Genomic DNA, 54584 nt, shown 5'->3' on the forward strand with positions numbered 1-54584 from the left:
GTGGCCGGTACGACCGACCTTGCCGCGGTGTGGACCGCGGCGACGGACGAACTCGCCGACGAGATCATCTCCGCGCAGCAACGTGCGTACCTGCGGCTGACCCGGCTGCGGGCGATCGTCGAGGACACCGCGCTGCTCTCCGTCCCGGACGCCTTCACCCGGGACGTGATCGAGTCCCGGCTCCGCCCGGCCATCACCGAGGCGCTCACCCGCCGGCTGGGCCGGCCGATCCAGGTCGCGGTCACCGTCCGGGTCGCCGAGGACACCGCCGGCCGACCCGCCGGCACCGTCTACCGCAGCGGCCCGGAGCCGGCGCAGCTCGGCCTCGACGTGCCCGCGGACGACTTCGCCCCGGAACCGCCCGCCTTCGCGGACCTGGCGCCGGGCTACCCGGAGCTGCCCGCCGAGGCGGAGCCGCCGGTCGCGCCGCCGGCATCCGACGGCCACCGCCCGGGCCGCATCCCGGCCAGCCGGGACGGCGGCCAGGACACCCTCTTCGGCGCCGCGTTCGCCGAGCCGCTGCGGGGGGCCGGTCCCGGCCCGGACCGGCGCGGCTTCGAGGAGCGCGCCCTTCCCGACGGGCCGGGCGTCGACGGCCGCGGCTTCGAGCCCGCGTACCGGGCCGAGGCCAGGCCGCCGCGCGACCAGCACGGTCCGCGCGGCCTGCCGCGCGACGGGGGTACGGACAGCGGCCCCGGCCGGTCCGCCGCCGACCCCCGGCACGGCGGGCGGGACGACCGCCGCCCCGGGGGCGCGGAGAGCGGCGGCAACCGGCTCAACCCGAAGTACATGTTCGAGACGTTCGTCATCGGCTCGTCGAACCGGTTCGCCCACGCGGCGAGCGTCGCGGTGGCCGAGTCGCCGGCGAAGGCGTACAACCCGCTGTTCATCTACGGCAGCTCCGGGTTGGGCAAGACCCACCTGCTGCACGCCATCGGGCACTACGCCACCACGTTGGGCAACGCCCGCTCGGTTCGGTACGTCTCGACCGAGGAGTTCACCAACGACTTCATCAACTCGCTGCGGGACGACAAGACCAGCGCGTTCCAGCGCCGCTACCGCGACGTCGACATCCTGCTGATCGACGACATCCAGTTCCTGGAGAACCGCGAGCGGACGCAGGAGGAGTTCTTCCACACCTTCAACACCCTGCACAACGCCAACAAGCAGATCGTGATCACCTCCGACCGCTCGCCGAAGCAGCTGGCGACGCTGGAGGACCGGTTGCGGACCCGGTTCGAGTGGGGCCTGCTCGCCGACATCCAGCCGCCGGACCTGGAGACCCGGATCGCGATCCTGCAGAAGAAGGCGGCCCAGGAGCGGCTGTACGCCCCGCCGGACGTGCTGGAGTTCATCGCCTCCCGGGTGTCGAACTCGATCCGGGAGCTGGAGGGCGCGCTGATCCGGGTCACCGCGTTCGCCAGCCTCACCCGGTCGACCGTCGAACTCTCCCTGGCCGAGGAGGTGCTGCGGGACTTCATCCCGGACGGCACCGGGCCGGAGATCACCGCCGACCAGATCATGGTCTCCACCGCGGACTACTTCGGGGTGAGCCTGGAGGATCTACGCGGCCAGTCCCGCTCCCGGGTGCTGGTCAACGCCCGGCAGGTGGCCATGTACCTGTGCCGGGAGCTGACCGAGCTGTCGCTGCCCCGGATCGGGCAGGCCTTCGGTGGCCGGGACCACACCACCGTGATGCACGCGGACCGGAAGATCCGTCAGCAGATGGCGGAGCGCCGCTCGCTCTACAACCAGATCGCCGAGCTGACCAACCGGATAAAGCAGAACACCTGAGCGACGGCTTCAGGTCGCGGCGCGGCGTCAGACGCGCCGAGCTGAAGTCGTCGTCGCGTACGCCACGCCGGCGCCCGCCGGTGAGGGAGCGCGGAGACGCGCCCGGCCGATCGGCCGGGCGCTTTTTCGTGCTTGTGGAGAGCCGACGGTTGACCCTGCACCGGGTCGAGGGCCCAGGATCGGTGTCGTGTTCATCCACAGCACGCCCCGGTTGTCCACACCCCCTGTTCCACAGGCGGTGGACAACCACGTAGCGTTCCGAGCCGGTTACCCACAGACTGTGGACAAACCATGGGGACGGAGCTGTGGACGCCTGGGGACGACGGTCCGGTTGTCCACCGACGACGGTCGACCTGTGGGCGGCCTGTTGAAGGTTCTGGGGACGACGGCTCCGGGGGCCCTCGCCGGTGTCCACAGCACTGGGGAGAAACCCGGTGGATTACCCGTGGACAACCGGTGGACAACCGTGGACAACCTGGGGGTCCGGCCGGCCTGTGGACCACGACACCGGTTTACCCCCCGGTTCTCCACAGCCAAACCACCGGTGGATAACCTGTCTGACCTGGGCGGACGCGGGTTCTCCACAGTTTGCACAGGTGCGATGAAGACGATGAGTTATCTCTTCTAAAAGAATCAAAAACCAATCATCACCGTTGGACTTCCTGTGGATCGGTTCGGACCCTGCCGTCGGCGGTCGCTCCGGCATCTGGATCAACGGGGTCGGGCGCACAGCCGATGCCCATGCGCCCTAAGGTGCGATGGGTACCCGCACGGTCGGGCGGGACGGTAGGCAGCGGTCGGCATGAGAGAGTTGTCGCTGACGTCGACGCGGAGGCATTGATGAAGTTCCGAGTAGAGCGCGACGCGCTCGCCGAAGCGGTGGCGTGGACCGCGAAGAGCCTGCCCAACCGGCCGTCCGTACCGGTGCTCGCCGGGGTGATGCTCCGGGTCACCGACGGCAACCTGCAGGTCTCCGGCTTCGACTACGAGGTCTCCAGCCAGGTGACCGTCGAGGTGCAGGGGGACGCCGACGGCGCCGCCCTGGTCTCCGGCCGGCTGCTCGCCGAGATCACCAAGGCGCTGCCGGCCAAGCCGGTGGACATCGCCGCGGTCGGTGCCCACCTGGAGCTGGTCTGCGGCAGCGCCCGGTTCACCCTGCCGACCATGCCGGTGGAGGACTACCCTGCCCTGCCCGAGATGCCCGAGAGCGCCGGCACCGTCGACGCGGCCGCCTTCGCCGCCGCCGTCGCCCAGGTGGCCGTGGCCGCCGGCCGGGACGAGACGCTGCCGATGATGACCGGCGTCCGGCTGGAGCTCTCCGGCGGCACGCTGGCGATGCTCGCCACCGACCGCTACCGCCTGGCGCTGCGCGAGATGGAGTGGAATCCGGACGACCCGGAGATCAGCATCAACGCGCTGGTGCCGGCACGCACCCTGCACGACACGGCCAAGGCCCTCGGCCCGCTCGGCGGCCAGGTCAACATGGCGCTCTCCCAGGGCGCGGCCGGCGAGGGCATGATCGGCTTCTCCGGCGGCACCCGGCGCACCACCAGCCGGCTGCTCGACGGGGCGAACTATCCGCCGGTGCGCTCGCTCTTCCCGGCCACCCACAACGCCGAGGCGCGGGTGCCGGTCAGCACGCTGATCGAGGTGGTCAAGCGGGTCGCCCTGGTGGCCGAGCGGACCACCCCGGTGCTGCTGAGCTTCTCCTCCGACGGCCTGGTGGTCGAGGCCGGCGGCACCGAGGAGGCGCGGGCCAGCGAGGCGATGGAGGCCACCTTCACCGGCGAGCCGCTGACCATCGGCTTCAACCCGCAGTACCTGATCGACGGTCTGGCCAACCTGGGCGCCCAGTTCGCGCAGCTCGCGTTCGTCGACGCCTTCAAGCCGGCGGTGATTTCCCCCGCCGGGGAGGATGGCGAGGTCATCCCGGGGTACCGGTACCTCATCATGCCGATCCGCGTGTCCCGCTGATCGCAGCCCCAGCAGACCCAGACGCACGGAGGTAGGAGCAGATGCAGCTCGGCCTGGTAGGACTCGGCCGGATGGGCGGCAACATGCGCGAACGGTTGCGCGCCGCCGGGCACGAGGTGGTCGGCTTCGACCACAACGCGGAGCTGAGCGACGTCCCGAGCCTGGCGGCGCTGGCCGAGAAGCTGGAGTCGCCGCGCGCGGTCTGGGTGATGGTCCCGGCCGGCGTCACCGACGCGACGATCGACGAGCTCGCCGGCGTGCTGGGCGAGGGCGACATCATCATCGACGGCGGCAACTCGCGCTTCAGCGACGACGGCCCCCGCGCCGAGCGCCTCGCCGAGCAGGGCATCGGCTACCTGGACGTCGGCGTCTCCGGCGGCGTCTGGGGCCGGCAGAACGGGTACGCCCTGATGGTCGGCGGCGCCCAGGAGCACGTCGAGCGGCTGATGCCGATCTTCGAGGGGCTCAAGCCGGAGGGCGAGTACGGCTTCGTGCACGCCGGCCCGGTCGGCGCCGGCCACTACGCCAAGATGGTGCACAACGGCATCGAGTACGGCCTGATGCACGCCTACGCCGAGGGCTACGAGCTGCTGGCCGCCTCGGAGCTGGTGACCAACGTGCCGGGCGTCTTCAAGTCCTGGCGCGAGGGGACCGTGGTCCGCTCCTGGCTGCTCGACCTGCTCGACCGGGCCCTCGACGAGGACCCGGAGCTGGCCGAGCTGAGCGGCTACACCGAGGACACCGGCGAGGGTCGCTGGACGGTCGACGAGGCGGTCCGGCTCGCCGTGCCGCTGAACGTCATCACCGCCTCGCTCTTCGCCCGGTTCGCCTCCCGCCAGGACGACTCGCCCGCGATGAAGGCGGTCGCCGCGCTGCGCCAGCAGTTCGGCGGGCACGCCGTCCGCAAGCACTGACCGGTATCCACAGCCTGTGTACGTCCGCCGGCTCGAACTGGTCGACTTCCGCTCGTACGAGCGGGTCGGCGTCGACCTGGAGCCGGGGCCGAACGTCCTGATCGGCGCCAACGGCGTCGGCAAGACCAACCTGGTCGAGGCGCTGGGCTACGTGGCGACCCTGGACTCGCACCGGGTCGCCACGGACGCCCCCCTGGTCCGGATGGGCGCCGCCTCGGCGGTGATCCGCTGCTCGGTGGTGCACGAGGGGCGGGAACTCCTGGTCGAGCTGGAGATCGTCCCGGGCAAGGCCAACCGGGCCCGGCTGGGCCGCTCACCCGCCCGGCGGGCCCGGGACGTGCTCGGCGCGCTGCGGCTGGTGCTCTTCGCCCCGGAGGATCTGGAACTCGTCCGGGGCGACCCGGCCGAGCGCCGCCGCTACCTGGATGACCTGCTGGTGCTCCGGCAGCCCCGGTACGCCGGGGTGCGCGCCGACTACGAGCGGGTGGTCAAGCAGCGCAACGCCCTGCTGCGCACCGCGTACCTGGCTCGCAAGACCGGTGGGTCGCGGGGCGGGGACCTGTCCACCCTGGCGGTCTGGGACACCCACCTGGCCCGGCACGGCGCCGAGCTGCTGGCCGGCCGGCTGGAACTGGTGGCCGCCCTGGCCCCGCACGTGACGAAGGCGTACGACGCGGTGGCGGCGGGTCGCGGCGCGGCGGGGATCGCGTACCGGCCGTCGCTGGACCTGGCCGAGCCGACCACCGACCGGGCGGTGCTGGCCGAGGCGCTGACCGCCGCGCTGGCCGAGGCCCGGTCGAACGAGATCGACCGCGGTACGACGCTGGTCGGCCCGCACCGTGACGAGCTCAGCCTCACCCTCGGCCCGCTGCCCGCCAAGGGGTACGCCAGCCACGGCGAGTCCTGGTCGTACGCGCTGGCCCTGCGGCTGGCCGGGTACGACCTGCTGCGCGCCGACGGCATCGAGCCGGTGCTGGTGCTGGACGACGTCTTCGCCGAGCTGGACGCGGGCCGCCGGGAGCGGCTGGCGGAGCTGGTCGGCGGGGCCGGTCAGCTCCTGGTGACCTGTGCGGTCGACGACGACGTGCCCGCGGCGCTGCGCGGCACCCGGTACGCGGTGGGCGAGGGGACGGTGCGACGTGTCGACTGAGCCGGAACACGCCGCCGAGGGCGGTGGGCCGACCCGCCGGACCGGCGGCCCGAGCCGCGCCGCCTCGGGCGGCCAGCGCGGTGCGCGTACCCCTCGGGGTGCTGGAACCGAAGCGGGCGGTGCGGCCGCCCACGCGGCCGGCGCCGGCGCGGACGCCGCGCCTGGTGGTCGGGGCGCCGGAACCGGCGGGCCGGCGCGACCGGCCGGTGCGACCGGCGGGCAGGGTGCCGGGAACGTCGACGGGGCGCGACCGGCCGGTGCCGGAGCGGGCGCCGCAGCCGGGGCGGGCGCCGCAGCCGGGGCGGGCGCAGCCGGCCCGGAGCTGGCGCGCGCGGTGCTGGACGCGGCGAAGGCCCGCCGGGCGGACGCGGCGAAGACCCGGCGGAAGAGCGCGGTCTCCGGCGACGGCGGCGAGCGGCGGCTGCGCGGCTACTCCGGGCCGGGCCCGGACCCGCGCGACCCGCAGCCGCTCGGCGTGGTGTTGGAACGGCTGATGAAGGCGCGCGGCTGGCAGCAGCCGGCCGCGGAGGCGACCGTCTTCGGCGCCTGGGAGAAGGTCGTCGGGTCGGAGATCGCCCAGCACAGCCGCCCGGTCAAGCTGGAGGACGGCGAGCTGACCGTGGAGGCGCGCTCGACGGCCTGGGCCACCCAGCTGCGGCTGCTCGCCGGCTCGCTGCTCAAGCGGATCGCCGGCGAGGTGGGCCACAACGTGGTGCGCAAGCTGCACATCCACGGCCCGGCGGCGCCGTCCTGGTCGAAGGGCCCGCGGCGGGTCCGGGGCCGCGGCCCGCGCGACACCTACGGCTGAGCCCGGGTCACCGCTCGGCGCGGCGAGCCTCGCGCTCGGCGCGCTTGCGTTCCCGCTGCTCGCGGCTCCACCGCTTACGGTTCTCCAGGTCCCGCTTCCACGCCTCGCGGGCCTGCGTGGAACCGCCCTGCACGGCACCCGGCACCCCCTCGGCCGGGCCGGCCAGGTACTTGAAGGCCCAGGCCCAGAGCCTGCCGCCCTCGCCGGGAGCCCGCTGCTGCCGCTTCTCCTCGCCCATCGCGCCCGACCTCTCCTCGGCGTTTGGTGCCCCAACGATTGGTACACCAATGATTGGTACGATAGCAACGACCACGAGGAGGCCGATCGGTGCGTGACCAGTTGGACGGGGATCCGCTGGCGCTGGAGCAGCAGGTGTGTTTCGCCCTCTCCGTCGCCGCGCGCGGGGTCGTCGCCGTCTACCGGCCACTGCTGGAGCCGATGGGGCTGACCCACCCGCAGTACCTGGTCATGCTCGCGCTGTGGCAGCACGCGCCGCTGTCGGTCCGGGAGCTGAGTCGCCTGCTCCAGCTCGATCCCGGCACGCTGTCACCCCTGCTCAAGCGCCTGGAGGCGGCGGGCTACCTGCGGCGCGAGCGGGACGCCGCGGACGAGCGGAGCCTCGCCGTCACGCTCACCGCCAGCGGTGAGGCCCTGCGCGCCCGCGCCGAGCAGATCCCGCCGACGATCGTGGAGCGGCTCGGAATGCCGATCGAGGAGCTGCGGCGCCTGCACACGATGCTGACCGAGGTGATCGGCGCGGCCAACCGCGCCGCGACCGGCACCCCCGCCGCGCCGGGCCCGACGACTTCCTGACGACGCCGCCGACCCGCCCGGTCAGGTCGACGGGGCGGGTCGAACCGGCGCGGAATCAGGCGTCGGCGTAGACGGCGAAGCCGCGGTCGGCGCAGCGGCGGTAGAAGGCGGCCAGCACGCCCAGCTCGGCGCAGGCGAAGTCCCACTGCGGCGGGTCGCCGTTCTCGTCGCGCAACGCGTCGAGTCGGGTGTCCAGCCAGCGCAGCTGCTGCTCGGCGAGCCGCCCGTCGGCCAGCAGCGAGCGGAGCACCTCGCTGACCGACTCGAAGGTGACCGTCTCGCCGAACGCCCGGTGCTGGGCGACGAACTTCTCCACGCCGCCGGCGATCCAGGAGCACCCGTCCGGGTCGATCACCGGGTCCTCGTCCTCGGCGGCGGCGTCAGTGGCGTACAGCACATTTTCCAGGCCGAGGATCAGGTCGACCAGTTCGGTGTAGGCGGTCGCCCGGACCGTCCCGGTCTTGGCGATGTGTTCGGCGAGCGCCGCAGTCGGTGCGGAGATCCGCGGGATGTCCACGATCTCCCCGAAGTCGACGAACTCGGCCGGCGCGACCGGATCGTAGAAGCGGCCGGTCCGCGGCCAATGCACCGCGACGTTGTCCAGCCCCATCTGGCGTCACCCCTTGTGAGCACGTGTCGGATCGATCGAGTCGATCGTCCCGGTTACGGATGGTAAAGATCAAGACGAGCACCGGTGGCGCCGCAAAGGTACGGTACGGCCGCTCTGCGCGCGACCCCCGACCGGCCGTCGGCCCGGCCCGATTCCGTGGCGGCCCCGCCCTCGATCCCCCCTTGGCGTGTAGGGGGAGTCGCGCCCAGCGCGATTCGGGCCGCTACGGAGGTCTCAGACGCCGCGCAGGGGGTGCCGAGTGGCGTCTCTGTCGTCCGCGCACAGTAGGATTGACAGCGAGACGAAGACCCGACGCGGAGCGACGGACACGGGGGCCAGGGGGCCCTTGGTCAACGTACCGCGGCGGGTCGAGCCGATCGCGATCCGCGGGCAACCGCGGCGACCGGCGTACGCGATCCGTGACCTGGAGTTACCGGGGGCGATCCGTGCGCCGACGTCGCGTCCTGTCCGCCGAACCCGCGCCTCCGCGCCCTGGCGCGGCCGGCGCGAGAAAGTGGCCGAGGGTGGCAGCGCAGGACAAGCAGGAGTACGGCGCCGAGTCGATCACCGTCCTCGAGGGGCTCGAGGCGGTGCGCAAGCGGCCCGGTATGTACATCGGGTCGACCGGCGAGCGCGGTCTGCACCACCTCGTGTGGGAGGTCGTGGACAACGCCGTGGACGAGGCGATGGCCGGCTACTGCGACACCATCGACGTGGTGCTGCTCGCCGACGGCGGGGTCCGGGTCACCGACAATGGCCGTGGTTTCCCGGTCGACCTCCACCCCAAGCTGAAGAAGCCGGGTGTCGAGGTCGCGCTGACCGTACTGCACGCGGGCGGCAAGTTCGACGGCAAGGCGTACGCGGTCTCCGGCGGTCTGCACGGCGTCGGCGTCTCGGTGGTGAACGCCCTCTCCACGAAGATGGCAGTGGAGATCCACAAGTCCGGCTTCGTCTGGCGGCAGCAGTACTCCAACTCCAAGCCGTCGCCGCTGGAGAAGGGGGAGACCACCGACCGCACCGGCTCGGCGGTCTCCTTCTGGCCCGACCCGGACGTCTTCGAGACCGTCGACTTCGACTTCCAGACCATCTACCGGCGCCTGCAGGAGATGGCCTTCCTCAACCGCGGCATCACCATCCACCTGCTCGACGAGCGGGTCCCGGAGGGCGAGGAAGGCAAGATCCGCGAGGTCACGTTCCGCTACGACGGCGGCATCGCCGACTTCGTCCGGCACCTCAACGCCTCCAAGAACCCGATGCACAAGACGGTGGTCGAGTTTGACGCCGAGGAGGAGGGCATGTCGGTCGAGATCGCCATGCAGTGGAACGAGTCGTACGGCGAGTCGGTCTACACCTTCGCCAACAACATCAACACGCACGAGGGCGGCACCCACGAGGAGGGCTTCCGGTCGGCGTTGACCAGCGTCGTCAACCGGTACGGCACGGACAAGAAGCTGCTCAAGGGCGACGAGAAGCTCTCCGGCGAGGACATCCGCGAGGGCCTCGCCGCGATCATCTCGGTCAAGCTGACCAACCCGCAGTTCGAGGGCCAGACGAAGACCAAGCTGGGCAACACCCCGGTGAAGAGCTTCGTGCAGCGGGTCTGCAACGACCGACTGGTCGACTGGTTCGACCGGAACCCGGCTGAGGCCAAGACCATCATCCAGAAGGCCTCCCAGGCGGCCCGGGCCCGGATCGCCGCGCAGCAGGCGCGCAAGCTGGCCCGGCGCAAGTCGCTGCTGGAGTCCGGCTCGATGCCGGGCAAGCTGGCCGACTGCCAGTCCACCGACCCGCGCGAGTCGGAGGTCTTCATCGTCGAGGGCGACTCCGCCGGCGGCTCGGCCAAGCAGGGGCGCGACCCGCGGACCCAGGCGATCCTGCCGATCCGCGGCAAGATCCTCAACGTGGAGAAGGCCCGGATCGACCGGGTGCTGAAGAACAACGAGGTCCAGGCGCTGATCACCGCGCTGGGCACCGGCATCCACGACGACTTCGACATCGAGAAGCTGCGGTACCACAAGATCGTGCTGATGGCCGACGCCGACGTCGACGGCCAGCACATCCAGACGCTGCTGCTCACCCTGCTCTTCCGCTTCATGCGGCCGCTGGTCGAGCTGGGCCACGTCTACCTGGCCGCCCCGCCGCTCTACAAGATCAAGTGGAACAAGAAGGGCGACGACGCCCAGTACGCGTACTCGGACCGGGAGCGGGACGGGCTGATCGCGCTGCGCCAGCAGAAGAAGGCCAACGCCCGGCCGGACGACATCCAGCGGTTCAAGGGTCTCGGCGAGATGAACTACCCCGAGCTGTGGGAGACCACGATGAACCCGGCCACCCGCACCCTGCGCCAGGTCACGCTCGACGACGCCGCAACCGCCGACGAGCTGTTCAGCGTGCTGATGGGTGAGGACGTCGAGGCGCGCCGCTCGTTCATCCAGCGCAACGCCAAGGACGTGCGGTTCCTCGACATCTGACGGCGCCGGGTGGGTCGGCCGGGAAACCCCTGGTCGACCCGCCGGTCCACAGAGTTATCCACAGCTTGGCCGGTTTCCACAGCCGTTATCCACAGCACGAAAACGACTCTGAGTCTGATAAGGGTTAACAGTGACCGATACTCCCGAGTCCACCCCGAACGAGCCGGAGATCCCGGAGACAACCGCGGCCGTCGTGGCGCACGACCGGATCGAGCCGGTCGGCCTCGAGGTCGAGATGCAGCGCTCGTACCTCGACTACGCGATGAGCGTCATCGTCGGGCGGGCCCTGCCGGACGTCCGGGACGGGCTCAAGCCGGTCCACCGCAAGATCCTCTACGCCATGTTCGACTCCGGCTACCGGCCGGACCGCGGCTACGTGAAGTGCTCCCGCGTCGTCGGTGACGTGATGGGTCAGTTCCACCCGCACGGCGACTCGGCGATCTACGACGCGCTGGTCCGGATGGCGCAGCCCTGGTCGCTGCGGTACCCGCTGGTGGACGGCAACGGCAACTTCGGCTCCCCGGGCAACGACCCGGCAGCCGCCATGCGGTACACCGAGTGCAAGCTCGACCCGCTGGCCATGGAGATGCTGCGGGACATCGACGAGGACACCGTCGACCTCCAGGACAACTACGACGGCCGGGCCAAGGAGCCCACCATCCTGCCGTCGCGGATCCCCAACCTGCTGGTCAACGGCTCCGAGGGCATCGCGGTCGGCATGGCCACCAAGATCCCGCCGCACAACCTGCGCGAGATCGGCGCGGCGGTGCAGTGGTGCCTGGAGCACCCGGAGGCGGACGAGGCGACCACCCTCGAAGCGCTGCTGGAGATCGTCAAGGGCCCCGACTTCCCCACCTACGGCCTGATCGTCGGCCAGGCCGCGATCCAGGACGCGTACCGGACCGGGCGCGGCTCGATCCGGATGCGCGCCGTGGTGGAGGTCGAGGAGGACAAGCGCGGCCGCCCCTGCCTGGTGGTCAGCGAGCTGCCTTACCAGGTCAACCCGGACAACCTGGCCGAGCGGATCGCCGAGCTGATCAAGGAGGGCAAGCTCGCCGGCATCGCCGACATCCGCGACGAGTCCTCCGGGCGTACCGGCATGCGGATCGTTCTCGTGCTCAAGCGCGACGCGGTCGCCAAGGTGGTGCTGAACAACCTCTACAAGCACACCCAGCTCCAGGAGACCTTCGGCGCCAACATGCTGGCGCTGGTCGACGGGGTGCCGCGCACGCTCAACCTGGCCCAGTTCCTGCGCTACTACGTCGAGCACCAGATTGACGTGATTCGCCGGCGGACCGCGTTCCGGCTTCGCAAGGCCGAGGAGCGGGCGCACATCCTGCGCGGTCTGGCCAAGGCGCTGGACGCCCTCGACGAGGTGATCGCCCTGATCCGGCGCTCGCCCACGGTGGACGACGCCCGGCAGGGCCTGATCCGGCTGCTGGAGATCGACGAGATCCAGGCGACCGCGATCCTGGACATGCAGCTGCGCCGGCTGGCCGCCCTGGAGCGGCAGCGGATCATCGACGACCTCACCAAGCTCGAGATCGAGATCGCCGACCTCAAGGACATCCTCGCCAAGCCGGAGCGGCAGCGCAGGATCGTCTCGGAGGAGCTCGGCGAGATTGTCGCGAAGTGGGGCGACGAGCGGCGTACGAAGATCGTGCCGTTCGAGGGCGAGGTCTCCATGGAGGACCTGATCGCCCGTGAGGACGTGGTGGTCACGATCACCCGCACCGGGTACGCCAAGCGGACCAAGGTCGACCTCTACCGCTCCCAGCGGCGCGGCGGCAAGGGCGTCAGCGGCGCCACCCTGCGGCAGGACGACATCGTCAGCCACTTTTTCGTATGCTCCACCCACGACTGGATCCTGTTCTTCACGAACAAGGGCCGCGTCTACCGGGCCAAGGCGTACGAGCTGCCGGAAGCCAGTAGGGTGGCCAAGGGCCAGCACGTGGCCAACCTGCTCGCCTTCCAACCGGACGAGCAGATCGCGCAGATCATCGAAATTCCGAACTACCAGGTGGCTCCCTACCTGGTACTGGCCACGAAGAACGGCCTGGTGAAGAAGACGCGGCTCGAGGAGTTCGACTCCCCCCGTTCCGGCGGCATCATCGCGATCAACCTGCGCGATGAGGACGAGCTGGTCGGTGCTGCCCTCGTCGCGCCCTCCGACGACCTGCTGATGGTCTCGAAGAAGGCGCAGGCGATCCGGTTCAACGCCTCCGACGAGGCGCTGCGGCCGATGGGGCGGGCGACCACGGGCGTGATCGGCATGCGCTTCACCGACGACGACGTGCTCCTGGCCATGGAGGTGGTTCGGGAGGGGCTGGACGTTCTGGTGGCCACGAACGGGGGATACGCGAAACGTACCCCGATCGAGGAATACCCGGTCCAGGGCCGGGGAGGTAAGGGCGTGCTGACTGCCAAGATCACCGAGCGACGCGGTGGCCTGGTCGGCGCGGTCGTGATCGACCCGGAGGACGAGCTGTTCGCGATCACGAGCAACGGCGGCGTCATCCGGACTCCGGTGAAGCCTGTACGCCGTACGCGTGACCGGAACACAATGGGGGTCAAGCTGATGGACCTCCCGGACGGCGTGACTATCGTGGCGATTGCTCGCAATGCCGACGAGCCTGACGAACAGGACTAGTTGAATGACGGAGACACAGGCGAAGTCGGGGAACAAGGGGACCTCGGCCACCCCGGTCGACGAAGAGGCCGCCCAGAGCGGCACATCGGCGGCCGGCCGCGCCGCCGTGGGCCGGGCGACCGTCCCCGCCGACGCGCCTGCCCCGAAGTTCACCCGGGCCCCCGGCATGGCACCGCCGCCGGACAAGCCCGGGGAGGACTCGGGGGCGAGCGAGAAGGCTGAGACACCGGGCGACGCGCCGACCTCCGCGTCCGCCCCGGTCAGCGCCCCGGTCGCGCCGGCTACCACCACGCAGCCGATCAAGGCGGGCACCGCCACGTCCCCGTCCAGCACCGGCACCCAGCCGAAGGTTGGCGGCCCGACCAGGCCGGCTCCCGACGGCGGCCGTCCGGCCGGCACCGCCCGCCCCGCCAACGGCGGCGGCCTGCCGCCGGGCATCAGCGGAGCGGCGGCCGTCGGGGCTGCGCGCGTGGGTGACGCGGTACGCGCCGCGCGTTCCTCGGTCAGCTCGGCCGCGTCCCGCGGGCCGCGCCGGGCCCGGCTGAACCTCAAGCGGATCGACCCGTGGTCCGTGATGAAGTTCGCCTTCGCCGTCTCGGTGGTGCTCTTCATCGTGGTGGTCGTCGCCACCTCGGTGCTCTACCTGGCCCTGGACGCGATGGGTGTCTTCCAGAGCGTCAACGACAGCCTCACCGACCTGGTCAACGCCGGCGGGCAGAGCTCCGGCGGGTTCCAGATCACCGCCAAGGGCGTGATCCTCAGCTCGGCGCTGATCGGCCTGGTCAACGTCGTCCTGTTCACGGCGCTCGCCACCCTCGGCGCGTTCGTCTACAACGTCTGCGCCGACCTGGTCGGCGGGATCGAGCTGACGCTCGCCGAGCGCGACTGACACCCGACGACGCCGGGGCACCGCCAACCGCGGTCGCCCCGGCGTCGCCGTGTCCGGCCCCCTTCACCGACCTCGCCCGCCCGGCCGCCCGTCGTCAGGGCTCGCCGCAAACGGAGTTGATCTCGGCGCGCGGGGCCGCCCGGGAAAGCTGTCGCCCCTTCGTTGCCGGTACGGGTACGGTCGAGTGGGACGGGCGCCACGACCACCCCGATTTGGGGCCGGACGTGGCGATGGGTTAACCTTGCTCGTCGCCACGCGGGGCTATAGCTCAGTCGGTTAGAGCGCAGAGCTGATAACTCTGAGGTCGCTGGTTCGATTCCAGCTAGCCCCACCGCACACCGTTCCGACGGCTAGTCGAGCGCGAGGGGTCGCCCCATGTTCAAGAAGCTTCTTTTCCTGGTCGGCGTCGTCGGCGTGGCCGCCCTGGTCGCCAAGAAGGTCAAGGCTTCCAACGACGAGCGCGCCCTCTGGCACGAGGCCACCACCGCGCCCGACCTGCGCTGATCCCGCTGGCACCGACCAGCACCAGGCGGCTCCGACCGCCCTTGGGGCCCTAGCTCAACTGGCAGAGCACTGCCTTTGCAAGGCAGGGGTTAGGGGTTCGAGTCCCCTGGGCTCCACCAGCACTTTCCCCGGTTGACCTCGGTCCCGGGTACAGCCATTCGTACAGCCAAGCGGTCACGCCGAACCGGACGACGTGCACGGGTTCGGCGTCGGGGTCGGCGTCGACCAGGTCCAGGGCGTCATCCCACGACGGCAGCAGCCGGCCCGACTCGGGGTCGGTGTAGCCGGCGGCGTCGGCGTCCCACTGCGGCGCCCTGCGCTCCTCGCGGCCCTCGGGATCGTCGGCCCGGCGGTCGGGATCCTGGAGGGCCAGCTGCGCACCGCCGACACCGGTCACCCGTCGAGGGTCACCGGATGGCCCGGCGTCGTCGGGTCAGGAGCAGCAGCACGCCGCCACCCACCAGCATGGCGAGGCCGGCCCCGGCGGTCAGCCCGGCCTGGGACCCGGTGATCGGCAAGCTGCCGCCACCACCAGCGCCACCACCGTCACCGGGGCTGCCGCCACTACCTCCGCCGCTGCTGTTCGCGGCCACCACGACCGCGAACCCGTCCTGGTTGTCGCTGTCGTCAACGTCGACCGCCCGAACGGCGACGGCGTTCGTGGGAAGGTCGCTCCGCGCCGGGCCGGAAAGGTCCGACCGCGGGTCGCTCAGGCCCTCGACCAGGACGGTCCCGTTCCGCAACGTGACCGGCGCCTTCGTGGCGGCCGACACCGTCACCAGGTGGTACAGCTCGACGGCGGAGTGGAGCTGGTCGTTCGGGTCGGTGTCCTGGTCGACAGGAACGAGGGCCAGCCGGTCGTAGGTGCAGACCGCCGCACGCCCGGCGTCACTGAGGACGCATTCATCCGGCGGCCTGGTGAACGTCGCGCCCGTGGGCACGCGCAGTTCGACCTTGACACCATCGACCGGCTTCCGCCCCTGGTTGGCGATTGTGTAGCGCACCGCGCCCGTCTCGCCCGGATTCAACGTGCCGGTGGATGCGAGGCTGCCGTCGGCAGCGATCCGCACCGACTGCGTCACGTCCGGCGCGACCACCGAAAGGTCGGCTTCGGGGTGATCCACCACCTGGATCGGGAACCACTTCGTATTGTCGGCCGGATTCGCGTCGACCGGCTTGACCTCGACCGTCACCTTGATCCGGCCCGCGAGGGGCTCTCCGGTCTGGACGGTGGCGAGGATGGGAAGCTCCACCGTCTCGCCCGGCCCCGGAAGCTGATCCGGCAGCAGGTCGCAGTACCAGCCGGAGACATCGCCGTCGCAGTCACGCGGCCCGCCGGTCGGCCAGAGCATGATCCTGAAATCGAACCTATCCAGCTCCGACGCGTCGACCCGGACGACGACCCGGGTCGGGGTCGCGTCGCCCCGGTTGCTGATCTTCAGGTGAAGCGTCTTCTTCGTGACCTCCAGCGGAATCGTCGCGCCGGCCAGGTCGACAGTGAGGTCCGCCCCCGCCGGCGCCGCCGAGGCGGACGCGGCGGGCACGCCGACCCCTCCGAGAAGAAGCAGCACGGTGGCCACCGTTCGGGGCAGCCACGGAAGTCCGAACCTCATGACGGAGCCCTCCGGATGAACGGGCGGTGCGATCCGTGGACACTATCGGCACCCGACCGGGTTCGGTATCCCCCGCGTGACCCGTGTCGGAGGGCGCGACCAGTGCCGTATCAGGCTACGTGCGCCCGGTCGTTGCGTGCTGTCGCACTACGCAGCCTCGAGGACGAAGAACAGGAAGCACAGGATGTACCCCGAGGGGGAGGTCACGAGGTCGGGGAACGCCTCGCGGGCACCGGGCGCGGGAGGTGGTTCGCTCACGACGGCGATCCGGAAGCCGGCTGCGGTGAACTCGTTGGCTATTGCGTGCAGTGGCCGGTGCCAGTACGTCAGCACGGCGGGCTGGCCGTTGAAGGTGTACTCGTCGGTCCACTGTTCGGTGGCGAAGTAGTCGCCTTCGGGCCTGATCAGGTGGTAGACGAAGGGATGGTTGACGGCCACGATGAGTCGGCCGCCGGGTACGAGCACGCGTCGCAACTCGGCGAGTGGTGCCGTCCAGTCCTCTAGGTAGTGAAGGACGAGGCAGGCGATGGCATCGTCGAACGAGGCGTCGGGGAACGGTAGCGGATCGCCGCCCAGACCGCCCTGATACAGGGCCGTGCCATCGCCGAGCCGCTGCCGGGCCAGGTCCAGCATCTTGGCGCTGGGATCGATGCCGGTCACGATGGCGCCGCGGTCAGCGAATCGTCAGCAGAGCCGCCGAAGACCCTGTGCGCCCTCCCGCAGCGGGGCGGGACGGTGCTGGCCTGACCGGTGGGGATTGGTTTCGCCCCGATATGGTGCACGGCATGATCAACTCGTACGCGAGCCTTGACGATGCCGGAGTTGCGGTAGCTGCGGCACGTGCCGGCGCGGACGTGGTGCGCAAGATGTACGGCCAGCGGCTCACCCGCATCGACAAAGGCGCCGGGGATTTCGCCACCGCCGCCGATGTGGAGGCTGAGCAGACGATCTTCGACGTCCTCCGTGCTGCTCGGCCCGATGACGCGGTGCTCGGCGAGGAAGGCGGGCAGCGGGGCGCGCCCGACGTCGTGCGCCAGTGGTTGGTGGATCCCCTGTGCGGCACGCTGAACTACGCCGTCGGCAACATGCTGGTGGCCGTCAACGTGGCGCTGCGCAATGGGGCAGCGGCGGTGGCCGACCCGTTCAGCGGCGAGGTCTTCTTCACTGACGGTGAGACCGCCTGGGTGCGGCATGACGGTGTCGATGCGCAGCTGACGCCGACGCCTGCCACCCAGCTGGTGGACGTCAACCTGGATCCGCCGTTTCCGAGCGCGCCCGGATTCCGGGCCGTGGACCTGCTGGCCCACCCTGGGTTCGTCGAACGGTTCCGGCCGCGGGTCGTGTCCACAACGCTGGCCTTGGCCTGGGTCGCGGCCGGCAAGCGCGCCGCATACGTCACCGATGGCGGTGACCTGGCCGAGAGCGTGCATTTCGCCGCCGGCATCGCTTTGTGCCGGGCCGCCGGCTGTGTCGTCACCGGAATCGACGGCGCTCCGATCGGGCGCGCAGGCCGCGGGCTCGTGGTGGCTGGCGACGCCGAGACCCACGAGCTGCTGATGTCGATGATTGGCAGCCGCAGCTAGATGCTGTGACCGCATAGGTCAGGGCGGCCGTGACAGATCGGTCTCGGGACGCGCGTGACACATCCGGCTAGATGATCTACTGCCAGGGACGGGTACCTGTCAGTTGGCATACTCGGCTGCATGGGGAGCGATCGATTGCAGGCGTGGGTGCGGGCACGCTTCGGACCGTCCGAGGTGGAAGCTGTCCTGGACCTCCTGACCGATCTCGTGCCGTTGGCCCCCGGTGGCACTGCCGAAAGCGCCGAGCGCGTCCAAGCTGCGGTGGTCTTCCTGTCCAATGGAGATAGCCGACGGTTCCTTGATGCTGCGGCCCTGGCGCAGCAGGATTGGCGCGACGTTCTGGTTGGGGCGGGGCTCGCCGATGATGACTGGGCCGACCAGCTGAACTCCGTGCTCGGTAACACCTCGCCGGTCCGGGTGCGCCAGTAGCCCGTCGACGTCACGCAGGTCCTGATACCGATCTGTCACGCAGGTCCCGAGACCGGACACCGACTGCCGGTGACGTGGTTCAAAGCGCCGCCGCCTGGGCGCGCGCCGGCCGCTGTCGCTGTCGCTCTGGCGGCCGTCCTGCCTGACACCCGGCGGCTGGCGCGGAAAGCGGGAGCCCAGAGGACCGTCGCGGAACGACAGGCCATTGACAGGTGGGGTGGTGGGCCGGCAGCCAGCCGGGCCGCGCGGCCAGGACCCGCGCGGCGTAGGGAAGCGGACGCCGACCACGTCGGCGAGAGGGAGATGGCCCGGCAGCAGGCCGCCCTGACTCACTGGGCAACCGGCCGCGCTGTGGTCAGTTCCCTCTCACGCAGAACTCGTTGCCGTCGGGATCGGCCAGCACGACGGCGCCGTCCTCACCGACATCGAGCCGAGTGGCCCCGAGGGAGATCAGCCGGTCGATCTCCGCTTGCTGGTCGCCACCGGCCGGGGCGAGGGCGAAGCGCTGCCGGTTCCTCACCTCTTTCGGGGCCACGGGCGGGCCGCCCCACGCGACCTTTGTGCCGCCGTGCGGTGACTGGATCGCGGTCTCCTGGTCCTGGTCCCACACCAGCGGCCAGCCCAGCGCCTCGCTCCAGAAGAGGCCGACCTCCCGAGTGCCGTCGCAGGCGAGCTCCCCGAGGAAGCCGCACCCGGCGAGGAAGGCATTGCCCGGCTCGATCACGCAGAACGCGTTGCCCTCGGGGTCGGCCAGGACGACGTGCCCCTCCTCGGGGCGCTGCCCGACGTCGAGGTGGCCGGCGCCGAGCCCCAGCGCCGTCGCCACCGTGTGCTGCTGGTCGGCGGGGCTGGCGCTGGTCAGGTGAAGGTGCATGCGGCGGTTCGGCCCCACCTTCTCCGCGCCGCTTCGGACGAACCGGAGGCTGAGCTGGGCGTCCTCGCCAGGCAGGAGCGCACCACCGGCGTCCTCGACGACCTCCCGGCCGAGCAGGCCGGCCCAAAACTGCGCCAGGCGAGCCGGGTCGTGCGCATCGAAGGTCACCGTCAGCATTCGCGAGAGCATCACTGCACGGTAGACACGGGCCAGCAGGACAACAAGGCGGTTTCGGAGAGGTCGGTGCGAGAGTGTCGGCGCCGATCGTGCTGGTCTGGGAGACCTCAACACCCAGGTCAGCCGACGGATGCATGCCCTGATCGCCGCCCGCCACTGGCTGACCGTCGTACGGCTGCTGGCTTACGCACCGGACCTCGCCATGCCGCACCCGGACCGCCTTGCCGCTCAGCAAGATCCAATATGCCCGTTGCGTGCCCGATCGGCCGGTCGAGCAGGGGCAACAACGGTCAACCGCGGCGGGAGACGACCAAGGCCCTTGACTTGCGTTTCCGCAGGTCAAGGGCCTTGCCGATCCTTGGTAGAGGATTCGAACCTCTGTAGCTTTCGCGACGGTTTTACAGGTCGCCAGCGCCCGAAGTAGCCCGGCAACTGGCCTGCCGCCACACCCGACACCGACGCGGCGCGGGGGCCTGCTAGGCGCGGGCCTGGCGGCGGAGGCCCAGGGCGCCGGCGGTGAGCAGGGCGACGGCCCCGATGACGAGTGTCCAGAACCACGTGGCGCCGAGAACCTCGGGCTGACCCCAGGCGCCCAGGGCTCTGAGCGACAGCATGGCGATGATCAGCGGGATGAGCAGCACCCCGGCCGCGATGGTCGCCCGGGCATCGACGGCAACCCATAGCAGGAAGCCGGCCATCACGACGACGGTGGCCCCCGGTTGCAGGCCGATCGTCACGTCGTAGTCCGTGGGTAGCAGAAACACCGCGACCGGCACGGCGAGCAGCCAGGCCACAGGCCGCCGCGTGCCCGGCGCCGGCCAGAGAATCAACGGCACGATCAACAGCACGGCGAGCGGCAGCGGCCAGAGGGTCGAGTCAGTCATGGCGATGTCACGGGTGAGCTCGATCGGTGGATAGTGGCGCTCACCGGTGACGTTGTCTACGCCGACGAAGCTGAGGCGCAGGACGACCAGCGTCGCGGCGAGCGCGCTAAGCGTCGCCAGCAGGCCCAGTACGTATCGCCCGCCGGCTATCGCGACGACCGCCGAGGCGGCGATGACGGTTACCAGTGGATGGATGAGCTCAGATGGGTAATCCACGCCGTCCGTGACGACGCGGGGGAGGACTCTGCCGGTCTCGGCCAGGCTGCCGGCGGTAGCGTACGTCAGCAGTAGGAGCACGGCCAGCCTCAGGGCCCCTAGGGAGCCCCGGCTTGTCGAAAGCGCGTCGTGCGTCCTGGCACGGGTCTGCAATCCCCGTAGGACCAGGATCGCCCCCTCCCGCGCCGTCGGGCGCTGCTGATCAGGGCCGGCCGCCTCCATGAGCGTGCCGATCATCTCAGCGCCGCGCTCACGCCGGTAGCGCTTCGGGTACGCCCACAGCAGCAGCCGGTACCGCGCCTCAAGTGCCTCCTGAGTCATGCCGGCCTCACCGCCCGCACGCGCAGCGCCGGTCGGTCGGTCACGACGCGCGCAGCCTGGATCATCCGATCGGCCTCGGCGCGGAGCGTGGCAACGCCCTCGTCCGTGAGGTCGTAGTAGCGCCGGGCCCGCCCGTTGACCACCTCCTCGTCGACGACGCGTAGGAGCCCTTCGGCGCTGAGCCGGTCGAGCGCCGCATAGAGGGTGCCAGCCGCCATGCGTACCCGACCGCCCGACAACTCCTCGGCGCGCTTGATGATCGCGTATCCGTGGAGTGGGCCGTCCATCAGCGCGGCGAGCGCGTAATAGCTCTGTTCGCGGATAGCCATGACGACAGGATATTCAGTCAGACTGAGTACGGCAAGGTTGGTGCGATACGCGGCGGGAAGGACCACGCATGGCCGACACGCTCCAAGGCCAGTGTCCCGCACTCCTGTACGGCTATCTGCGATGTCAGATGGCCCTTGATCGCCCCGCCAGGGACGCTGCGGGCCGGTGGGTTGCTGTACCTCGCTGCTGTACGGCGTTTGCGCGCCCCGCACTGCCCGGAGCTACGGATCAGAAGGTGGCTGTACAGCCATCCGTACAGCCAAGCCCGCCGACGGACACGGTCCAGGGTCGACGGTAGGCGACACGGAGGTGCGAGCCGGCCAGGAGGCAACCGCGGGCCGATGAGGAATGGTGCCCAGCGGCAGCGGATGAGAGGCAGTCACCGCAGGGCCGGCCGGGTCGGAACTGCGCCCAGGTCACCAGTGGGAGTAGCGAGCCGGATTTCCGCTCAGCGACCCTGCTCGATGCTGGCGAGCAGCTCGACGACCCGGCTCCTGATGTCGTCGCGGACCTGGCGTACGACCTCGATGGGCTGCCCGGCCGGGTCGGTGAGCTTCCAGTCCTCGTAGCGCTTGCCGGGGAAGACCGGGCAGGCGTCACCGCAGCCCATGGTGATGATGACGTCGCTGGCTTCGGCGGTGTCCCAAGTCAGGCGGTTCGGGATCTGGCCGGTGATGTCGATGCCGACCTCGCGCATGGCGTCCACGGCAACGGGGTTGATCCGGTCGGCGGGTTCACTGCCGGCGGAGCGGACCTCGACGGTGTCTCCGGCGAGGTGGCGCAGCCATCCGGCGGCCATCTGGGATCGGCCGGCGTTGTGGACGCAGACGAACAGGACGCTGGGCTTGTCGGTCATCAGTGGGTCTTCCTGTCAGTTGATGGTGGGGCTGCGGCGTTCGATGAGGGTCACGTCGCGCCAGGTCCCGTTGTGGCGGCCAATCCGCTGGCGGGTGCCGACGGCGCGGAAGCCGCAGGCGGTGTGCAGGGCCAGGCTCGCGGTGTTCTCGGGGAAGATGCCGGACTGAATGGTCCAGATCCCGGCCTGTTCCGTGGAGGTGATCAGGGCGTCGAGCAGCAGGCGTCCGACTCCTCGCCCGCGGGCGTCGGGGTGGACGTAGACGGAGTGTTCGACCACTCCGGCGTACACGCAGCGGTCGGAGACCGCCGAGCAGGCGATCCAGCCCAGGACGCGGCCGGTCTGGTCGACGGCGACCCAGCGCTGGTCCGGCATCCGGGTGGCGGTGAACCTCTCCCACGTCGGTGGCTCGGTCTCGAAGGTGGCGTCACCGGTGGCGATGCCGAGTCGGTAGATGTCGAGCACGGCCTCGGCGTGCTCGTCGTCCATGGCGACGATCCTGACCTCGTTCACCGGTTCTCCTCGCCGAGCTGGGGCACGACGACGGCGTCGGCCGCGTCCCCGCTGTCGGGGTACCAGAGGGCGAGCGCGGCGACGGCGACCAGGCCGCCGGCGACCTGGGCGACGACGAAGCCGGGCACGGATGTCGGCATGATGCCGGCAAACGTGTCGGTGAAGGCACGCCCGATGGTGACCGCCGGGTTGGCGAACGAGGTCGACGAGGTGAACCAGTACGCGGCGCCGATGTAGGCGCCCACGGCTGCGGGCGCGGCGGCGGAGCGGCCGCTGCGGGCGAGGGCGAAGACCAGGACGACCAGGCCGGCGGTGGCCACGACCTCGGCCAGCCACAGGTTCCCGCCGGTCCGGGCGGTGCCGGACCAGGTCACGGCGGGCAGCCCGAACATGAGGTCGGCCAGGATCGCCCCGGCGATCGCCCCGGTGACCTGGGCCCCGGTGTAGGCCGCGAGGTCCTGGGCGGTCAGGCCGGTGCCGGCGCGTCGCCCGAGCCACCAGTCGACGGCTGAGACGACCGGGTTGAAGTGCGCGCCCGATACCGGCCCGAAGGTCAGGATCAGCGCGCCCAGGGCCAGGGCGGTGGCGATCGCGTTCTCCAGCAGTTGGAGGCCGACGTCGTCCGGCGAGAGACGGGCGGCGGCGATCCCGGAGCCGACGACGGCGGCGACGAGCAGCGCGGTGCCGGCGAACTCGGCAGCGGCCCGGCGGGAAAGGGCGAGGTTCACGCGCCGGCCTCGACGGCGGGACGGGCGGGGATGTCCAGGAGCAGGCCGAGCTGGCGGAACGCCTCCGCCTTGACCCGGTACCAGACCCAGGTGCCACGCCGCTCCGAGTCGACCAGGCCCGCCTCGCGCAGCACCTTCAGGTGGTGGGAGATGGTCGGCCCGGACAGGTCGAACGCGGGGGTCAGGTCGCAGACGCAGATCTCCGGCACCGAGGCGATCATCGACATCAGCCGCAGCCGGACCGGGTCACCCAGGGCCTTGAACATCGGCGCGACGACCTCCGCCTGCGCGGCGTCCAGCGGACTCGCGGCGATCGGAGGGCAGCAGGCCACCGCTTGCAGGTCCACCACCGGCAGCGCTTGTTTCGACATGCCTCTAGGTTGACAGACTTCAAAACAAGGTGCAACAGTGGGGTCCCTGCTTCGAAAAGCGTCTAGACAAGTGCGAGTCCAGCACATCCGCTGACCCGTCCCAGGAGGAGAACCATGTCCCGCGTCCAGCTCGCCCTGCGCGTTTCCGACCTCGAAGGTTCCGTCGCCTTCTACTCCAAGCTGTTCGGCGTCGAGCCGGCGAAGCGTCGCCCCGGCTACGCCAACTTCGCCGTCGAGAACCCGCCGCTGAAGCTCGTCCTGCTCGAAGGCGAGCCCGACCAGCCCACCGTCATGGACCACCTCGGGGTGGAGGTGTTCAGCACCGACGAGGTCAGCGCGGCGACCAGGCGCCTCACCGACGCCGGCCTCATCACGCTGGAGGAGAACAGCACGGAGTGCTGCTACGCACTCCAGGACAAGGTCTGGGTACGCGGACCGGGCAACGAGCCGTGGGAGGTCTACACCGTCAAGGCCGACTCCCCGCAGTTGGAGAAGGCGACCGCGAGCGCCTGCTGCACCCCGGCCGCCGACAAGGAGCCCGCCACCAGCGGAGCCGCCGCAAGCTGCTGCTGACCGTCGCGGCCCGCCTGCCCCACCCGAACCCGCCCGGTCGCGCGGCCGGAACGACAAGGCTTGGCGGTACGGGGATCCGTACAGCCAAGCCTGTCGGCCGGGACAGCGGGCGGTGGCAGGCGCTACCTATCCTCTGCGCCATGGGCGCTCTCAAGCTGTGGCATCTGCTGGCACTGATGATCTGTGTGCTCCTGCCGACCGCGGCGGCGATCGGGGGCGGGGTCTGGGCGGTCCGTCGCTCACGCAACCGTCGATGAGCGACCCCACGCCGCAGGTCCTCCAGCTCTACTGCTGGGTGGAGGTGTCGGTCACCGACCCCGCCGCGCGGGGCGTGCCGGGCCGAGGGCGGGTGATCGCGCGGCCGACCGGAGGACCGATACGTCGGCAGGCTAGCGTCGGGGCGTGAGCACCGGATCCCCACGCGTCCTGCCCGCCGACAGCGGCATCGCCGAGGCTGCCGCCGTCCTGCGCAACGGCGGACTGGTGGCCTTCCCGACCGAGACCGTCTACGGCCTCGGCGCGAACGCCCTGGACGCCCGGGCCGCCGCCCGGATCTTCGAGGCCAAGGCCCGACCCAGCTTCGACCCGCTGATCACCCACCTGGCCGACGCCGCTGACCTGGAGAAGCTCGTCGGACCGGTGCCCCCGGCGGTGGCCGCGCTGGCCGAGCGGTTCTGGCCGGGACCGCTCACGCTGATCGTGGACCGGCCCGCCGAGATTCCGCCGATCGTCACCTCGGGGCTGGACACGATGGCCGTCCGGGTGCCGGACGAGCCCTCCGCGCGGGCCCTGATCCGGGCCGCCGGGGTGCCGGTGGCGGCGCCGAGCGCGAACCGCTTCGGGCAGCTCAGCCCGACCCGGGCCGAGCACGTGGTCAAGGGGCTCGGCGCGGCGGTGGACGTGGTGCTCGACGGCGGGCCGACCCGGTGCGGGATCGAGTCGACCATCGTCGACGCGCGCGGCGCGCAGCCGGTGGTGCTGCGCCTCGGTGCGCTCGCCTTGGAGGAGCTGGTCGAGGCGGTCGGGCCGGTGAGCGTACGGCCGGGCAGTTCCGGGCAGCCGGTGGCGCCGGGGACGCTGGCCGCGCACTACGCGCCGCGTACCCCGTTGCGGGTGGTGGCGGGGGCGCAGCCGGCGCCGGCCGACGGCGGCCGGCGCGGTTTCCTGGCCTTCCGGGAGCGGCCGGCCGACGGGTACGCGGCGGTCGAGGTGCTCTCACCCGCCGGGGACGTGACCGAGGCCGCCGCCCGGCTCTTCGACGCCCTGCACCGGCTGGACGCGGCGGGGGTGACCGAGATCCTGGCCGAGGCGGCGCCCGACACCGGGGTGGGGCGGGCGATCAACGACCGGTTGCGGCGCGCCGCAGCCACCTGGCACTGACGCCACCTCAGAGGTCCAGCTCGCCGTCCACCTGCGCACCGCTGCGCTCGCCGGTCAGCCGGAAGCCGCGCCGCCGGTAGAAATGCTCGGGGCCGCGCTCGCCCGGCATCCCTGTGGTCGTGAGCAGCCGGACGGGCGGCCCGTCCTCACCGCAGTGCGGCGGCGATCCGGTCGACGCCGGCCGTCAGGTCGTCGTAGCCGGCAGCGGTGAGCTTGCCGCCCCGGAGCAGTTCGCTCAGCTTGTCGCGTAGCTTCTTGACCTGCTCCTCGGCCTGCTCCGGGTCGTCCTCGGCGATCTCCTTGGCGATCGCGTCCACCTTGCTGTGCAGGTCCTTGGCCGCGTCGGGGTTCAGTTGGCCGGCCTCCACCTGCTCCTGGATCGACAGGCGCATCGCGACGGCGGGGTCCGCAGGCGGGGCCGGCGTCCGCGAGGCGGCTTGCGGGCTGGGCGCCGGGCTGGGCGCCCGGCTGGTCGGGGTGGTGGGAGCGACCGTCCGCAGCGATGGGGTGGTCGGTGCGACCGTGACCGGCACGGCCACCACGTTCGGCTGTGCGGCCGTACTGGCGGGGGCGGGTGCGACCGAGGGCTGCGCGACCCTCGTGCCGCTGTCTGCCGACGTGTCGCCGGCGGGAGCCCGGAGCGCGGCGGCGGCGAGCGCGAGCAGCGCGATGCCGAGGATGCCCGCCGCCAGCAGTACCGCGCGCTGACGCCGCCGCACCGGCCGCCCTCCGGTGTCGGGATCTCCCACCGGAGCTACCGGGTCTGGAACGCTCGAACCGGCACCGGCCGCGCCGGGGTCAGATGGACCTGGCGCTCCGGCTGGCGCGACCGTGCCGGATCCGAGCGGCATGGCGGCCGTCGGCAGGGCATCGGGCGAGGCCATGAGCGCCGCAAGACGGTCGCGGACCTCCCGGGCGTTCGTCGGCCGGGCCGCCGGGTCCTTCGCCAGCAGCTCGGACATCAGGGCGTCCAGCGCGACGGGTACGTCCGGCCGGCGGTCGCGTAGCGGCGCGGGCGGGTCGTTGACGTGCTGGTGCAGGACGCTCAGCGGATCGCCGGAGAACGGCGGAGTGCCGGCCAACATGGCGTAGAGGGTGCAGCCCAGGCTGTACAGGTCGGTGCGCGGGTCGACCGGCTTGCCGAGCGCCTGCTCCGGCGCCATGTACGAACTGGTGCCGAGCTTGGTCGCCGGACCGGTGAGGGTGTTGTGCCCGGCGGTCGCCGACAGGCGGGCGATGCCGAAGTCGCAGATCTTCACGATGCCGGAGGGGGTGACGATCAGATTCCCCGGCTTCACGTCCCGGTGGACCACCCCGGCTGCGTGCGCCGCGGCGATCCCGTCGCAAGCCTGTGCCGCGATCGACACGGCCTGCTCGACGGGGAGCGGGCCGTCAACGATCAGCGCCGACACGGTCCGTCCCTCCACGAGCTCCATCACCAGGTAGGAGTCGTCCCCCTCGGTGCCGAAGTCGTACACCCCGACGATGTGGGGGTGGGTCAGCCGCGCGGCCGCACGCGCCTCACGATCGAACCGTTCGGCGGCCATCGGCTCCTCGAGGCCGGCCGCGGACAGCACCTTGATCGCCACCGGCCGGTCCAGTCGCAGGTCCCGGCCGCGCCATACCTCGCCCATGCCGCCGCTGCCGAGCAGTTCCTCGGACTGGTAGCGGCCATCCAGCACACGTCTCAGCACCGGGTCAATCTTTCCAGCCGAGGCCGCCGCTACACCCGACCGACATCGGCGCGGGGCGAGGTTGCGCACGCAGCGGAGCACGGCTCACCTCATCTGTCGGACGGCGACCTCCAAGTTGAGGTAGCGCGGCTCCCCCTTGGCCAACCTGCGCATCTGGTCGGCGTACCCGCCCGTCTCGGGCTGGGCGCTGTGCGCCATCGCCTGGTCGTAGCTGTCGAACTCGGCAACCATGACGAAGTGGCCGGGCCGCTCCCGGTCCTCGGCGACGGTGAGCCGTGCCGGGGCGCCGGCCAGTTGCTGCTGTCCCCACTCCTCGCTGAGCGCCCGCACCTCGGCCGGGCGGTCCGTCTCGTACTCGATGACCTGGACGAACGGCATGTCGATCACCTCCGGCGGCTGCGTTCCCGCCAGGTCGCCGTTCATGTGCCGGATTGCCGTTCGACCGCCGGGGTAGGAGAACAGGCAACAACCCCCGGAAAGCGAGGTGTCACCATGCCGACCGCACGCGACATCATGACCAACGACGTGACCTGCATTCGTGAGCAGGACGACCTGCGGGCCGCCGCCAAGCGGATGGCCGAGCTGGGCGTCGGTTCGCTGCCGATCTGCGGCGACGACAACAAGCTGAAGGGCATGCTCACCGACCGCGACATCGTGGTGAAGGTTCTCGCGCAGGGCAAGGACCCGGCCAACGTGACCGCCGGCGAGCTTGCCCAGGGCGAGGCGGTGACCATCGGCGCCGACGACGACGCCGCGGAGATCCTGCGCACGATGGGCCAGCACAAGGTGCGCCGGCTGCCGGTGATCGACGGGCACGAGCTCGTCGGGATCGTGGCGGTGGCCGACGTGGCCCGTTCGCTGCCCGAACGCCCGGTGGGCGACCTGATCGAGGCCATCTCCGAGCGCTCCTGATCCCGTCCCATCATCGATCGCCGCCCTCCGGCTCCGCGCCGGGCGGCGGCGATCGGTGTACGGGGGACCCTCGCTCAGACGGTCAGCGGCACGGTCTCGCCACGCAGGATGGTGCGCACCCCCGACACCAGCCCCCGCCGCTTCGCCTCCTCGACGAAGTGCCGCAGCGGCGACCGGAACACCGGGTAGTCGTCGTAGTGGATGGGCACGGTCAGCTTCGGCCGGATCAGCTCGACCAGGTCGGCGCCCTACGCGTCCCACCTCCACCCCCGGGCCGTACCCCGCCCCGGCGCGGCCATGCGGACCGCCGCCCTACCGACCGGACGGCTCCTCCGCGGCGGACCCGGCGCCGGGGCTCTCCTCGGCCGGCCCGTCCCCGGTCGATTCGTCGGCGGTCGACCCGGTCGGTCCGTCGCCGATCGGCGGGAACCGCTCGACCAGTCGGGTCAGCGCGCCGTTGGCGAAGGTGGCGCCGAGCGCCGAGCCGGCGGCGATGCCCCACCCGACCGGCCCGAGCGGGGTGCAGCCAAAGAACTGGCTCACCCCGGGCGTCTGCACCACCGCGCCCAGCACGCCGAGGGACACGGCGGTGGAGGCGAGCACCATCGGGCTGGTGCCGCCGGCCAGCACCGTCTGCCCGAGCTGGGTGCCGACCAGCGACACCAGTGCCACCGTGCCGGCCCGTTTGCGCCGTCCGGTGTACCGGGCGGCCGTCCAGCCGGCGGTCGCGCCGAGGGTGGTGGCCGCCGCGCGCAGGCCGATCTCCCGGGTCATCGTCTCGCCGAGGGAGGTGTCCGGACCCTCGCGCAGCAGCCCGTCGGCGTGGTCGGCGCCGGGCGGCCGGACCGCGATGGCCAGCGCCGGCGCCAGGTCGGTGAGCAGGTTGACCAGGAGCAGTTGCCGCCCGGTCAACGCGGACCGGCCGGTCGCCGCGGCGGTCAGCACGCTGAACGCGATCTCGCCGAGGTTGCCGCCGACCAGGATGCTCAGCGCGTGGCGTACCGAGGACCACATCGCCCGCCCCTCGACCAGGGTGGCGATGATGGTCTCCAGCCGATCGTCGGTGACCACCAGGTCGGCGGCGGCCCGCGCGGCGGGGGTGCCCCGCTGGCCGAGGGCGATGCCCACGTCGGCCAGCCGGATCGCCGGCGCGTCGTTGGCGCCGTCGCCGGTCATCGCCACGGTACGGCCGCACTTCTGCAACGCCTGGATGATCCGCACCTTGTGGGTGGGGGTGCAGCGGGCGACCACGTCGGTGCGGGCCAGCCGCTCGCCGAGCGCGTCGTCGTCGAGCTGGTCCAGCTCGGTGGCGGTCACCACCCGCTGCGCGTCGTGGCCGTCGCTGATGATCGAGGCGATCGCCTCGGCGGTGGCCGGATGGTCCCCGGTGATCATGATGGTGTGCACGCCGGCCTGTCGGATCCGGCGCACGGCCGGGGCGGCACTCTCCCGCACCCCGTCGGCGAGGGCGAGGAAGCCGACGAAGACCAGGTCGTCCACCTGGTCGTCGGTGACCGTCTCGGCGCCCACCCGGCACTCGGCGACGGCGAGGATGCGGTGCCCGGCCCGGGCCCGGTCGGCGAGCATCGCGTGCAGCCCGGCCCGTCCGTCGTCGTCCAGGTGCTCGTCCCGGCCACCCGGGGTACGCCAGGCGCTGCACCGGGGCAGCACGGTCTCCGGCGCTCCCTTGACGCTGAGCAGCAGCCGGTCACCGGTCCGCCCGACGGTGGCGTGATAGCCGCGGGACGGCTCGAAGGGCAGCCCGCCGACCGCCGCCCAGCCGTCCGCGCCGACCTGCTCCACCACCCCGGCGTCCCGGGCGCCGTGCCGGACCGCCCGATCGGTGTGCTGGGGCAGCTCGTCCGGGTCGTCGGCGGCCGGGGTGGCCCGCAGCGCGGCGGCGAGGGTCTGTCGCAGCCCGTCGTCGAGCCCGTCCACCGGGGCGTACCGGCCGTCGTCGCCGACGCCGGCCAGCCGCAGGCTCCCCTCGGTCAGGGTGCCGGTCTTGTCGAAGCAGAGCACGTCGACCCGGCCCAGCGCCTCGATCGTGCGCGGGTTGCGGACCAGCGCCCCGTGTTCGGCCAGCCGCCGGGCCGCGGCCAGCTGCGCGGCGCTGACCAGGAACGGCAGCCCCTCCGGCACCGAGGCCACGGCCAGGTTCGCGGCGGTCGCCGCCGTCTCCGCCAGGGGTACGCCCCGCAGCAGCCCCGCCCCGGCCACCGCGATCGCTGAACCGGCCGCCAGCGGGAGCGCCGCGCTGGTCAACTTGCCGAGCCGGGCCTCCACCCCGCTGGCCGGCGGGGCCTGCCCGGCCAGCGCGAGGCTGCGGCCGGACTCGGTCTCGGCGCCGATCGCCACCACCACGGCGGTGCCGTGCCCCGCGGCGACGGTCGTTCCCTCGTAGAGCATCGAGTGGCGGTCCGCCACGGCGGCGGCGACCACCGGTTCGGCGGTCTTGCCGACCGGCAGCGACTCCCCGGTCAGCGACGACTCGTCCGCCTCCAGCCCGTCGGCGGTGAGCACCCGGCAGTCGGCCGGCACCGCGTCGCCCGGCTCGAGCGTGACCACGTCGCCGGGCACCAGTTCCTCGGCGGGGAGCACCTGCTCGCCCCCGTCGCGCAGGACCCGGGCGGTGACCTCCGTACGGGACAGCAGCTCGGCCAGGGACCGTTCGGTGTTGCGCTGGTGCACCGCCCCGATCAGCGCGGAGCCGCCCACCACCCCGCCGACCAGGGCGGCGTCGACCAGCGAGCCGAACACGGTGGAGAGCACCGCCCCGGCGACCAGCACCGGGGTGAGCGGGTTGGACAGTTCGTCGACGAAGGCGCGTAGCAGTCCACCGTCCGCGCCGGGGCCCGCGCCCGTGCCGGCGGTGTGCCGGCGGCGCGCCTCGGCGTCGGCCAGCCCGCCGGCAGTGGTGTCGAGCTGCCGCAGCACGGTGTCCACCGGCATCAGGTGCCAGGCGGTGGTGGCGGGTGTGGGCGCGCCGTCCGGGTGGGGCAGCCGGTGCGCCCGCCAGACGCCGTGGGCGAAGGCCAGGGCGGCCGCCCCGTTCACCGCCGCCAGGGTGCGGCCGGGCAGCTCCTGCCGGTCGGCGGTCAAGGCGCCCAACGCGCCGAGGCCGGCGCCAGCCATGGCGAGCCGGATGTTCTGCCGGGTCATCCGGTGGGCCACCCCCGCCGCCTCGATGACCAGGGCCGGGATCCGCAGGTCGGTGCCGACCAGCAGGTGGGCGCCCCAGGGCGGCAGCGCCTCCGGGTCGGCGACGCCGAGACCGCAGTCGGACGCGGCGAGCGCTGTCCGGTCACCGGACACCACCAGCACCACCGCGCCCTCGCGTTGCAGGGTGCGGACCGACTCGGCGAGGCGGTCACCACCGGGCAGGACGGCGTCGGCGAAGGCGTACCGCTGCGGGTCGTCGCCGGCCACGACCAGCCGTAGGCCGGCCCGCCGGGCGGCGGTGGGCAGCGCGTCGACGCCCGGCGCCGGCTCCGGCTCGACCCGGATGACGGCGGTGAGGGTGTCGTGGTGAACGAGCCCCAGAAGCTGGCCGCCGCCCTCGCGCAGCCGGCTGCTGTCCGGGGTGTCCCCGGGATCGGTGACGTCGAGCCCGTCGAGCCCGTCGAGCGGGCCGAGCCGCCAGCCGTCCGCCTCCCGCGAGCCGTCCGGGTCGGCCGGGTCGAAGAGCGCGAACGCGCGGGCGGCCACCTCACCGGTCGCCGCGCCGCCCAGCGGGGCCAGGTCGGCGAGCACGCCCCGGGACGAGCCGAGCACGGCCGCGTCCAGCACCACCGTGTCGATCCGGTCCAGTTCACGCAGCACGCTGCGGTCCATCGCGATCACGCCGCGCCGGGCGAGCATCTGGCCGAGCTGCGCGGCGTACCCCTCGCGGCCGCTACCCGGCGCCTTCGGCAGCGCGGACAGGGCGAGCGCGGCGGCGCGCTTGCCGCCGACGACCGGCACCGCGGCGGCCCCGGCCGCCGCTCCGGCGGCCAGCACCCAGCTCTTGTACCGCTCGACCGGGCCGTCGGCCTTCGGCTGGCCCCGCTCGGTGGCGGGCGAGCGGGCGACGGCCCGCTCCGGGTCGCCGGTCAGCCGCGGTTCGGCCTTGTTCCAGGCGGAGAGCTGCGCCCGCGCCTCACCCCACTGCACGATCCGCTGCATGCCGTCCAGGGCGATGCCGGCCCAGCCGCCGGTGAGCCCCTGGACGACCGCCTCGGCCAGCGGGAACAGCACCTCGGCGCGCGGGTCGGCGCGCAGCCCGCGGTCGGCCAGCGCGTGCAGCTTCGGGTGCAGGTCGATCGCGCCCAGCAGGCCGGCCACCTCGCCGGGGACCGGCGTGAAGGGCAGGATCCGGGTGGCGGCCGAGATGGTCAGGCCGAACGCGTCGGAGGCGAGCGCGCCGAGCGTCCGGGGCGTCCGCGGCCCCTCCTCGGGCGGGTGCGGGGGCGCGATCTCCGGATCCGGCTCGTACGGGCAGACCCGTTCGGCGCGGGCCACCGTGGCGATCAGGTCGCCCAGCCGGGGCTTCGGCTCCTCGACGGCCACCACCACCCGGCCGGACGGCGCGTTGACCCGGGCCCAGGTCACCCCGGGCATCCGTTCCAGCGCCGTCTCGACCTGCCGGGCCAGCCGGTCGCCGCCGTCCTGGCAGACGCCGTGCACCTCGATGTGGTGCCGTCCGCCGCGCGACCAGACCCGGCGCCGGGTCAGCCCGACCGCGCGGACCAGCCGCGACGCGACCGAGCCGACGGTACGGGACGCGTCGGCGACCAACGGCGGCACCGGCGGGAGCACGCGGTCGGCGACCCGGCCCAGCGCCGTCATCGAGCGGTACGGCCGAGCCGCCGGCCCCGCTCCCCGCCGTGCCCGCCGCTGCTGCCGTACGCCATCTCGCCTCCCGCGCTCGTCAGGCGGCCTGGCTTCCCGGCGAGCCGCCCGTTATGCCGCCACGAGGAGGGAAGTTTGCGCCGGTGGGGGGCGCATGGAGGCGGGGTGGACGTGGAATCCGGGTGGACGTCGGAGAAGTCGGATCAGGGGGAGGCCGCAATGAGCACCATCACGCGACACCTCAGCGGTGGTCAGGAGATGGTCCGCGCGTACAGCCGCCGGGTGGAGGTCCCGATGATGGGCGAGCTGGCGGTGCCGCCGCCGGACAAGCTCGCCTACTACGCGGGGCTGGGGGTGCTGGCCGCTCTCCAGGTGATCGAGTGGCCCCTGGCGCTGGTGATAACCGCCGGTCACGTCCTCGCCGACCAGCACATGTCCGGCCTGGCCAAGGGGCTCGGCGAGGCGCTTCAGTCGGCCTGACGAGACCGGGCTCACGGTTGACCTCAACCCGGGTTGAGGTCGCAGGCTGAGCCCATGTCGATCACATCTCGCCGGACCCGGTCGGGCCGGTGACGGCCACCGCCACGCCGCCGGTCCCCCCGGCCGCCCACCTGTACGACCCGCGCCTGCGGGCGATGACGGTGGGCAGCGTCGCCCTGGTCTCCCTGCTGGCGTTCGAGGCGCTGGCGGTCGGCACCGCGATGCCCACGGTCGCCCGCGCGCTGGACGGTCTCGCCCTGTACGCGCTGGCCTTCGGCGGCACGTTCGCCGCCGGGGTGCTCGCGATGGTGCTCTCCGGCATCTGGTGCGACGCCCGAGGTCCCCGGGTGCCGATGTGGAGCGGGGTAGGGCTCTTCGTGGCCGGGCTGCTGCTGGCCGGCACCGCCACCGCCATGGGGCAGCTCGTCGTCGGCCGGGCCGTGCAGGGATTCGGCTCCGGGCTGCTCTCGGTCGCGCTGTACGTGGTGGTCGGGCAGGCGTACCCGGAGGAGTTGCGCCGGCGGGTGTTCGCGGCGTTCGCCGCCGCCTGGGTCGTACCGTCGCTGGTCGGGCCGGCGGTGGCCGGGCTGATCGTGGAGCACCTGGGGTGGCGCTGGGTCTTCCTCGTGGTGCCGGCGGTGGCGGTCCCGGCGGCGCTGCTGGTCCACTCCGGCCTACGCACCCTGCCCGCGCCGGTCGGCGGTCGGGCGCCCGCCGGGGCGCTGGCGAGGATCGGCTGGGCGGCCGGGGCGGGGGTGAGCGCCGCACTGCTGCACCACGGGGGGCAGCAGCGCGGCCCGCTCGCCGTACCGCTGGTGGTGCTGGCGCTGGTCGGCCTGGCCTGCTGCGCGCCCCGGCTGCTGCCGGCGGGGTTCCTGCGTGCGGCGCGTGGGCTGCCCACGGTGATCGGCCTGCGCGGCCTGGCCTCGGCGGCGTTCACCGGCGCCGAGGTGGTGATCCCGCTGATGCTCTCCCGCGAGCGCGGCTTCACGCCGACCGCCGCGGGTCTGGTGCTCACCGTCGGGGCGGTCTCCTGGTCGGCCGGCTCCTGGTTGCAGGGGCGGCTGCCGGCGCCCGGCTCCTCGGCGACGTTCCCCCGGGCCGGGCTGGCCTGCATCACGGTGGGGACCGCGACGGTCGCGCTGGCGGTCGCCCCGGCCGTGCCGGTGGCGGTCGCGGTGGCGGGCTGGGCGGTGGCCGGCACCGGGATGGGCCTGCTCTTCCCGTCCCTGTCGGTGCTCACCCTGGACCTGTCCGCCCCCGGTGAGCAGGGGCGCAACAGCTCGTCGCTGCAACTGGGCGACTCGCTCTTCGCCGCCACGGTGCTGGCGCTCACCGGCACCGTGCTGGCCGCCGGGGCGGCGCCCGGTCCGGTCGACTACGCGGGGATGTTGGCGGTCGCGGCGGGCTGCGGCCTGCTCGGGTTGCTGCTCGTCGGGCGGGTGGCGCCCGCCGTACCCCGCTGACCCGCCGCGCGTCTCCGGCCGTCGGGTGATGCGGCGAATCGGCCCTGGCCGGCGGGGTGGGCCGGGAGGATGGGAAGGCGATGAGCTTCCTGACCGTCCTGCCGTTGGCCGTGGTCATGGTGGCCGGCACGCAACTGGTCGCGGCGGTCTTCCTCGCCTCCGGCGACCGGCCGCGTGAGGCCTCGCTGGGCTTCCTGGCCGGCGCGGCGGTCGTGGTGGTCGTCGGTACGACGACCGCCTGGCTGGTCACCCGGCGCGTGACCGGCCTCGCCGAGGACGTCGGGGCGGGGCCCCGCGAGCAGATCAGGACCGCCGTCGGCCAGGTGGTGCTGGCGCTGCTCGTGGCGCTGGCCGTGGTGGTGTTCCTGCGCCGGCACTTGAGAGGTCAGCCGGCCTGGATGAGCCGGCTGCAGCACGCGGGTCCCGGGTCCGCGTTCCGGCTCGGCCTGCTGATCATGGTGGTGATGCCCGTCGACGACCTCACCATGGCCACCGTGGGGGCGAACGTCGTCCGGTACGACCTGCCGTGGTGGCACCTGGTGCCGTTCGTGTTGCTCACCCTGCTGCTGCTCGCCCTGCCGTTGCTGGCGCTGCTGCTGCTCGGTCGGCGGGCCGAGCGCGCGCTGCCGAGGATGCGGGACTGGGCCGACCACCACTCCTGGATCGTCAGCGAGATCGTCGTCGCGTTCTTCATCCTGATGACCGGGGCCGACCTGGTCAGGTGACGTCACGATCGGCCCGCCAGCCTCGTCGAGCTGTCGACCGGAAGGAGTCGGGAATGAAGGTGCTGGTCACCGGTGCCGGTGGCACGCTCGGGCGGGCGGTGCTGCCCCGGCTGCGGGCGGACGGGTTCGACGTGCGGGCGATGAGCCGGCGGCCCCGGCACGACCCGGCGGCGGAGTGGGTGGTCGCCGACGTGGAGACCGGGGTCGGGCTGGCCGAGGCGGTGGACGGGGTGGACGCGGTGCTGCACCTGGCGTCGCTGCCGAACAGCCGGCGTACCCACCGGGTGGACGTGCTGGGCACCCGCGACCTGGCCCTCGCCGCCGGGGCGGCCGGCGTCGCCCACCTGGTGTACGTCTCGATCGTCGGCGTCGACCGGGTGCCCTACGCCTACTACCGGCACAAGCTGGCGGCCGAGCGGGTGGTGGCCGCCGGTCCGGTGCCCTGGACGGTGCTGCGGGCCACCCAGTTCCCGCCGTTCCTCGACGCGCTGCTGCGCACGGCGAGTCGGCTCGGCCCGGTGATCGGCGACCCGGCAGTGCTCGCCCAGCCCGTCAACCAGCACGAGGTCGCCGGCCGGCTCAGCGAACGGCTCACCGCCGGCCCGTTGGGCGGCATCGAGGAGTACGGCGGTCCGCAGGTGCTCCGCTTCGACGAGGCGGTGCGCGCCTGGCGGGCGGCCCGGGGCTCGCGCCGGCCGTTGCTGCCGGTGCGGATTCCCGGCCGGCTGGGCAGCACGCTGCGCGCGGGCGGGCTCACCACCACCGCCACCCCGACGGGCCGGCGGACCTGGGCGGATCACCTGGCTGACACGTACGGGGGAACCGGGCGGAGATGAAACCCCATCCCGTTCACGTTCGCCTTACGGTGACGCCATGTTCACCGTCATCGCCAGCGTCATCCTCTACGTCTTCGGGTTCGTCTTCCTCTACGGCGTGATCCGGCTCGCCGTCCGGCACGGCATGGAGGACCTGGAGGCCCGCCGGCCGCAGGTGCTGCGGGTCGCCCAGTCGGCCTCCGTCGACGACCGCGCCTTCATGCGCGAGAACGCCTTCCTCAGCGGTAGCTGAGCCCGCCGGTTCCGGCCGGTGTGATCCACTCCGTTCGCGGCGTGTCGCGGCTTCGGCAGCGTGGGACACCGCGACACGCCGCAAACGGAGTGGATCAACCAGGTCGGCGGGCGGGTGCCGACGGGCGGATCGGTGCGGCGGGTGCGAGGATCGCAACCGTGATGGGGACGTTGAAGACCGAACCTGCCCGCACCCGACTCGACCTGCTGGCGTCGCCGGTCGCCGCCGCGTTGGCGCAGTGGCCACTCGAGGCTCCGGTGGACGTCGACGACGTGCTGGTCGCCCCGATCGACGCGACGCTCGCCGACACCGCCGCCTTCTGCGCGGCGTACGAGGTGGGGCTGGACGTGTCGGCGAACTGCGTCGTGGTCGCCGGCAAGCGGGAGGGGGAGATCCGCTACGCCGCCTGCGTCGTGCTCGCCACCACCCGGGCGGACGTCAACGGGGTGGTCCGGCGGGCGCTCGACGTGCGCAAGGCGAGCTTCGCCCCGATGGCCGACGCGGTCGAGCTGACCGGCATGGAGTACGGCGGGATCACCCCGATCGGCCTGCCGGAGAGCTGGCCGATCCTGGTCGACTCCCGAGTGATCGCGACCCCACATGTGATCATCGGATCCGGTGTCCGGCACAGCAAGATCGCGCTGCCCGGCCCGGCGCTCGGTGCACTGCCCGGCGCCCGGGTGGTCGAAGGGCTGGCCCGACCGGCCTAGCTCCGCCGCCTCGGGCTCAAGGGTGAGGCCAGCTGGTCGCGTCCGTCGATGTGGTTGCACGTGAAACATCACGGAGATCGATGGCCGGTCAGGCGCCCGACTCGCGGCGCTCCACCTCGGACAGCGCCGCCAGCAGCGTCTCCGGCTCCTGCGCGCCGGTGACCGCGTACTTGCCGGCCAGCACGAAGGTGGGCACGCTGCTCACCCCGAGCTGCTGGGCGGCGGTCAGGTCGGCGGCCACCTCGCGGCGCCCGACCGGGGAGTCGAGGTGGTCGCGAACCTGGGTCTCGTCCAGGCCGACCTTGCCGGCCAGCTCGACCAACGCGTCCCGCGAGCCGAGGTCCACCCCGTCGGTGAAGTGCGCCGCGTAGAGGGCCTCGACCATCTCGTCGGCCAGGCCGCGCTCGGTGGCGTACCGGATCAGCCGGTGCGCCTCGAAGGTGTTGGCCTGCACCGCACGGTCGAAGCGCATGTCCAGCCCCACCCCGGCCGCGACCTGGGTGACCTGGGCGAACATCGCCTCCGCCCGCTCCCGGCCACCGAACTTCGCGGCCATCGCCTCGACCAGCGGCTTCGGCTCGGTCACCGGCGTGGGGTCGAGCTGGAAGGGGCGGTAGCGGACGGTCACGTCACCGCCGTACGACGCCAACGCCTGCTCCAGCCGGCGCTTGCCGATCCAGCACCAGGGGCAGACCACGTCGGCGTAGATCTCGATCTCCATAACGGGGGAGAACACCCAGCTCAGCCCGCTTGTTCCCGGACCTGGCGCTTGAGCCGGGCCAGGATGGCGGTGCCGCCGCGCACCCGCAGCGGGCTGATCGCCTGGGCCAGGCCCATCCGCTGGTAGAGGTCGTCCGGCACGGCCAGCACCTGCTCCGGGCTCGCCCCGTCCAGGCCCTCGGCGAGGATGCCGGCGAAGGCGCGGGTGGTCGGGGCCTCCGGCGGGCAGTCGAAGATCGTGCTCACCGTCCGGTCCGGGTTGACCTCGGCGCGGAGGAAGAACGAGGTCTGGCACTCGGGCACCTGCTCCATGCCGTCCCGGTCGACGCCCGGCGGCAGGGGCGGGATGACGTCGGCGTATTCGAGCAGCATCTCCAGCACCACGTCGCGGGGTGCGGCGGCGAACTCCTCGACGATCTCGGCCAGCTTCGTCGGCATCTCGGGCATCCCGCCAGGCTACCGCCGCCCGCCCGGACAGCTCGGCGGTCGGCGGACCGGCTCCCGGTGACGAAGATCGCGGCCCGGCGCCGTCGACCCGGCACCGCCACGCTCACGGGGGCGAGGGGCACCGGGACGACGGGGTCAGGCGTTCGGCGCCGCCTCGCTGATGTCGGCCAGCGCCGAGGTCGGGTCGAGCTGCATGGCCAGGTCGCCCAGGGAGACGATGCCCACCAGCTTGCGCTCGTTGTCGCAGACCAGCACCCGCCGGATGTTGCGCTCGCGCATCAGCGACGCCGCCTCCGAGGCGGTGGAGTGCTGCTCGATCATCACCACCTCCCGGGTGGTGATCGAGCCGATGGTGGTGGCCGACGGATCGCTGCGCTCGGCCACCGCCCGCACCACGATGTCGCGGTCGGTCAGCACGCCGGCGAGGGTGGCGCCGTCGGTGACCACCACGTCGCCGATGTCCGCCTCCTTCATCACCCTGGCCGCCTCGTCCAGGGTGGTCTCCGCCGACAGGTAGACCACCTGCTTCGTCATCACGTCACTGACCCGGTACATGAGAGCCTCCGAAACACACCCTTGGTCGATCCCGCAGCGGTACCCCGTGGCGCGCCCGCTACACCCGGTTGCCGAGTGCGCGGCCCACCTCGTCGACCAGCCGCTCGACCAGCCCGTCCACCGGCAGCTCCACCCGCTCGCCGCCGGCCCGGTCGCGCAGCTCGACGTACCCGTCGGCGAGCCGGCGGCCGACCACGACGGCGCGCGGGATGCCGATCAGCTCCGCGTCGGTGAACTTCACCCCGGCGGAGACGTTCACCCGGTCGTCGACCAGCACCCGCAGGCCGGCGGCGGACAGCCGCCCGCCGAGGTCGAGCGCCGCGTCGAGCTGCGGCCCCTTCCCGGCGGCGATCAGGTGTACGTCGACCGGCGCGATCGCCGCCGGCCAGCGGAGTCCCCGCTCGTCGTGGTGCTGTTCGGCGATCGCGGCCACCGCCCGGGAGACCCCGATGCCGTAGCAGCCCATGGTCGGCCGGACCGGCTTGCCGGCCGAGCCCAGCACGTCGAGCGCGAAGGCGTCGGTGTAGCGGCGGCCGAGCTGGAAGATGTGCCCGATCTCGATGCCCCGGCGCATGGTCAGCTCACCGGTGCTGCAGGCCGGGCAGGGGTCGCCGGGGCGCACCTCGGCCGCCTCGATGGTGCCGTCCGGGGTGAAGTCGCGGCCGGCGACCACGTTGGTGGCGTGCCGGCCCGGCTCGTTGGCGCCGGTCAGCCAGGCGGTACCGGTGACCACCCGCGGGTCGACCAGGTAGCGGACGCCGAGCTTGGCCATGATCTGCGGTCCGATGTAGCCGCGGACCAGTTCGGGGTGCGCGGCCCAGTCGTCGAAGACGGCCACGGCGGCCGGGGCGAGGGCCGCCTCGACCCGCTTCAGGTCCACCTCCCGGTCGCCGGGCAGCCCGATGACCAGCAGGTCGGACGACTCCGCGCCCGGCCGGCGCACGCTCAGCAGGACGTTCTTCAGGGTGTCGGCGGCGGTCCAGTCGTCCCGCTCGGCCAGCCGGCGGGTGTTCGCCAACTCGACCAGCGAGGCGATGGTGGGTGTCTCCGGGGTGTCGTGCACCTCGCTGGCCCGCTGCGCGTCCGGGTCCGTGGCGGCCGGGGCGGGGGTGGTCACCGCCTCGGTGTTCGCCGCGTAGTCGCACTCCGTGCAGCCGACGAAGGTGTCCTCGCCGACCGGCGTCGCGGCCAGGAACTCCTCCGACGCCGAGCCGCCCATCGCCCCGGACATCGCGTGCACCACCGTGTAGTCGAGCCCCAGCCGGTCGAAGACCCGCCGGTACGCCGCCCGGTGCCGCTCGTACGACTCCTGGAGGCCGGCCTCGTCGAGGTCGAACGAGTAGGCGTCCTTCATCAGGAACTCGCGCCCGCGCAGCAGGCCGGCCCGGGGCCGGGCCTCGTCGCGGAACTTCGTCTGGATCTGGAACAGCGTCACCGGGAAGTCCCGGTACGAGGTGAAGAGGTCCTTCACCAGCAGCGTGGCCATCTCCTCGTGCGTCGGGGCGAGCAGGTGCTCGGCGCCCTTGCGGTCGGCCAGGGTGAAGATGTCGTCGCCGTACTCCGTCCACCGGCCGCTGGTCCGGTAGGGCTCCGCCGGCAGCAGCGCCGGGAAGTGCACCTCCTGGTCGCCGACGGCGGTCATCTCCGACCGGACGATCTCGGTGACCCGGTCCAGGACGAGCTTGCCCAGCGGCAGCCAGGTGTACCCGCCCGGCGCGGCGCGACGGATGTAACCGGCGCGCAGCAGGAGCCGGTGGCTCGGCACCTCCGCGTCCGCCGGGTCCTCGCGCAGGGTCCGCAGCAACAGGGTCGACGTACGTAGCAGCATTCGCGCAGCGTACGACCGGCGCGGCGGGGCCGGCGACGCCATTACGCGGGTCGGTGCGAAAACTTGTCGCGCACATCGGCTGCCCGGACGGCAACCCGGCGATCCCGGGGTGGCGTCTGGAAAGGCATCAACGACTACCCCAAGGATCGGCTCGTGTGGACCCTCTCCTGAGTGAGTTCGACTCGTTCGTCCGTACCCGGACGCCGGCGCTGCTGCGCTCGGCTTACCTGCTGACCGGTGACCAGCACCTCGCCGAGGATCTCGTCCAGTCGGCACTGGCCCGTACCCACCGGTCGTGGGGCCGGCTGCACGACAGCGGCAACGCCGAGGCGTACACCCGCAAGATCATGTATCACCTGCAGGTCTCCTGGTGGCGACGCCGGCGGGTGCCCGAGTCGATGACGGGCGAGCTGCCCGAACCACGCGGAGGCGACTCGGGCCCCGACCACGCCCACCAGACCACCCTGCGGCTGACCCTGCGGGCGGCCCTGGCAAAGCTCTCCCCGAAGCAGCGGGCCGTGCTGGTGCTGCGCTTCTTCGAGGACCGCACCGAGGCCGAGGCCGCCGAGATGCTCGGCGTCACCGTCGGCACCGTCAAGAGCCAGACCTCCAAGGCGCTGACCAAGTTGCGCACCGTCGCACCCGAGCTCGCCGAGCTGTACGTCCTGGAAGGAAGCGCCCGATGAACGACCAGCGTCTCCGGCTCGACCTCGCCGACCTGGCCGAGGAGGTCACCCCGGTCGACCTGCGGGACCGCGCCCTGCGGACGTCCCGCCGGATCGGCATCCAGCGCGCGATCGCGACCTCGGCCGCGGCGGTGGTGCTGTTCGGCGCGGCCACCGGCACCGCGTTCGCGATCCTGCCGAACCGGGGCGCCGACCCGGTCCCCGGCACCACGCCGTCGGTCACCGCCAGCCCGTCGCCCACCCCGTCCCCGACCCCGTCGCCCTCCGGCAGCCCGTCGATCGCCCCACCTGCCACGTCGACCAGCAGCCAGCCCGCCACCAGCGCCACCTTCGGCCGGCTCCACTACGGTCCGGTCAACACGGGCGAGGCCGCCACCGCCCACCTCTACTCGTGGACGCCGGGTGGCACCCCCGTCCGACGGCTCGCCCTGCCGGCCGGCCCGGCGCGGAACAACGCCGCCGTCTCGCCGGACGGCCGCCGGGTGGCCTGGGTCGAGGAGAGCGGCGCGCTCTGGACCTCCGCCCTCGACGGCTCCGGCAAGCGCAAGCTCCGCGACCTGGTCGACAACATGTGCTGGTCGCCCACCTGGTCGCCGAACTCCCGGCAGCTCACCGTGCGACTGGGCGCGGCGGACGGAAGCTTCAGCAAGGTTGGCTTGCTGGATGTCTCGTCGGGCGCCTTCACCGAGGTGGCCGGTTTCGACGGCTGCCACCCGGTCTGGGCCGCCTACGGCACGGTGGCCTTCGCCGACGGCTCGAACGGCACCGTCGTGGTCACCGACCGCACCGGCGCCGGGCGGCGCACCATCCCGGGCCTCGGCAGCAAGGGCAGCCGGTACGTCTGCTTCGACGTCGCCAGCATTTCCCCGGACGGGCGGCGGATCGCGCTGTTCCGCATCGACCGCGACGGCACCTATGGCGACGCCGCCCGCGATCTGTTGGTCAACGCCGTGCTCGACACCCGGACGGGCAGTGTGGTGACCCTGCCGCTCGGCGGCCGCGAACTCCGGCAGGCCTACTTCCAGGCGGACGGCTCGCTGGTGGCCCGGGTGCGCAGCGGCGGCCGGTACACCCTGGTCCTGATCGACAAGGCCGGGAAGAAGGTCGCCGAGAAGGCCGAGCCGAGCAGCCTGGCGTCGATGCAGATCATCGCCGCCGTCGACTGACCCATCGGGTACGACAAGGCGGGCCGTCCTCCCGGGGGCGGCCCGCCTGCTCGCCGTTTCTCCGATCTGGCGGTATCCCGGCGTGGTCGACGCCGCCACTTCGGCGACCTGGAGATGACCACTTAGCCTTGGGCGTGCTCGAAGGTGGCTCTCGCAAGCGGAACCAGCCCGCACCGCCTCACGTGATCTTCGAGGCGCTGACGGAGCCGAATCGCGATCCGGCCCGCCCCTGGTTGCTGCTGCTCGATGACGAGGATCGGCCGCGGTTGCTGAGCACCGAGGCACCGCACCTCGTCGTCTGGTCCTCGATCTGGCGGAAACGGCCGGACGCGAGGGTACGGTTCGACCTCCCGCCCGACGGCTCAGGCGGGACGGATCTGCGCTGGACCCTGTACCTGGCTGAACCGCTGCCGGACCCGGCGCTGCTGGGGCACATGCGCAAGCGACTCAACCAGCTCATCAATGCGAACCTGCGGTTCACCTTCGGCCAGTAGGTCAGCGGGTGGGTGGAGAACCGCCATCGGTGCCATGCCGGGCTCGTGTCTCCAAGAGCTCCAGCAGGTACGCCTGGAACGACTGACCCTGGGCCTCGGCCTGGGCGGCCAGCGCGTCCCGCACCTCTCGCGGCACGTCACGGATCTCGAGTGTGACCATGCGGTCAGCCTGAGCGTGTCCGTGCCGGATCAGCGCTGCTTGGCGAAGGCGACGAACGCGCGCCAGGTCTGCGGGGCGAAGGTGAGCACCGGGCCGGCCGGGTCCTTGCTGTCGCGGACGCCGACGACGCCGGGCAGGTTGTCGGCCACCTCGATGCACTCGCCCTGGCCGCTGCGGGTGGACTTACGCCAGGTAGCGCCGGTCAGGTCCATGACGTCACCACTTCCTTCATCAGCTCGATGGACTGTCGGCGAGACAGAGCCTCGTTCCGTACGCCTTCCCACCGCGACAGCAGGATAGCCATGTCGTCATCCTTGTCGATGACAACGCCACCCAGGTGGTTCTCGAGGTGTCCGATCCACCCGCCGTCCACGCCGCGCGCGAGAGTGAACGGCCCGGTCAGCCCGACGTGCATGCTGACTTCGGTCGGGATGAGATGCACGCTGATGTTCGGCAGACCTGCTCGATCGACCAGGCAGGTGATCTGCTCCGCCATGATTCCTCGAAAGTCCTCGCCAACCCGACGAAGGACGACCTCTTCGATCACCGCTACGAATTCGGGCGGGGTCGGCCGGAGGAAGATGGACTGCCGATCGATCCGGACGGCCACTCGCTTGTCGACCTCGTCATCGGTGAGCGTGCCATTGGCGCGGATTACGGCTCGTGCGTAGTTCTCTGTCTGCAACAGCCCCGGAATCAGCGTGGGCTGGTAGCACCTCAACTGCTGGGCCTGGCGCTCCGCCTCCAGCCACGGCCGGAACCAGCTCGGCTGCCCGTCCCGCTCCGCGAGCTTGAGCAGCGACGTCAGCAGCCCACCCGTGCCCAACACCTCGTCCGCCCGCTTGAGGAAGAACCGGTCGAGCGGGCGCTGGCCCAGCTCGACCGCGGAGACCTGGGAACCCGAGAAGTGGACGAGCTTCCCGAACTCCTCCTGACTCAGCTCGGCGTTCAGCCGCAGCCGGCGCAGTTGTGCCCGGATCAGCTCGGCCGTCGGCTCGCGTTCCACAGTTCCTCCACGATTCCCTCGGCGTCTCCACGGCCCGTCCCCGCGGCCGGAAGAGCTGACCGGGCCTCGCCCCGGCCGGCGTCGATGCCTTCCGACGGTAGTGGCGTCCTCACCAGACTGTCACGTAGCGGGTCGCCTTCCGTCCGGCCCGCTCCGGGGCCGCCCGTGACCCCCCGTGCAGGGGCGGCCCCGCCCCACGTCCGAAGGAGGTCCAGATGCGCCAACCGTTCCGCTGGTTGCGGTGCCGGGCCGCGCGGCGGCGGGCGAACGGGAGCAGCCCATGATCTTCAGCCAGCTCCCGGTACCCCGCCTCGGCCCGCACGCCGATCGGCCTCGCGCGTATCCGCCGGGCCGCCCACCGCACCTGCCGATCCGCCCGCTCTGGGTGTGCCGGGGCTGCGGCCTGCCGTGGCCCTGCGCCGAGGCCCGGCTGCTGCTCAAGATCGAGTACGCCGATCAGCCGGTCGAGCTGGCCATCTACCTCTCCGGGCTCTATCACGAGGCCACCCACGACCTGTTCCGGCTGAACCCGCACGACGGGCCCACTCCACGGGAGCTGTTCGCCCGGTTCGTCGCGTGGGGGCCGTACCGGCGGCCGATGGTCGAGCCTCCGGACGACGACCGGTGAGCTGCGCCGCCCGATGCTCGCAGGTGCCCGGATGGTTGCCGTCCGGGGCCGGAAAAGTCTGTCAAATAAAGCGATCACCAGCGGCAACTGAGATCCACAAGGGATGCGTCTTGGGTGGCGTCAGAGCGAGTTCGGCGCACCGGAGGCCACCCCCATGAACAGCATCCTCACCCCCCGTACCGTCTTCACCTCGGCGCTGCGGCGGGCCCCGCGCCCCCGTGCGCTGATGGGCGCCGCCGCCCTGGTGCTGCTCCCGGTCGCCGCCGCCGGCTGCGCCGCGCCGACCGGCTCGGCCGACGCCGCCCCGGTGGTGACCGTCACGGACACGCCGACCACGACGGACGGTGGCGGTGTCGGGGGCTCGGTCGCGCAGGCGTCCGCCGTGTCCGCCGCCCGCCCGGCCGCCCCGCCGGCCGCCGCCCGCAAGCTGAGCTGGCCGCAGCTCACCTGGTCCGCCGACCAGGTGTACGGCGCGGCTGAGGCGCCGGCCCGGATCTGGCGCAGCACCACGGATGGCCGGTGGGAGGTCGTCCGGGAGGGGCGGCCCGGCGACCGGATCTCCGAGCGCGGGGTCGCGGCCTCCCCGGACGGCCGGCGGGCGGCCTGGCTGGCGGCGAAGCCGAACCGGCTGATGATCAGCCGGTTCGAGGGCGGCCCGGTCGCCACCGTTCCGCTCGCAGGCGACCTCGACTGCGCGCCGCACTGGTCTGACAACCTCAGCGTCGTGTACGCCGAGGGCCGGCGGGGCGACTGGACCGTGATCGAGATTCGGGCCGACGGGGGCGCGCGCCACGTGATCGCCACCCACCAGCAGATCTGCCCGGTGGCCGGACACAGCATGGTCGGCTTCGTCCAGGACCGGTCGCTGCGCGTCGGTGACGCCAGCGGCACGTTCCGCACGGTGACGCCCCGCATCCCGACCGACTTGAAGATCCACGGGCTGGCCGGCTTCTCCCTGGACGCCCGGCACGCCGTGATCAGCACCCACGTGCCGAACGCGGGTGAGTGTGGGTGCACCTGGCGGATCCGCAACTACCGGGTCGACCTCGGCACCGGTGCCGCCACCGAGCTGGCCCCGCTCGACCCGGCCTGGCGGAAGGCGACCGGCCACGGCCTGACCGAGCAGGTCCGCTTCCTCCCGGACGGCACGCTGGTCGCCCAGGTCAACACCGCCACCCTCGGCGACGACGCCCCCGCCTACCGCCTCGTCCGGTACGCCGCCAACGGCCGGGTGCTGGGCAGCCTGCCGACGCCTGCCGGCACCCCGTGGGGTCGCCTGCTCGGCTGATCCCGGCACCCGAACGAACGGCGGGCCACACCAACGGGGGGTGGCCCGCCGTCGTCGTGCCGGGGCGCGGGCGGCGGCACGCGGACTCCGAGGATGTCCCCGGTCGGCAGCCAAGCCGGCGATCACCACGTCGGCGGCGGATGAGGCACCATCTGATCATGATCGATTGGCGATTCGACCGGATCGGTTCGGCGCTGCGCGGAGAGAACCCCACCGTCCTGGCCCGGCTTCCCGGCGGATTCGCCGTGATCGGAGACGTGCAGTGGCTCCCGGGCTACTGCGTGCTGCTCGCGGACGACCCGGCCGTGCAGCGGCTCACCGACCTGCCCAGGGCGAAGCGGCTCGCCTATCTGGAAAGCATGGACCGGCTGGGCGAGGCGGTCGAGCGGGCCTGCGCCGAGGCCGACCCGGCCTTTCGGCGGGTGAACCTGGAGATCCTCGGCAACACGGACCCTTACCTGCACGCTCATGTCTGGCCGAGGTACGAGTGGGAGCCGCCGGAGATCGTCGGCAAGCCGGTCTGGCTGTACCCGGCGTGGAAGTGGCGAGACCCGGCCTCGGCGCTGAGCGAGCAGCACGACGAGCTGCGAGCCGCCATCACCCGGTACCTGACCGGGTAGCGGCCCGGTCGCACCGGATCGATGACCTCCGCCACGTTCGCCGGACGGGTGGCAGCGCCGGGAACCGACCCGGTGACAGACTGGTCGCCGCAGGCAACGAAGAACGTGAGGGAGGCGGCGTGCGCTGGCGCAGCTTCGTCGCGGTGGGGGACAGCTTCACCGAGGGCATGGACGACGCGTACCCGGACGGCACCTACCGCGGGTGGGCCGACCTGGTGGCAACCCGACTGGCCGCCGAGGCCGGGCCGGACTTCGGGTACGCCAACCTGGCGATCCGGGGCCGCCTCTTCCCCAGCGTGGTGGCCGAGCAGGTGCCCGCCGCGCTGGCGATGAAGCCGGATCTGATCAGCTTCGCGGCCGGCGGCAACGACGTGCTGCGCCGTACCTTCGACCCGGACACCCTGGTCACCCGCTTCGACGACGTGGTGCGGCAGCTCCGCTCCGGCGGCGCCGACGTGATCCTGTTCCGGTTCGCCGACGTCATGGCGCGGCTGCCCGGCCAGCGCCTGGTCGCACCCCGGGTGGAGCTGCTCAACCGGGCGGTCGGCGAGACTGCCGAGCGGCACGGCGCGATCATGGTCGACCTGTACGCCGACGACACCTTCCTCAACCCGATGCTGTGGAGCACCGACCGGCTGCACCTGTCGGCCGCCGGGCACCGGCGGGTCGCCGCCCAGGTGCTGACCGCGCTCGGGGTGGGCTGCGACGAGGAGTGGCTGCTGGTCCCCGAGCGGCCGGCTCCCACGCCCTGGCTGGCCGCCCGCGCCGCCGACCTGCGCTGGGCCGGCCAGCACCTGGCCCCGTGGATCAAGCGGCGGCTCACCGGGCGGTCCTCGGGCGACACCGTCACCGCCAAGCGCCCGCTGCTCGGGCCGGTCAGCGACTGACCGTGCGGACCATCCACGCCGCCACGCTGCTGCGGTCGACGCCGGACGACGAGCCGGTCGCCGGCCACGCGGTGCTCGTCACCGGTAACCGGATCGAGGCGGTCGCGCCGCTGGACGAGCTAACGGAGGCGTACCCGCAGGTGCGGGTGCGGCGGTGGGCCGGCAGCCTCGGGCCGGCGCTGGTGCACGACGGGCCCCTGCCGCCGGCACCGAGCCCGCGCGAGCGGGTGCACGCGCTGTTCCGGCTCGGCGTCGCCGCGGTGCTCGCCGCGCACGTCACCGAGCCGGAGCTGCGGGCCGCTGCCGTCCGCAACGACGTCGTGGTGCTCGACCGGGTACGCCCGCCGGCACTGGTGCCGGGCGGCCGCGCCGACCTGGCCGTCTTCGCCGACGACGGCCGCTGCCTGGCCACCGTGGTCGCCGGGCGGCTGATGCACCGCCGCGCCTGAGGGCCGGCCGGTCCGCCGGGTGCGCGTCGATCCTCAGTGGTCGCGTGCCGGCGGTCACATCCGCCGCACCCGATTTCCGATGGCGGGCCGCCGCGCCGCGATCCGGCGTACCTTGGGGATCATGCCTGTGCCGAGCGATCCGAATCCCCGCCTCCAGTCGTACGCCGATCCGCAGCGCCTGGTCACCACCGAGTGGCTGGCCGAGCACCTGGGCGACGAGGGCCTCGTCGTGGTGGAGTCCGACGAGGACGTGCTGCTCTACGACACCGGTCACCTCCCGGGCGCCGTCAAGGTCGACTGGCACACGGAACTGAACGACCAGGTGACCCGGGACTACCTCGACGCGAAGAGCTTCGCCGAGCTGTGCGCCGCCAAGGGCATCGGCCGGGGCGACACGGTGGTCTTCTACGGCGACAACTTCAACTGGTGGGCCGCGTACGCGCTCTGGGTCTTCTCGCTCTTCGGCCACGCCGACGTACGGCTGCTCGACGGCGGCCGGCAGAAGTGGATCGCGGAGGGGCGGGAGCTGACCCGGGAGAAGGTGACCCGTCCCCGCGCCGAGTACCCGGTGCCGCAGCGCGACGACACGCCGATCCGGGCGTACCGGGAGCAGGTCATGGCGCACGTGGCGGCCGGCCGGCCGCTGGTGGACGTCCGGTCGCCCGGTGAGTACACCGGCGAGATGCTGCACATGCCGGACTACCCGCAGGAGGGCGCGCTGCGCGGCGGGCACATCCCGGGCGCGGTCAGCAAGCCGTGGAAGTCGGCCGCGAACGACGACGGCACCTTCAAGTCCGCGGACGAGCTGCGCGCCATCTACGCCGACCAGCTCGGGCTGAGCCCGTCGGACGACGTGGTGGCGTACTGCCGGATCGGTGAGCGGTCCAGCCACACCTGGTTCGTGCTGCGGCACCTGCTCGGCTACCCGCAGGTGCGCAACTACGACGGCTCGTGGACCGAGTGGGGCAACCTGGTCCGGGCGCCCGTCGCCAAGGGCGACCAGCCGGGCGGCATCGCCGGCTGATTCCTTCCGCCGCACCGACGGCCGTGGTCACCGCTGGGTGACCACGGCCGTCGTCGTCACGGGGTACGCCCGTCCGGGGCCGCCCCGGTCAGGTAGCGCTGGAGCGTGGGGCCGACCCAGGCGACCAGCTCGGCCGGTGCCGCGTCCACCATGGGCGGCAGGCCGACGATGTAGCGGGTGAACGCCAGGCCGAGGATCTGGCTGGCCACCAGGCCCGCGCGGCGGGCGGTGGTCGCCGGGTCGGTGCCGAACCGGGCCACGACCGCGCCGAGCTGGTCGGCGAAGAGGCCGCGCATCCGCTCGGCGGCACCCGGGTTGGTGCTGGCCGCCCGGAGCAGGGCGGCGAGCGTCTCGTCGCCCTCCCAACGGTCCAGGAAATGCCGGACCAGCACCTCGCCGAGCTGCCCGGTCGGCACGTCGGCCAGCTCCGGCAGCCGCAGGTCGAACTCGGCCGCCGCCGCGAAGAGTCCCTCCTTGTTGCCGTAGTAGCGCATCACCATCGACGGGTCGATCCGGGCGTCGGCGGCGATGGCGCGGATGGTGGCGCGCTCGTACCCGTCGGCGGCGAACCGTTCCCGGGCGGCGCGCAGGATCGCGGCGCGGGTGGCGTCCGAGCGGCGGGCGGGGGTCGCGGCGGTCATGCCCCCGACTCTATGCCAACAAGCGTTGACACAAGGTTCCGACCCAACCTAACCTTGCCCACAAACGTTGGCAAACACTTGTTGGCACAGGAGGTGGGCCATGTTGCCCGAGCGCACCGACGTCCTGGTGGTGGGGGCCGGGCCGACCGGCCTGACCGTCGCCGCCACCCTCGCCCGGCGGGGGGTCGACGTGACCGTGGTCGACCGCGCCACGCAACCGCCGGTCACCTCCCGGGCCGCCGTCGTGCACGCGTACACCCTGGAGGTGCTGGACCGGATCGGCGCCGCCGCGCCGCTGGTGGCCCGGGGCGCGGCGTCGCGCCGGTTCACCGTCCGCGACCGCGACCGGGTGCTGTTCAACGTCGGCTTCGGCGACCTGCCGAGCCGCTACCCGTACGCGCTGCTGGTCTCCCAGGCGGTCACCGAGGCCGTGCTGACCGACCGGCTCACCGCGCTCGGCGGCCGGGTCCACCGGCCGTACGAGGTGAGCAGCCTGGACCGCGACGACGCCGGCGCGGTGGTCGGGTTCGCCGACGGCGGCCGCGTCCGCGCCCGGTGGGTGATCGGCGCGGACGGCATGCACAGCACCGTGCGTGAGCTGGCCGGGATCGGCTTCGGCGGACCGGACGGCCGCGGCGAGTCGTTCGTCCTCGCCGACGTGCGGGTGCGCAGCGTGCTGCCCCGCGACGAGATCGCGCTCTTCCTGGCCCGGCCGGGGCCGCTGGTCTGGGCGCCGCTGCCGGACGGGGTGGTCCGGGTGGTCGCCTCGGTCGCCCAGGCCCCGCGCACGCGGGACGCCGCATACTTCCAGGCGCTGCTCGACGAGCGTGGGCCGGCCCGGCGGCCGGACCGGGTCACCGACGTGATCTGGAGTTCCCGGTTCCGGATCCACCACCGGGTCGCCGAGACCTACCGCGCCGGCCCGGTGCTGCTGGCCGGCGATGCCGCGCACGTGCACAGCCCGGCCGGCGGGCAGGGGATGAACCTCGGCATCTGCGACGCGGTAGCCCTCGGCGACACCCTCGCCGACGTGTTCGCCGGGGGACCCGACACCCTGCTCGACGACTACTCGGCCGCGCGCCGACCGCTGGCCGAGGAGGTGGCCGGCTTCGCCGACCGGCTGACCCGGCTCGCCACCGTTCCGCCAGCCGCCCGCCCCCTGCGCGACCTGCTGCTCCGCGCCGTCGCCGGCGCGCCGACCGTCCGTCGGCGGCTGGCGCTGCGCCTCTCCGGACTGGCCCAGCGCCCCGGCTAGGCTGCCCCGATGGGGCAGGTGTGGCGGGAGTGGGGCGACGTGCTGGTCGCCACGCTGGTCGCGGTGCCGGTGCCGGTGCTGCTCGTCGCGCTGCTGGCCCGGGCCCGCGCCGCGCCGACCCGCCGGGAGGCGTGGCGGCGCAGCGCCGTCGAGGTGGGGATGGTCGCCGGGACGCTGCCCTGGGTGTGGATGATCCTCACGCCGCGCGCCGCGCCCGGCGAGGTCAAGCTGGTGCCGCTGCGTGACCTGGTCGATCTCGTCGCGGCCGGCCCACCGGCCACCGTCGTGGTCCAGGTGGTCGGCAACCTGCTGGTCTTCGCCGCGCTGGGCTTCCTCGCCCCGGTGCGCTCCGCCGCCCTCGCCGGCGTCGGCCGGCTCTTCCTGCTCGGTGCCGCCGCCTCCGCGCTGGTCGAGTCCGCCCAGTACGCGCTCGACCTCGGCCGGGTCACCTCCGTCGACGACGTGCTGCTCAACGCGACCGGAGCGGCCCTGGCCGGGCTGCTGTCCCGGCGGTGGTGGGCGGGGCGTCGTCCGGTGCCGGCGCGCCCGGCCGCAGTGCCCGCCACGCCGCGAGCGTGACCAGCGCGAAGACCACCGCTGCCGCCCCGACCACCGGGCCTACCCCGTACGCCGCCCCGGCCAGCCCGGCGAGTGTCGCGCCGACCGGCGCGGTGAGCAGTGCGGCCATCCGCTGGGTGGCACCCACCCGACCGAGCAGCGCGGCCGGCACCCGACCCTGCCCGTACGCCGCCCACAGGCTGTTCCACACCGTGCTCCCACCCGCGAAGACGGCCAGCGCGAGCCCGGCCGGCACCGGGTGCCGGACCAGCGCGAACCCGGCCAGGGCGACGGTCTGCGTGAGGAGTACCGCGCGCAGCGCGGGGGTGGTGCCGAGCCGGGCGGCCAGCCGCCCCGCCCCGAGCGCCCCGGCCAGCCCGCCGAGCACGACCGCTGCCATGAACAGCCCGTACCCGGCCGGCGGCACCCGCAGCACGTCCAGCGCGTAGAGGACCAGCACCGCCATCAGCGCGCTGATCGCCAGGTTCGTCCCCGCGCTGAGCAGGGCGATCCGCCACATCGTCGGCTCACCCCGCAGCCACCGCACCCCGTCCGCGGCCTCCCGCCACACCGAGCGCCCCGCGGACCCGCGCTCGTGGCGGCCCGCGCGCCCGTCCGGGCCGGCGGCGGACCGGGACAGGGCGAGGGTGAGCAGGGCGGCGAGGGCGAAGGTGGCCGCGTCCACGGTGAGCGGGACGCTCGGCGAGACCGCGAAGAGCACACCGGCCAGCGGAGCGCCGAGCAGGCCGCCGGCCAGCGCGGTGCCGGCCTGGAGGCGGCCGTTGGCGGCGGGCAGGGCCGGCGCCGGCACCAGCGCGGGAAGCAGCGCGAACGAGGCGGCGTCGAAGAGCACGCCGAGCGCGGCCAGCAGGAACGCCGTCGCCACCAGCGCCGGCACACCGGCCCGGTCCACCGCCACCGTGGCGGCCAGCGCCGCGACCACGGCCGCCCGCAGGGCGTCCACCAGCGCCATCGTCCGGCGGCGGTCCCAGCGGTCGGCGTACACGCCGCCGAGCAGGCCGAGCAGCAGCGGCGGGAGCTGCCCGGCGACGGTCACCACGGCCACCGCCCGGGGATCGCGGGTCAGCGCCGCGGCCAGCAGGGCCAGCGCCGGCGTACGCAGGGCGTCGCCGAACCGGGAGGAGACGGCGGCGGACCAGAGCATCCGGTAGTCCCGGCCGAGTGGGGTGGCGGTCATGCCGACGGACCCTGCCCTCTCGACCGGGTCGAGGGTCAAGGGGACCGGAAAGGGGTCGGACAGTGTCGGTGATCACCGGTACGGTGAGCGCCGAATCCGACCGGGGAGAGCGTGTGGACCGCACCTTCCAGGTCGACCTCCGTGGCGTGGTCGACCTGCTCAGCCATCACCTCTACGGCAGTCCCCGGGTGTACGTCCGGGAACTGCTCCAGAACGCCGTCGACGCGATCACCGCCCGCCGCGCCACCGAACCGGACGCCCCCGCCCGGGCACGGATCGAGCCGCCGGAGCTGACCGGCGACGGCACCCTGCGGGTGCACGACACCGGCGTCGGCCTCACCGAGGCGCAGGTGCACGAGCTGCTGGCCACCATCGGTCGCAGCTCCAAGCGCGACGAGCTGGGCTTCTCCCGGCACGAGTTCCTCGGCCAGTTCGGCATCGGCCTGCTCTCCTGCTTCCTGGTCGCCGACGAGATCCGGGTGGTCACCCGGCACGCCGACCAGCCGACCGTGCTCTGGACGGGCTGGTCCGACGGCCGGTACGCCGTCCGGCTCGCCCCGCCCGAGCAGGCCCGGCCGGAGCCGGGCACCACGGTCACGCTGGTGCCCCGCCGCGACGCCGATCAGTGGTTCGGCGTGCCGACGGTGACCGAGCTGGCCCGGCTCTACGGCAGCCTGCTGCCGGTCGACGTGCGGGTCGGCGACACGCCGACCACCGCCGGACCGCCGCCCTGGCCGACCGCCCCCGGCGCGCCGCTGGACCGGGCGGCCCTGGTCCGGTACGCCCAGGAGACCCTCGGCTTCGTCCCGTTCGACGTGGTGCCGCTGGCGGTGCCGGAGGCCGGGCTGACCGGGGTGGCCTTCATCCTGCCCACCCCGGTGAACCCGGCGGCGCGGGCCGGGCACCGGGTCTACCTCAAGCGGATGCTGCTCACCGAGCACGCCGACGGGCTGCTGCCGGACTGGGCCTTCTTCGCCCACTGTGTGGTGGATGCCAGCGAGCTGCGGCCCACCGCCAGCCGCGAGGCGCTCTACGAGGACACCCTGCTCACCGGCACCCGGGACGCCCTCGGCGACCAGGTGCGCGGCTGGCTGGTCCGGCTGGCCAAGCACGACCCGCGCCGGCTCGCCGAGTTCCTCCAGGTGCACCACCTGGGGGTCAAGGCGCTCGCCCTGCACGACGACGAGATGCTGAGCCTGGTCGACCAGTGGTGGCCGATGGAGACCAACGTCGGCACGCTCACCCTCGCCGAGTTCCGGCAGCGCCACGGCCTGCTCCGGTACGCCGCCAGCCTCGACGAGTTCCGCCAGCTCGCCGCCGTCGCGGCGGCGCAGGACCTGGCCGTGGTCAACGGCGGCTACACGTACGACACCGAGCTGATCGAGCGGCTGCCCGCGGTGGACCGGTCGGTGCTGATCGAACGGCTGGAGCCGAGCGACCTGACCACCCGCTTCGAGGCGCTCGAACCGCACGTCGAGCTGGCCCTGCGGCCGTTCCTGACCGGCGCCCAGCGGGCCCTGGAACGGCTCGGCTGCGAGGTGGTGGTCCGGGCGTACGACCCGGTCTCGCTGCCGGCGCTCTACCTGGTCAGCCGCTCGGCGGCGTTCAACGACCAGCTCGCCGCCAGCCGGGAGAAGGCCGACGAGCTGTGGGGCGGTGTGCTG

56 protein-coding genes, 2 tRNA genes and 1 pseudogene (1 of these 59 running past the window's edge) are annotated in these 54584 nt (G+C 72.7%); 35 read left to right on the plus strand and 24 right to left on the minus strand.

Translation table 11 applies throughout. From position 1 onward, the window contains the following. From dnaA to ACTWM8_RS00025, 5 genes and pseudogenes are all read left to right on the plus strand, one after another. The gene (dnaA, locus tag ACTWM8_RS00005) at positions 1-1794 is read left to right on the plus strand and encodes a chromosomal replication initiator protein DnaA (RefSeq protein ID WP_446211982.1); all 1794 of its coding nucleotides are present in this window, start codon (positions 1-3) and stop codon (positions 1792-1794) included. Positions 1795-2634: 840 nt separating this feature from the next. Continuing rightward, the gene (dnaN, locus tag ACTWM8_RS00010; RefSeq protein WP_088959665.1) at positions 2635-3768 is read left to right on the plus strand and encodes a DNA polymerase III subunit beta; all 1134 of its coding nucleotides are present in this window, start codon (positions 2635-2637) and stop codon (positions 3766-3768) included. 41 nt (positions 3769-3809) lie between these two features. Further along, positions 3810-4682: a phosphogluconate dehydrogenase (NAD(+)-dependent, decarboxylating) gene (gnd, locus tag ACTWM8_RS00015; protein ID WP_446211983.1), complete on the plus strand. Its 873-nt coding sequence runs from the start codon at positions 3810-3812 to the stop codon at positions 4680-4682. 16 nt (positions 4683-4698) lie between these two features. Further along, on the plus strand, positions 4699-5832 hold the full coding sequence (recF, locus tag ACTWM8_RS00020; RefSeq protein ID WP_446211984.1) for a DNA replication/repair protein RecF: 1134 nt from the start codon (positions 4699-4701) through the stop codon (positions 5830-5832). A 262-nt stretch (positions 5833-6094) separates the two neighbouring features. Further along, positions 6095-6640, plus strand: a pseudogene (locus ACTWM8_RS00025) (DUF721 domain-containing protein); the annotation flags it as partial. A gap of 7 nt (positions 6641-6647) precedes the next feature. On the opposite strand, the gene ACTWM8_RS00030 reads toward ACTWM8_RS00025, so the two are convergent. Beyond that, positions 6648-6878, minus strand: a complete 231-nt coding sequence (locus ACTWM8_RS00030) for a hypothetical protein (protein ID WP_446211985.1) — start codon at positions 6876-6878, stop codon at positions 6648-6650. 89 nt (positions 6879-6967) lie between these two features. Between ACTWM8_RS00030 and ACTWM8_RS00035 the strand changes: the two genes are divergently transcribed. Then, on the plus strand, positions 6968-7453 hold the full coding sequence (locus ACTWM8_RS00035; RefSeq protein ID WP_446211986.1) for a MarR family winged helix-turn-helix transcriptional regulator: 486 nt from the start codon (positions 6968-6970) through the stop codon (positions 7451-7453). 55 nt (positions 7454-7508) lie between these two features. Here the strand turns inward: ACTWM8_RS00035 and ACTWM8_RS00040 are convergent, their stop codons facing one another. Further along, positions 7509-8063 carry a hypothetical protein gene (locus ACTWM8_RS00040; RefSeq protein ID WP_446211987.1) on the minus strand — a complete coding sequence of 185 codons (555 nt, stop codon included), beginning with the start codon at positions 8061-8063 and terminating at the stop codon, positions 7509-7511. A gap of 524 nt (positions 8064-8587) precedes the next feature. Here ACTWM8_RS00040 and gyrB point away from each other — a divergent pair. The 6 genes from gyrB to ACTWM8_RS00070 all read left to right on the plus strand — a co-directional run bounded on the left by gyrB (position 8588) and on the right by ACTWM8_RS00070 (position 14696). Continuing rightward, entirely contained in the window at positions 8588-10534 is a 1947-nt protein-coding gene (gene gyrB / locus ACTWM8_RS00045; RefSeq protein ID WP_446211988.1) for a DNA topoisomerase (ATP-hydrolyzing) subunit B, read from the plus strand. A gap of 130 nt (positions 10535-10664) precedes the next feature. Next, on the plus strand, positions 10665-13184 hold the full coding sequence (gyrA, locus tag ACTWM8_RS00050; RefSeq protein WP_377611260.1) for a DNA gyrase subunit A: 2520 nt from the start codon (positions 10665-10667) through the stop codon (positions 13182-13184). A gap of 4 nt (positions 13185-13188) precedes the next feature. Next, positions 13189-14073 (plus strand): DUF3566 domain-containing protein, encoded by an 885-nt coding sequence (locus ACTWM8_RS00055; protein WP_446211989.1) that lies wholly within the window; start codon positions 13189-13191, stop codon positions 14071-14073. 257 nt (positions 14074-14330) lie between these two features. Then, positions 14331-14404 (plus strand) — tRNA-Ile (locus ACTWM8_RS00060). 44 nt (positions 14405-14448) lie between these two features. Continuing rightward, positions 14449-14577, plus strand: a complete 129-nt coding sequence (locus tag ACTWM8_RS00065) for a DLW-39 family protein (RefSeq protein ID WP_210774060.1) — start codon at positions 14449-14451, stop codon at positions 14575-14577. A 43-nt stretch (positions 14578-14620) separates the two neighbouring features. Further along, positions 14621-14696 (plus strand) — tRNA-Ala (locus ACTWM8_RS00070). A 288-nt stretch (positions 14697-14984) separates the two neighbouring features. On the opposite strand, the gene ACTWM8_RS00075 is transcribed toward ACTWM8_RS00070, so the two are convergent. Beyond that, the gene (locus ACTWM8_RS00075; protein WP_446211990.1) at positions 14985-16148 is read right to left on the minus strand and encodes an LPXTG cell wall anchor domain-containing protein; all 1164 of its coding nucleotides are present in this window, start codon (positions 16146-16148) and stop codon (positions 14985-14987) included. 189 nt (positions 16149-16337) lie between these two features. Further along, entirely contained in the window at positions 16338-16850 is a 513-nt protein-coding gene (locus ACTWM8_RS00080) for a class I SAM-dependent methyltransferase (protein ID WP_446211991.1), read from the minus strand. Between the two features lie 125 nt (positions 16851-16975). Here ACTWM8_RS00080 and ACTWM8_RS00085 point away from each other — a divergent pair, with 125 nt between their 5' ends. After that, positions 16976-17773: an inositol monophosphatase family protein gene (locus tag ACTWM8_RS00085; RefSeq protein ID WP_446211992.1), complete on the plus strand. Its 798-nt coding sequence runs from the start codon at positions 16976-16978 to the stop codon at positions 17771-17773. A gap of 120 nt (positions 17774-17893) precedes the next feature. After that, positions 17894-18202 (plus strand): hypothetical protein, encoded by a 309-nt coding sequence (locus tag ACTWM8_RS00090; protein ID WP_446211993.1) that lies wholly within the window; start codon positions 17894-17896, stop codon positions 18200-18202. Positions 18203-18557: 355 nt separating this feature from the next. Here ACTWM8_RS00090 and ACTWM8_RS00095 read toward each other — a convergent pair whose 3' ends face one another. From ACTWM8_RS00095 to ACTWM8_RS00125, 7 genes are all read right to left on the minus strand, one after another. After that, entirely contained in the window at positions 18558-19265 is a 708-nt protein-coding gene (locus ACTWM8_RS00095) for a VOC family protein (protein WP_446211994.1), read from the minus strand. 464 nt (positions 19266-19729) lie between these two features. Beyond that, positions 19730-20674: a hypothetical protein gene (locus tag ACTWM8_RS00100; protein ID WP_446211995.1), complete on the minus strand. Its 945-nt coding sequence runs from the start codon at positions 20672-20674 to the stop codon at positions 19730-19732. After that, positions 20671-21003 (minus strand): PadR family transcriptional regulator, encoded by a 333-nt coding sequence (locus tag ACTWM8_RS00105; protein ID WP_446211996.1) that lies wholly within the window; start codon positions 21001-21003, stop codon positions 20671-20673. The genes ACTWM8_RS00100 and ACTWM8_RS00105 overlap by 4 nt, the downstream gene beginning before the upstream one ends. Positions 21004-21452: 449 nt before the next feature. Further along, complete coding sequence (locus tag ACTWM8_RS00110) at positions 21453-21860, minus strand: arsenate reductase ArsC (protein ID WP_446211997.1); 408 nt, start codon at positions 21858-21860, stop codon at positions 21453-21455. Positions 21861-21875: 15 nt separating this feature from the next. Further along, positions 21876-22349 (minus strand): N-acetyltransferase family protein, encoded by a 474-nt coding sequence (locus tag ACTWM8_RS00115; protein ID WP_446214724.1) that lies wholly within the window; start codon positions 22347-22349, stop codon positions 21876-21878. Positions 22350-22369: 20 nt separating this feature from the next. Further along, positions 22370-23101, minus strand: a complete 732-nt coding sequence (locus tag ACTWM8_RS00120) for an aquaporin (protein WP_446211998.1) — start codon at positions 23099-23101, stop codon at positions 22370-22372. Continuing rightward, positions 23098-23472, minus strand: coding sequence for an ArsR/SmtB family transcription factor (locus ACTWM8_RS00125; protein WP_377611241.1), 375 nt, complete (start codon positions 23470-23472; stop codon positions 23098-23100). The genes ACTWM8_RS00120 and ACTWM8_RS00125 overlap by 4 nt, the downstream gene beginning before the upstream one ends. A gap of 114 nt (positions 23473-23586) precedes the next feature. On the opposite strand from ACTWM8_RS00125, the gene ACTWM8_RS00130 reads away from it, so the two are divergent. Both ACTWM8_RS00130 and ACTWM8_RS00135 read left to right on the plus strand, forming a co-directional pair. After that, complete coding sequence (locus ACTWM8_RS00130; RefSeq protein ID WP_446211999.1) at positions 23587-24045, plus strand: ArsI/CadI family heavy metal resistance metalloenzyme; 459 nt, start codon at positions 23587-23589, stop codon at positions 24043-24045. Between the two features lie 426 nt (positions 24046-24471). After that, a complete protein-coding gene (locus ACTWM8_RS00135) occupies positions 24472-25425 on the plus strand; it encodes an L-threonylcarbamoyladenylate synthase (protein WP_446214725.1) in 954 nt (317 codons plus the stop codon). A 146-nt stretch (positions 25426-25571) separates the two neighbouring features. Here the strand turns inward: ACTWM8_RS00135 and ACTWM8_RS00140 are convergent, their stop codons facing one another. Further along, a complete protein-coding gene (locus ACTWM8_RS00140; RefSeq protein WP_446212000.1) occupies positions 25572-27119 on the minus strand; it encodes a protein kinase domain-containing protein in 1548 nt (515 codons plus the stop codon). 84 nt (positions 27120-27203) lie between these two features. Further along, entirely contained in the window at positions 27204-27542 is a 339-nt protein-coding gene (locus ACTWM8_RS00145; RefSeq protein WP_446212001.1) for a hypothetical protein, read from the minus strand. Positions 27543-27611: 69 nt separating this feature from the next. Between ACTWM8_RS00145 and ACTWM8_RS00150 the strand changes: the two genes are divergently transcribed. Beyond that, positions 27612-28031, plus strand: coding sequence for a CBS domain-containing protein (locus ACTWM8_RS00150; protein ID WP_446212002.1), 420 nt, complete (start codon positions 27612-27614; stop codon positions 28029-28031). A 74-nt stretch (positions 28032-28105) separates the two neighbouring features. On the opposite strand, the gene ACTWM8_RS00155 is transcribed toward ACTWM8_RS00150, so the two are convergent. Beyond that, positions 28106-28240 carry a hypothetical protein gene (locus tag ACTWM8_RS00155; RefSeq protein WP_446212003.1) on the minus strand — a complete coding sequence of 45 codons (135 nt, stop codon included), beginning with the start codon at positions 28238-28240 and terminating at the stop codon, positions 28106-28108. Between the two features lie 103 nt (positions 28241-28343). After that, complete coding sequence (locus ACTWM8_RS00160) at positions 28344-32858, minus strand: HAD-IC family P-type ATPase (protein WP_446212004.1); 4515 nt, start codon at positions 32856-32858, stop codon at positions 28344-28346. A 222-nt stretch (positions 32859-33080) separates the two neighbouring features. Between ACTWM8_RS00160 and ACTWM8_RS00165 the strand changes: the two genes are divergently transcribed. The 6 genes from ACTWM8_RS00165 (at position 33081) to ACTWM8_RS00190 (ending at position 37310) form a co-directional block, all read left to right on the plus strand. Then, positions 33081-33341, plus strand: coding sequence for a hypothetical protein (locus ACTWM8_RS00165; RefSeq protein ID WP_446212005.1), 261 nt, complete (start codon positions 33081-33083; stop codon positions 33339-33341). Positions 33342-33430: 89 nt separating this feature from the next. Continuing rightward, positions 33431-34807, plus strand: coding sequence for an MFS transporter (locus ACTWM8_RS00170; protein ID WP_446212006.1), 1377 nt, complete (start codon positions 33431-33433; stop codon positions 34805-34807). Between the two features lie 80 nt (positions 34808-34887). Then, positions 34888-35532 carry a GAP family protein gene (locus ACTWM8_RS00175; RefSeq protein ID WP_446212007.1) on the plus strand — a complete coding sequence of 215 codons (645 nt, stop codon included), beginning with the start codon at positions 34888-34890 and terminating at the stop codon, positions 35530-35532. 53 nt (positions 35533-35585) lie between these two features. Beyond that, positions 35586-36368, plus strand: coding sequence for an SDR family oxidoreductase (locus tag ACTWM8_RS00180; RefSeq protein ID WP_446212008.1), 783 nt, complete (start codon positions 35586-35588; stop codon positions 36366-36368). Positions 36369-36405: 37 nt separating this feature from the next. After that, entirely contained in the window at positions 36406-36600 is a 195-nt protein-coding gene (locus tag ACTWM8_RS00185; protein WP_446212009.1) for a hypothetical protein, read from the plus strand. Positions 36601-36761: 161 nt separating this feature from the next. Then, positions 36762-37310: a YbaK/EbsC family protein gene (locus tag ACTWM8_RS00190; RefSeq protein ID WP_446212010.1), complete on the plus strand. Its 549-nt coding sequence runs from the start codon at positions 36762-36764 to the stop codon at positions 37308-37310. A gap of 88 nt (positions 37311-37398) precedes the next feature. Here ACTWM8_RS00190 and ACTWM8_RS00195 read toward each other — a convergent pair whose 3' ends face one another. From ACTWM8_RS00195 to ACTWM8_RS00210, 4 genes are all read right to left on the minus strand, one after another. Then, positions 37399-38031: a DsbA family oxidoreductase gene (locus ACTWM8_RS00195; protein WP_446214726.1), complete on the minus strand. Its 633-nt coding sequence runs from the start codon at positions 38029-38031 to the stop codon at positions 37399-37401. 20 nt (positions 38032-38051) lie between these two features. Continuing rightward, positions 38052-38477, minus strand: coding sequence for a SufE family protein (locus tag ACTWM8_RS00200; protein ID WP_446212011.1), 426 nt, complete (start codon positions 38475-38477; stop codon positions 38052-38054). A 135-nt stretch (positions 38478-38612) separates the two neighbouring features. After that, positions 38613-39032, minus strand: a complete 420-nt coding sequence (locus ACTWM8_RS00205; RefSeq protein WP_210773569.1) for a CBS domain-containing protein — start codon at positions 39030-39032, stop codon at positions 38613-38615. 58 nt (positions 39033-39090) lie between these two features. Beyond that, a complete protein-coding gene (locus tag ACTWM8_RS00210) occupies positions 39091-40860 on the minus strand; it encodes a proline--tRNA ligase (RefSeq protein ID WP_446212012.1) in 1770 nt (589 codons plus the stop codon). Between the two features lie 155 nt (positions 40861-41015). Here ACTWM8_RS00210 and ACTWM8_RS00215 point away from each other — a divergent pair, with 155 nt between their 5' ends. The 3 genes from ACTWM8_RS00215 (at position 41016) to ACTWM8_RS00225 (ending at position 43206) form a co-directional block, all read left to right on the plus strand. Beyond that, positions 41016-41546 carry a SigE family RNA polymerase sigma factor gene (locus ACTWM8_RS00215; RefSeq protein ID WP_446212013.1) on the plus strand — a complete coding sequence of 177 codons (531 nt, stop codon included), beginning with the start codon at positions 41016-41018 and terminating at the stop codon, positions 41544-41546. After that, positions 41543-42712: a hypothetical protein gene (locus ACTWM8_RS00220; protein WP_446212014.1), complete on the plus strand. Its 1170-nt coding sequence runs from the start codon at positions 41543-41545 to the stop codon at positions 42710-42712. The genes ACTWM8_RS00215 and ACTWM8_RS00220 overlap by 4 nt, the downstream gene beginning before the upstream one ends. A gap of 182 nt (positions 42713-42894) precedes the next feature. After that, positions 42895-43206: a hypothetical protein gene (locus tag ACTWM8_RS00225; protein WP_446212015.1), complete on the plus strand. Its 312-nt coding sequence runs from the start codon at positions 42895-42897 to the stop codon at positions 43204-43206. A 1-nt stretch (position 43207) separates the two neighbouring features. On the opposite strand, the gene ACTWM8_RS00230 is transcribed toward ACTWM8_RS00225, so the two are convergent. The 3 genes from ACTWM8_RS00230 to ACTWM8_RS00240 are packed head-to-tail and all read right to left on the minus strand — an operon-like array spanning position 43208 to position 44372. Continuing rightward, entirely contained in the window at positions 43208-43366 is a 159-nt protein-coding gene (locus ACTWM8_RS00230; protein WP_446212016.1) for a FitA-like ribbon-helix-helix domain-containing protein, read from the minus strand. A 29-nt stretch (positions 43367-43395) separates the two neighbouring features. Then, a complete protein-coding gene (locus ACTWM8_RS00235; RefSeq protein ID WP_446212017.1) occupies positions 43396-43578 on the minus strand; it encodes a DUF397 domain-containing protein in 183 nt (60 codons plus the stop codon). Then, positions 43569-44372 (minus strand): helix-turn-helix domain-containing protein, encoded by an 804-nt coding sequence (locus ACTWM8_RS00240; RefSeq protein ID WP_446212018.1) that lies wholly within the window; start codon positions 44370-44372, stop codon positions 43569-43571. The genes ACTWM8_RS00235 and ACTWM8_RS00240 overlap by 10 nt, the downstream gene beginning before the upstream one ends. 280 nt (positions 44373-44652) lie before the next feature. On the opposite strand from ACTWM8_RS00240, the gene ACTWM8_RS00245 reads away from it, so the two are divergent. The 6 genes from ACTWM8_RS00245 to ACTWM8_RS00270 all read left to right on the plus strand — a co-directional run bounded on the left by ACTWM8_RS00245 (position 44653) and on the right by ACTWM8_RS00270 (position 49268). After that, a complete protein-coding gene (locus ACTWM8_RS00245; RefSeq protein WP_446212019.1) occupies positions 44653-45000 on the plus strand; it encodes a hypothetical protein in 348 nt (115 codons plus the stop codon). Positions 45001-45154: 154 nt separating this feature from the next. Continuing rightward, positions 45155-46288 (plus strand): hypothetical protein, encoded by a 1134-nt coding sequence (locus ACTWM8_RS00250; protein ID WP_446212020.1) that lies wholly within the window; start codon positions 45155-45157, stop codon positions 46286-46288. A 158-nt stretch (positions 46289-46446) separates the two neighbouring features. Then, on the plus strand, positions 46447-46908 hold the full coding sequence (locus ACTWM8_RS00255) for an HIT family protein (RefSeq protein ID WP_446212021.1): 462 nt from the start codon (positions 46447-46449) through the stop codon (positions 46906-46908). A 119-nt stretch (positions 46909-47027) separates the two neighbouring features. Then, positions 47028-47795 carry an SGNH/GDSL hydrolase family protein gene (locus ACTWM8_RS00260; protein ID WP_446212022.1) on the plus strand — a complete coding sequence of 256 codons (768 nt, stop codon included), beginning with the start codon at positions 47028-47030 and terminating at the stop codon, positions 47793-47795. 2 nt (positions 47796-47797) lie between these two features. Beyond that, positions 47798-48244, plus strand: a complete 447-nt coding sequence (locus tag ACTWM8_RS00265; RefSeq protein WP_446212023.1) for an imidazolonepropionase-like domain-containing protein — start codon at positions 47798-47800, stop codon at positions 48242-48244. A gap of 121 nt (positions 48245-48365) precedes the next feature. Then, positions 48366-49268: a sulfurtransferase gene (locus ACTWM8_RS00270; RefSeq protein WP_446212024.1), complete on the plus strand. Its 903-nt coding sequence runs from the start codon at positions 48366-48368 to the stop codon at positions 49266-49268. Between the two features lie 56 nt (positions 49269-49324). On the opposite strand, the gene ACTWM8_RS00275 is transcribed toward ACTWM8_RS00270, so the two are convergent. Beyond that, a complete protein-coding gene (locus tag ACTWM8_RS00275) occupies positions 49325-49909 on the minus strand; it encodes a TetR/AcrR family transcriptional regulator (protein ID WP_446212025.1) in 585 nt (194 codons plus the stop codon). Between the two features lie 100 nt (positions 49910-50009). Here ACTWM8_RS00275 and ACTWM8_RS00280 point away from each other — a divergent pair, with 100 nt between their 5' ends. Both ACTWM8_RS00280 and ACTWM8_RS00285 read left to right on the plus strand, forming a co-directional pair. Beyond that, complete coding sequence (locus tag ACTWM8_RS00280) at positions 50010-51164, plus strand: FAD-dependent oxidoreductase (RefSeq protein WP_446212026.1); 1155 nt, start codon at positions 50010-50012, stop codon at positions 51162-51164. A gap of 9 nt (positions 51165-51173) precedes the next feature. Further along, entirely contained in the window at positions 51174-51743 is a 570-nt protein-coding gene (locus ACTWM8_RS00285; RefSeq protein ID WP_446212027.1) for a VanZ family protein, read from the plus strand. On the opposite strand, the gene ACTWM8_RS00290 is transcribed toward ACTWM8_RS00285, so the two are convergent. Next, a complete protein-coding gene (locus ACTWM8_RS00290; RefSeq protein ID WP_446212028.1) occupies positions 51634-52920 on the minus strand; it encodes an MFS transporter in 1287 nt (428 codons plus the stop codon). The genes ACTWM8_RS00285 and ACTWM8_RS00290 overlap by 110 nt on opposite strands. A gap of 113 nt (positions 52921-53033) precedes the next feature. On the opposite strand from ACTWM8_RS00290, the gene ACTWM8_RS00295 reads away from it, so the two are divergent. Then, on the plus strand, positions 53034-54584 hold the 5' portion of the coding sequence (locus ACTWM8_RS00295; RefSeq protein ID WP_446212029.1) for an HSP90 family protein. The gene runs 237 nt beyond the window's last position; 1551 of the gene's 1788 nt are visible here — the first part of the coding sequence; the start codon lies at positions 53034-53036; its stop codon lies beyond the right edge, outside the window.

It is taken from the genome of Micromonospora sp. IBSANI012 (genome assembly GCF_052814045.1).

What these genes read in the sequence shown, in the direction of transcription:
- ACTWM8_RS00185 (WP_446212009.1), top strand. Translation starts at nt 36,406, where the DNA reads ATGTTCACCGTCATCGCCAGCGTCATCCTCTACGTCTTCGGGTTCGTC.
- ACTWM8_RS00150 (WP_446212002.1), top strand. Translation starts at nt 27,612, where the DNA reads ATGCCGACCGCACGCGACATCATGACCAACGACGTGACCTGCATTCGT.
- ACTWM8_RS00210 (WP_446212012.1), bottom strand. Translation starts at nt 40,860, where the DNA reads ATGCTGCTACGTACGTCGACCCTGTTGCTGCGGACCCTGCGCGAGGAC.
- ACTWM8_RS00110 (WP_446211997.1), bottom strand. Translation starts at nt 21,860, where the DNA reads ATGACCGACAAGCCCAGCGTCCTGTTCGTCTGCGTCCACAACGCCGGC.
- ACTWM8_RS00105 (WP_446211996.1), bottom strand. Translation starts at nt 21,003, where the DNA reads ATGGCTATCCGCGAACAGAGCTATTACGCGCTCGCCGCGCTGATGGAC.
- ACTWM8_RS00255 (WP_446212021.1), top strand. Translation starts at nt 46,447, where the DNA reads ATGATCGATTGGCGATTCGACCGGATCGGTTCGGCGCTGCGCGGAGAG.
- ACTWM8_RS00290 (WP_446212028.1), bottom strand. Translation starts at nt 52,920, where the DNA reads ATGACCGCCACCCCACTCGGCCGGGACTACCGGATGCTCTGGTCCGCC.
- ACTWM8_RS00270 (WP_446212024.1), top strand. Translation starts at nt 48,366, where the DNA reads ATGCCTGTGCCGAGCGATCCGAATCCCCGCCTCCAGTCGTACGCCGAT.
- ACTWM8_RS00165 (WP_446212005.1), top strand. Translation starts at nt 33,081, where the DNA reads ATGAGCACCATCACGCGACACCTCAGCGGTGGTCAGGAGATGGTCCGC.
- ACTWM8_RS00065 (WP_210774060.1), top strand. Translation starts at nt 14,449, where the DNA reads ATGTTCAAGAAGCTTCTTTTCCTGGTCGGCGTCGTCGGCGTGGCCGCC.
- ACTWM8_RS00200 (WP_446212011.1), bottom strand. Translation starts at nt 38,477, where the DNA reads ATGCCCGAGATGCCGACGAAGCTGGCCGAGATCGTCGAGGAGTTCGCC.
- gnd (WP_446211983.1), top strand. Translation starts at nt 3,810, where the DNA reads ATGCAGCTCGGCCTGGTAGGACTCGGCCGGATGGGCGGCAACATGCGC.
- ACTWM8_RS00285 (WP_446212027.1), top strand. Translation starts at nt 51,174, where the DNA reads ATGGGGCAGGTGTGGCGGGAGTGGGGCGACGTGCTGGTCGCCACGCTG.
- ACTWM8_RS00115 (WP_446214724.1), bottom strand. Translation starts at nt 22,349, where the DNA reads ATGGACGACGAGCACGCCGAGGCCGTGCTCGACATCTACCGACTCGGC.
- ACTWM8_RS00235 (WP_446212017.1), bottom strand. Translation starts at nt 43,578, where the DNA reads ATGGACCTGACCGGCGCTACCTGGCGTAAGTCCACCCGCAGCGGCCAG.
- ACTWM8_RS00245 (WP_446212019.1), top strand. Translation starts at nt 44,653, where the DNA reads ATGATCTTCAGCCAGCTCCCGGTACCCCGCCTCGGCCCGCACGCCGAT.
- ACTWM8_RS00280 (WP_446212026.1), top strand. Translation starts at nt 50,010, where the DNA reads ATGTTGCCCGAGCGCACCGACGTCCTGGTGGTGGGGGCCGGGCCGACC.
- ACTWM8_RS00190 (WP_446212010.1), top strand. Translation starts at nt 36,762, where the DNA reads ATGGGGACGTTGAAGACCGAACCTGCCCGCACCCGACTCGACCTGCTG.
- ACTWM8_RS00040 (WP_446211987.1), bottom strand. Translation starts at nt 8,063, where the DNA reads ATGGGGCTGGACAACGTCGCGGTGCATTGGCCGCGGACCGGCCGCTTC.
- ACTWM8_RS00230 (WP_446212016.1), bottom strand. Translation starts at nt 43,366, where the DNA reads ATGGTCACACTCGAGATCCGTGACGTGCCGCGAGAGGTGCGGGACGCG.
- ACTWM8_RS00160 (WP_446212004.1), bottom strand. Translation starts at nt 32,858, where the DNA reads ATGACGGCGCTGGGCCGGGTCGCCGACCGCGTGCTCCCGCCGGTGCCG.
- ACTWM8_RS00220 (WP_446212014.1), top strand. Translation starts at nt 41,543, where the DNA reads ATGAACGACCAGCGTCTCCGGCTCGACCTCGCCGACCTGGCCGAGGAG.
- ACTWM8_RS00100 (WP_446211995.1), bottom strand. Translation starts at nt 20,674, where the DNA reads ATGACTCAGGAGGCACTTGAGGCGCGGTACCGGCTGCTGCTGTGGGCG.
- ACTWM8_RS00030 (WP_446211985.1), bottom strand. Translation starts at nt 6,878, where the DNA reads ATGGGCGAGGAGAAGCGGCAGCAGCGGGCTCCCGGCGAGGGCGGCAGG.
- ACTWM8_RS00175 (WP_446212007.1), top strand. Translation starts at nt 34,888, where the DNA reads ATGAGCTTCCTGACCGTCCTGCCGTTGGCCGTGGTCATGGTGGCCGGC.
- ACTWM8_RS00195 (WP_446214726.1), bottom strand. Translation starts at nt 38,031, where the DNA reads ATGGAGATCGAGATCTACGCCGACGTGGTCTGCCCCTGGTGCTGGATC.
- dnaN (WP_088959665.1), top strand. Translation starts at nt 2,635, where the DNA reads ATGAAGTTCCGAGTAGAGCGCGACGCGCTCGCCGAAGCGGTGGCGTGG.
- ACTWM8_RS00090 (WP_446211993.1), top strand. Translation starts at nt 17,894, where the DNA reads ATGGGGAGCGATCGATTGCAGGCGTGGGTGCGGGCACGCTTCGGACCG.
- ACTWM8_RS00145 (WP_446212001.1), bottom strand. Translation starts at nt 27,542, where the DNA reads ATGAACGGCGACCTGGCGGGAACGCAGCCGCCGGAGGTGATCGACATG.
- ACTWM8_RS00250 (WP_446212020.1), top strand. Translation starts at nt 45,155, where the DNA reads ATGAACAGCATCCTCACCCCCCGTACCGTCTTCACCTCGGCGCTGCGG.
- ACTWM8_RS00205 (WP_210773569.1), bottom strand. Translation starts at nt 39,032, where the DNA reads ATGTACCGGGTCAGTGACGTGATGACGAAGCAGGTGGTCTACCTGTCG.
- ACTWM8_RS00275 (WP_446212025.1), bottom strand. Translation starts at nt 49,909, where the DNA reads ATGACCGCCGCGACCCCCGCCCGCCGCTCGGACGCCACCCGCGCCGCG.
- ACTWM8_RS00180 (WP_446212008.1), top strand. Translation starts at nt 35,586, where the DNA reads ATGAAGGTGCTGGTCACCGGTGCCGGTGGCACGCTCGGGCGGGCGGTG.
- ACTWM8_RS00130 (WP_446211999.1), top strand. Translation starts at nt 23,587, where the DNA reads ATGTCCCGCGTCCAGCTCGCCCTGCGCGTTTCCGACCTCGAAGGTTCC.
- ACTWM8_RS00125 (WP_377611241.1), bottom strand. Translation starts at nt 23,472, where the DNA reads ATGTCGAAACAAGCGCTGCCGGTGGTGGACCTGCAAGCGGTGGCCTGC.
- ACTWM8_RS00055 (WP_446211989.1), top strand. Translation starts at nt 13,189, where the DNA reads ATGACGGAGACACAGGCGAAGTCGGGGAACAAGGGGACCTCGGCCACC.
- ACTWM8_RS00095 (WP_446211994.1), bottom strand. Translation starts at nt 19,265, where the DNA reads ATGCTCTCGCGAATGCTGACGGTGACCTTCGATGCGCACGACCCGGCT.
- ACTWM8_RS00085 (WP_446211992.1), top strand. Translation starts at nt 16,976, where the DNA reads ATGATCAACTCGTACGCGAGCCTTGACGATGCCGGAGTTGCGGTAGCT.